Origin of the sequence: Micromonospora sp. HK10 (genome assembly GCF_000982955.1) — a bacterium.
Classification (GTDB): Bacteria; Actinomycetota; Actinomycetes; order Mycobacteriales; family Micromonosporaceae; genus Micromonospora.
This window is the reverse complement of record NZ_KQ058831.1, coordinates 1-54,709: the sequence shown is the minus strand read 5'-3', so window position 1 is coordinate 54,709 and position 54,709 is coordinate 1. Positions and strand designations below refer to the sequence as shown.

Annotated in this window: 47 protein-coding genes, 1 tRNA gene and 2 pseudogenes; 38 read left to right on the top strand and 12 right to left on the bottom strand. The window is 72.7% G+C overall.

All coding sequences use genetic code 11. The annotated features are described in order from the left end of the window. The first annotated feature begins 197 nt into the window (after positions 1-197). The 3 genes from LQ51_RS17460 (at position 198) to LQ51_RS17450 (ending at position 3,136) form a co-directional block, all read left to right on the top strand. Positions 198-1,997 carry an ABC-F family ATP-binding cassette domain-containing protein gene (locus LQ51_RS17460; RefSeq protein WP_046567084.1) on the top strand — a complete coding sequence of 600 codons (1,800 nt, stop codon included), beginning with the start codon at positions 198-200 and terminating at the stop codon, positions 1,995-1,997. A 93-nt stretch (positions 1,998-2,090) separates the two neighbouring features. Beyond that, complete coding sequence (locus LQ51_RS17455) at positions 2,091-2,546, top strand: DUF4383 domain-containing protein (RefSeq protein WP_046567083.1); 456 nt, start codon at positions 2,091-2,093, stop codon at positions 2,544-2,546. Between the two features lie 116 nt (positions 2,547-2,662). Then, positions 2,663-3,136 (top strand): DUF4383 domain-containing protein, encoded by a 474-nt coding sequence (locus LQ51_RS17450; RefSeq protein ID WP_046567081.1) that lies wholly within the window; start codon positions 2,663-2,665, stop codon positions 3,134-3,136. 36 nt (positions 3,137-3,172) lie between these two features. On the opposite strand, the gene LQ51_RS17445 is transcribed toward LQ51_RS17450, so the two are convergent. After that, the gene (locus LQ51_RS17445) at positions 3,173-3,859 is read right to left on the bottom strand and encodes a TetR/AcrR family transcriptional regulator (RefSeq protein WP_046567096.1); all 687 of its coding nucleotides are present in this window, start codon (positions 3,857-3,859) and stop codon (positions 3,173-3,175) included. Between the two features lie 41 nt (positions 3,860-3,900). After that, positions 3,901-4,872 carry an acyl-CoA desaturase gene (locus tag LQ51_RS17440; protein WP_046567080.1) on the bottom strand — a complete coding sequence of 324 codons (972 nt, stop codon included), beginning with the start codon at positions 4,870-4,872 and terminating at the stop codon, positions 3,901-3,903. Between the two features lie 122 nt (positions 4,873-4,994). Here LQ51_RS17440 and LQ51_RS17435 point away from each other — a divergent pair, with 122 nt between their 5' ends. The 9 genes and pseudogenes from LQ51_RS17435 (at position 4,995) to cysN (ending at position 13,671) form a co-directional block, all read left to right on the top strand. Then, complete coding sequence (locus LQ51_RS17435; protein WP_046567078.1) at positions 4,995-5,855, top strand: helix-turn-helix domain-containing protein; 861 nt, start codon at positions 4,995-4,997, stop codon at positions 5,853-5,855. Positions 5,856-5,870: 15 nt separating this feature from the next. Continuing rightward, positions 5,871-5,942: transfer RNA gene (locus LQ51_RS17430), tRNA-Gln, on the top strand. A gap of 115 nt (positions 5,943-6,057) precedes the next feature. Beyond that, a pseudogene (gene glmU / locus LQ51_RS17425) lies at positions 6,058-7,593 on the top strand (bifunctional UDP-N-acetylglucosamine diphosphorylase/glucosamine-1-phosphate N-acetyltransferase GlmU). 52 nt (positions 7,594-7,645) lie between these two features. After that, the gene (locus LQ51_RS17420; protein WP_046567077.1) at positions 7,646-8,626 is read left to right on the top strand and encodes a ribose-phosphate diphosphokinase; all 981 of its coding nucleotides are present in this window, start codon (positions 7,646-7,648) and stop codon (positions 8,624-8,626) included. A 442-nt stretch (positions 8,627-9,068) separates the two neighbouring features. Beyond that, the gene (locus tag LQ51_RS17415) at positions 9,069-9,761 is read left to right on the top strand and encodes a 50S ribosomal protein L25/general stress protein Ctc (RefSeq protein WP_046567075.1); all 693 of its coding nucleotides are present in this window, start codon (positions 9,069-9,071) and stop codon (positions 9,759-9,761) included. Between the two features lie 124 nt (positions 9,762-9,885). Further along, on the top strand, positions 9,886-10,476 hold the full coding sequence (pth, locus tag LQ51_RS17410) for an aminoacyl-tRNA hydrolase (protein ID WP_046567072.1): 591 nt from the start codon (positions 9,886-9,888) through the stop codon (positions 10,474-10,476). An 88-nt stretch (positions 10,477-10,564) separates the two neighbouring features. Beyond that, a complete protein-coding gene (locus LQ51_RS17405) occupies positions 10,565-11,395 on the top strand; it encodes an inositol monophosphatase family protein (protein WP_046567069.1) in 831 nt (276 codons plus the stop codon). A 63-nt stretch (positions 11,396-11,458) separates the two neighbouring features. Then, positions 11,459-12,370: a sulfate adenylyltransferase subunit CysD gene (gene cysD / locus LQ51_RS17400; RefSeq protein WP_046567067.1), complete on the top strand. Its 912-nt coding sequence runs from the start codon at positions 11,459-11,461 to the stop codon at positions 12,368-12,370. Further along, a complete protein-coding gene (gene cysN, locus LQ51_RS17395; RefSeq protein ID WP_046567065.1) occupies positions 12,370-13,671 on the top strand; it encodes a sulfate adenylyltransferase subunit CysN in 1,302 nt (433 codons plus the stop codon). The genes cysD and cysN overlap by 1 nt, the downstream gene beginning before the upstream one ends. 67 nt (positions 13,672-13,738) lie before the next feature. Here the strand turns inward: cysN and galK are convergent, their stop codons facing one another. Together galK and galE are read right to left on the bottom strand one after the other, a co-directional pair. Then, positions 13,739-14,965: a galactokinase gene (galK, locus tag LQ51_RS17390; protein WP_082159498.1), complete on the bottom strand. Its 1,227-nt coding sequence runs from the start codon at positions 14,963-14,965 to the stop codon at positions 13,739-13,741. Further along, complete coding sequence (galE, locus tag LQ51_RS17385) at positions 14,962-15,891, bottom strand: UDP-glucose 4-epimerase GalE (protein ID WP_231605785.1); 930 nt, start codon at positions 15,889-15,891, stop codon at positions 14,962-14,964. The genes galK and galE overlap by 4 nt, the downstream gene beginning before the upstream one ends. Positions 15,892-16,116: 225 nt before the next feature. Between galE and LQ51_RS17380 the strand changes: the two genes are divergently transcribed. The 6 genes from LQ51_RS17380 (at position 16,117) to LQ51_RS17355 (ending at position 20,683) form a co-directional block, all read left to right on the top strand. Then, positions 16,117-17,142, top strand: coding sequence for a hemolysin family protein (locus LQ51_RS17380; protein ID WP_046567060.1), 1,026 nt, complete (start codon positions 16,117-16,119; stop codon positions 17,140-17,142). Between the two features lie 33 nt (positions 17,143-17,175). Continuing rightward, a complete protein-coding gene (gene trpS / locus LQ51_RS17375; RefSeq protein WP_046567058.1) occupies positions 17,176-18,201 on the top strand; it encodes a tryptophan--tRNA ligase in 1,026 nt (341 codons plus the stop codon). Between the two features lie 34 nt (positions 18,202-18,235). Then, the gene (locus tag LQ51_RS17370) at positions 18,236-18,805 is read left to right on the top strand and encodes a 2'-5' RNA ligase family protein (RefSeq protein WP_046567056.1); all 570 of its coding nucleotides are present in this window, start codon (positions 18,236-18,238) and stop codon (positions 18,803-18,805) included. Between the two features lie 53 nt (positions 18,806-18,858). After that, positions 18,859-19,794: a YihY/virulence factor BrkB family protein gene (locus LQ51_RS17365; RefSeq protein WP_046567053.1), complete on the top strand. Its 936-nt coding sequence runs from the start codon at positions 18,859-18,861 to the stop codon at positions 19,792-19,794. Next, entirely contained in the window at positions 19,791-20,165 is a 375-nt protein-coding gene (locus LQ51_RS17360; RefSeq protein ID WP_046567051.1) for a GntR family transcriptional regulator, read from the top strand. Before LQ51_RS17365 ends, LQ51_RS17360 begins: the two co-directional genes overlap by 4 nt. Positions 20,166-20,239: 74 nt before the next feature. Next, a complete protein-coding gene (locus tag LQ51_RS17355) occupies positions 20,240-20,683 on the top strand; it encodes a hypothetical protein (RefSeq protein ID WP_046567050.1) in 444 nt (147 codons plus the stop codon). 282 nt (positions 20,684-20,965) lie between these two features. Here LQ51_RS17355 and LQ51_RS17350 read toward each other — a convergent pair whose 3' ends face one another. After that, positions 20,966-22,600: a glycoside hydrolase family 13 protein gene (locus LQ51_RS17350; protein ID WP_046567049.1), complete on the bottom strand. Its 1,635-nt coding sequence runs from the start codon at positions 22,598-22,600 to the stop codon at positions 20,966-20,968. Positions 22,601-23,443: 843 nt separating this feature from the next. Next, positions 23,444-24,490, bottom strand: a pseudogene (locus LQ51_RS17345) (LacI family DNA-binding transcriptional regulator); the annotation flags it as partial. Positions 24,491-24,688: 198 nt separating this feature from the next. Here LQ51_RS17345 and LQ51_RS17340 point away from each other — a divergent pair. The 12 genes from LQ51_RS17340 to LQ51_RS17285 all read left to right on the top strand — a co-directional run bounded on the left by LQ51_RS17340 (position 24,689) and on the right by LQ51_RS17285 (position 39,718). Then, positions 24,689-25,939: a sugar ABC transporter substrate-binding protein gene (locus LQ51_RS17340; protein ID WP_046567046.1), complete on the top strand. Its 1,251-nt coding sequence runs from the start codon at positions 24,689-24,691 to the stop codon at positions 25,937-25,939. Continuing rightward, positions 25,939-27,582, top strand: coding sequence for an ABC transporter permease subunit (locus LQ51_RS17335; protein ID WP_046567045.1), 1,644 nt, complete (start codon positions 25,939-25,941; stop codon positions 27,580-27,582). The genes LQ51_RS17340 and LQ51_RS17335 overlap by 1 nt, the downstream gene beginning before the upstream one ends. Next, the gene (locus LQ51_RS17330) at positions 27,579-28,490 is read left to right on the top strand and encodes a sugar ABC transporter permease (RefSeq protein ID WP_046567043.1); all 912 of its coding nucleotides are present in this window, start codon (positions 27,579-27,581) and stop codon (positions 28,488-28,490) included. Before LQ51_RS17335 ends, LQ51_RS17330 begins: the two co-directional genes overlap by 4 nt. A 17-nt stretch (positions 28,491-28,507) precedes the next feature. After that, positions 28,508-30,370 (top strand): glycoside hydrolase family 13 protein, encoded by a 1,863-nt coding sequence (locus LQ51_RS17325; RefSeq protein ID WP_046567041.1) that lies wholly within the window; start codon positions 28,508-28,510, stop codon positions 30,368-30,370. Between the two features lie 175 nt (positions 30,371-30,545). After that, a complete protein-coding gene (locus LQ51_RS17320) occupies positions 30,546-30,887 on the top strand; it encodes a hypothetical protein (protein ID WP_046567088.1) in 342 nt (113 codons plus the stop codon). Positions 30,888-31,172: 285 nt separating this feature from the next. Beyond that, positions 31,173-32,243 carry a BMP family lipoprotein gene (locus tag LQ51_RS17315; RefSeq protein WP_046567039.1) on the top strand — a complete coding sequence of 357 codons (1,071 nt, stop codon included), beginning with the start codon at positions 31,173-31,175 and terminating at the stop codon, positions 32,241-32,243. A 152-nt stretch (positions 32,244-32,395) separates the two neighbouring features. Continuing rightward, entirely contained in the window at positions 32,396-34,069 is a 1,674-nt protein-coding gene (locus LQ51_RS17310; RefSeq protein WP_046567037.1) for an ABC transporter ATP-binding protein, read from the top strand. Then, complete coding sequence (locus tag LQ51_RS17305; RefSeq protein ID WP_046567035.1) at positions 34,066-35,421, top strand: ABC transporter permease; 1,356 nt, start codon at positions 34,066-34,068, stop codon at positions 35,419-35,421. Before LQ51_RS17310 ends, LQ51_RS17305 begins: the two co-directional genes overlap by 4 nt. Positions 35,422-35,423: 2 nt before the next feature. Further along, positions 35,424-36,704 carry an ABC transporter permease gene (locus LQ51_RS17300; protein WP_046567033.1) on the top strand — a complete coding sequence of 427 codons (1,281 nt, stop codon included), beginning with the start codon at positions 35,424-35,426 and terminating at the stop codon, positions 36,702-36,704. Between the two features lie 92 nt (positions 36,705-36,796). Continuing rightward, on the top strand, positions 36,797-37,510 hold the full coding sequence (locus tag LQ51_RS17295; RefSeq protein WP_197087811.1) for a cytidine deaminase: 714 nt from the start codon (positions 36,797-36,799) through the stop codon (positions 37,508-37,510). Positions 37,511-37,657: 147 nt separating this feature from the next. Continuing rightward, complete coding sequence (locus LQ51_RS17290; RefSeq protein ID WP_046567029.1) at positions 37,658-38,941, top strand: thymidine phosphorylase; 1,284 nt, start codon at positions 37,658-37,660, stop codon at positions 38,939-38,941. A gap of 96 nt (positions 38,942-39,037) precedes the next feature. Further along, positions 39,038-39,718, top strand: a complete 681-nt coding sequence (locus tag LQ51_RS17285) for a DUF4272 domain-containing protein (RefSeq protein WP_046567027.1) — start codon at positions 39,038-39,040, stop codon at positions 39,716-39,718. A gap of 5 nt (positions 39,719-39,723) precedes the next feature. Here the strand turns inward: LQ51_RS17285 and LQ51_RS17280 are convergent, their stop codons facing one another. Together LQ51_RS17280 and LQ51_RS17275 are read right to left on the bottom strand one after the other, a co-directional pair. Beyond that, entirely contained in the window at positions 39,724-40,581 is an 858-nt protein-coding gene (locus LQ51_RS17280; protein WP_046567024.1) for a putative RNA methyltransferase, read from the bottom strand. 1 nt (position 40,582) lies between these two features. After that, positions 40,583-41,062: a MarR family winged helix-turn-helix transcriptional regulator gene (locus tag LQ51_RS17275; RefSeq protein ID WP_046567022.1), complete on the bottom strand. Its 480-nt coding sequence runs from the start codon at positions 41,060-41,062 to the stop codon at positions 40,583-40,585. Between the two features lie 185 nt (positions 41,063-41,247). On the opposite strand from LQ51_RS17275, the gene LQ51_RS17270 reads away from it, so the two are divergent. The 3 genes from LQ51_RS17270 to LQ51_RS17260 are packed head-to-tail and all read left to right on the top strand — an operon-like array spanning position 41,248 to position 43,358. Next, positions 41,248-41,820, top strand: a complete 573-nt coding sequence (locus tag LQ51_RS17270; protein WP_046567020.1) for an NADPH-dependent FMN reductase — start codon at positions 41,248-41,250, stop codon at positions 41,818-41,820. Beyond that, the gene (locus LQ51_RS17265) at positions 41,817-42,230 is read left to right on the top strand and encodes a PPOX class F420-dependent oxidoreductase (RefSeq protein ID WP_046567018.1); all 414 of its coding nucleotides are present in this window, start codon (positions 41,817-41,819) and stop codon (positions 42,228-42,230) included. The genes LQ51_RS17270 and LQ51_RS17265 overlap by 4 nt, the downstream gene beginning before the upstream one ends. A 51-nt stretch (positions 42,231-42,281) precedes the next feature. After that, positions 42,282-43,358: an adenosine deaminase gene (locus tag LQ51_RS17260; protein ID WP_046567016.1), complete on the top strand. Its 1,077-nt coding sequence runs from the start codon at positions 42,282-42,284 to the stop codon at positions 43,356-43,358. Here the strand turns inward: LQ51_RS17260 and LQ51_RS33990 are convergent, their stop codons facing one another. Next, complete coding sequence (locus LQ51_RS33990; protein WP_231605784.1) at positions 43,359-43,700, bottom strand: hypothetical protein; 342 nt, start codon at positions 43,698-43,700, stop codon at positions 43,359-43,361. Between the two features lie 460 nt (positions 43,701-44,160). Between LQ51_RS33990 and LQ51_RS17250 the strand changes: the two genes are divergently transcribed. The 4 genes from LQ51_RS17250 to LQ51_RS17235 all read left to right on the top strand — a co-directional run bounded on the left by LQ51_RS17250 (position 44,161) and on the right by LQ51_RS17235 (position 49,270). Then, on the top strand, positions 44,161-47,796 hold the full coding sequence (locus LQ51_RS17250; RefSeq protein WP_046567013.1) for a sensor histidine kinase: 3,636 nt from the start codon (positions 44,161-44,163) through the stop codon (positions 47,794-47,796). Continuing rightward, on the top strand, positions 47,793-48,197 hold the full coding sequence (locus LQ51_RS17245; protein WP_013283992.1) for a roadblock/LC7 domain-containing protein: 405 nt from the start codon (positions 47,793-47,795) through the stop codon (positions 48,195-48,197). The genes LQ51_RS17250 and LQ51_RS17245 overlap by 4 nt, the downstream gene beginning before the upstream one ends. Positions 48,198-48,297: 100 nt before the next feature. Then, entirely contained in the window at positions 48,298-48,675 is a 378-nt protein-coding gene (locus LQ51_RS17240; RefSeq protein WP_046567086.1) for a DUF742 domain-containing protein, read from the top strand. Between the two features lies 1 nt (position 48,676). After that, positions 48,677-49,270 carry a GTP-binding protein gene (locus tag LQ51_RS17235; protein WP_046567012.1) on the top strand — a complete coding sequence of 198 codons (594 nt, stop codon included), beginning with the start codon at positions 48,677-48,679 and terminating at the stop codon, positions 49,268-49,270. A gap of 177 nt (positions 49,271-49,447) precedes the next feature. On the opposite strand, the gene LQ51_RS17230 is transcribed toward LQ51_RS17235, so the two are convergent. The 3 genes from LQ51_RS17230 to LQ51_RS17220 all read right to left on the bottom strand — a co-directional run bounded on the left by LQ51_RS17230 (position 49,448) and on the right by LQ51_RS17220 (position 54,166). Continuing rightward, positions 49,448-50,671, bottom strand: a complete 1,224-nt coding sequence (locus tag LQ51_RS17230) for an ABC transporter substrate-binding protein (protein WP_046567011.1) — start codon at positions 50,669-50,671, stop codon at positions 49,448-49,450. Positions 50,672-50,826: 155 nt separating this feature from the next. After that, entirely contained in the window at positions 50,827-53,130 is a 2,304-nt protein-coding gene (locus LQ51_RS17225; protein ID WP_046567009.1) for a hypothetical protein, read from the bottom strand. Positions 53,131-53,170: 40 nt separating this feature from the next. Beyond that, positions 53,171-54,166 (bottom strand): hypothetical protein, encoded by a 996-nt coding sequence (locus LQ51_RS17220; RefSeq protein ID WP_046567007.1) that lies wholly within the window; start codon positions 54,164-54,166, stop codon positions 53,171-53,173. A 148-nt stretch (positions 54,167-54,314) separates the two neighbouring features. Here LQ51_RS17220 and LQ51_RS17215 point away from each other — a divergent pair, with 148 nt between their 5' ends. Beyond that, a complete protein-coding gene (locus tag LQ51_RS17215) occupies positions 54,315-54,653 on the top strand; it encodes a PadR family transcriptional regulator (RefSeq protein WP_046567005.1) in 339 nt (112 codons plus the stop codon). Positions 54,654-54,709 lie beyond the last annotated feature (56 nt).

Sequence of the window (54,709 nt, the reverse complement as noted above, 5' to 3'; positions counted from 1 at the left end):
TGGCGGCCCTCCGGCGGCCTGGGGGGCGTCCGGCGGCCTGGCGGGCGTCCGGCGGCCCGGCGGCCGTCCAGCGGCCGGCGGGGCGGGTCCGTCCGGCGGGCGGCGGGCGGCGCGGGCGGCTGGTCCGCGTACCCTTGGGGTGGGCGTCCTGAGGTGCCGGCCGGCACCGGGACGCCTTGATCATGAGAGGTGGGTCAGTGGCCAACATCGTCAACCTGGACCGGGTGTCCAAGGGGTACGGCGCCGCCGGGCCGCTGCTCACCGACGTCTCGCTCGGCCTCGACGACGCCGACCGGGTCGGCGTGGTGGGCCTCAACGGTGCCGGCAAGTCCACCCTGCTGCGGCTGCTCACCCGCATCGAGGATCCGGACGACGGCCGGGTCACCCACCGCCGCGACCTGCGGGTGTCCTGGCTGCCGCAGACGCTGGAGCTGGCGCCCGAGGCCACCGTCCGCGACGTCGTGCTGGGCACCGCCTGGCTCGGGGAGAGCATGGGCGCCGAGCACGAGTGGGCCGGCGACGCCGGCGTGCGGGCCATCCTCGACGGCCTCGGCATGCCGTACCTCGGCCTCGAAGCGCCCGTCGGCCCGATGTCCGGCGGCGAGCGCCGCCGGGTCGCCCTCGCCGCGCTGCTGGTCCGCGAGGCCGACCTGCTCATCCTCGACGAGCCCACCAACCACCTCGACGTCGGCGGCGTCGACTGGCTGGCCCGGCACCTGGTCACCCGGAAGGGCGCGCTCGTCGTGGTCACCCACGACCGGTGGTTCCTCGACGCGGTCTGCACCACCACCTGGGAGGTCGCCGACCAGACCGTCCGGGCGTACGAGGGCGGCTTCGCCGCGTGGACCCTGGCCCGGGCCGAGCGGCAGCGGGTCGCCGCCGCCACCGAGGCCCGCCGGCAGAACCTGCTCCGCAAGGAGATCGCCTGGCTGCGCCGGGGCGCGCCGGCCCGCACCTCGAAGCCGAAGTTCCGGATCGAGGCCGCGAATGCGCTCATCGCCGACGTGCCGGAGCCGCGCGACACCATGTCGTTGCAGCGGCTCGCCACCGCCCGGCTCGGCAAGCAGGTGTACGACCTCGCGCAGGTCACTCTGCACGCCGGCCCCAAGGAGATCCTGCGCGGCCTCACCTGGCAGGTCGGCCCGGGCGACCGGGTCGCCATCCTCGGCCGCAACGGCGCCGGCAAGACCACCCTGCTGCGCATGCTCGCCGGGGTGACCCGCCCCGACGGCGGCGACTTCACCACCGGGCAGACCGTCCGGCCCGCGTTCCTCTCCCAGGAGCTCGCCGAGCTCCCCGGCCACCTGCGGGTGCTGGAGGCCGTCGAGGAGGTGGCCCGGCGGGTTCAGTTCGGCGACCGGGAGATCAGCGCCGCCCAGCTCGCCGAGATCTTCGGCTTCGACGACCGGCGGCTGTGGACCCCGGTCAGCGACCTCTCCGGCGGGGAGCGTCGCCGGTTGCAGATGCTGCGGCTGCTCGCCGGCGAACCCAACGTGCTCCTGCTCGACGAGCCCACGAACGACCTGGACACCGACACCCTCGCCGCGCTAGAGGACCTGCTCGACTCCTGGCCGGGCACCATCGTGGTGGCCAGCCACGACCGCTACCTCATCGAGCGGGTCACCGACGTCGCGTACGGGATGTTCGGCGACGGCCGGCTGGTGCACCTGCCCGGCGGGGTCGACGAGTACCTGGCCCGGGCCGCCGCCGGTGGCGGTCCGGCGCCCGCCGACCTCACCCCGGCCGCGCCGGGCCCGGTCCGCCAGGGTCTCTCCGCCGCCGAGGTACGCACCGCGAAGAAGGAACTCAGCCGGCTGGAACGGCAGATCGCCAAGCTCGAGCAGCGGGAGGCGACCCTGCACGAGCAGCTCGCCGCCCACGCCACCGACTACGCCAAGGTCGCCGAGCTGGACGCCCAACTCAAGGAGGTGCGGGCCGAGCGGGACCGCACCGAGGAGACCTGGCTCGCCCTCGCCGAGGAGCTGCCGGCGGACTGACCCGCCGGTGGGCAGGGGGTGTGCGGCGTCACAGCTTGGCGTGCGGGACAATCGCTGGCGACCCCTCACCCGAACGGTCTTGGAGACGCAGAGATGTCGCACACCCCCGTCAACCACCCCGCGCGGCCTGTCTACCGGGCGATCGGCGGGCTCGTTGGTCTGTACTTCATCGTCTTCGGCGTGCTCGGCATCATCGCGAGCGCGGGCGACGAGGTGCTCGCCCAGGATGACACCAAGGTCCTCGGCCAGGGCACCAATCTCGGATTCTCGCTGCTGGCGATCCTGCTCGGGGCGGTGATCCTGCTCGGCGTCGTGATCGGCCGCAACCTCGACGTGCTGATCAACCAGTGGATGGCGTACGGGCTGATCGGCCTCGGCCTCGCCGAGCTGGCGTTCCTGCGGACCGACGCCAACATCTTCAACTTCTCGATCATGACCGACATCGTGGTCCTGGTCCTCGCCCTGGTCCTGCTGATGGCCGGCATGTACGGCAAGGTCGGCACCGACGACGAGCACGAGGCCTGGCAGAAGGCTCGGCTCGTGCTCTGATTCCCGCCCGTACCGACGTGGGCCCGGCATCGCGCCGGGCCTTCGGCGTTTCCGGGGACGCGGGTCCGCCGCTGGGGGACAATCGGGGCGAATCGCTCGCTTCGTTGGAGGTTCCCATGGCGCACTTCCCGGTGAACCATCCCGCGCGGCCGCTCTACCGCGTGCTCTCCGGGCTCATCGGCCTCTACATCCTCGTCTTCGGCGTGTACGGCGTGGCCGAGACCTGGGGCGACGGGCTGTTCAGCCGGGAGGACACCAGCGCCCTCGGGCTCCGCACCAACCTGGCCTTCTCCCTGGTCTCCGTGATCTTCGGCGCCTTCCTCATCATCGGCGCGTCCCGGCGCGGCAACCTCGGCCACTACATGAACCTGACCGCCGGAGCCGTCTTCCTGGTCACCGGCATCCTCATGATGTCCGTGCTGCAGACCCAGGTGAACATCCTCAACTTCTCGATGGCGACCGTCATCGTGTCGCTGCTGTTCGGCCTGATCCTGCTCGCCACCGGCCTCTACGACAAGGTCGGCACGGAGGAGCACGCCGAGGAGGAACGCCGCCGCCGCGAGCACCCCATCGCCGAGGCCCACCGCTGACCGGACCGGACCGCCGGTCGGCCCGGCGCCGGCGGATCAACCCGGCTTGCGCACCGTGATCAGCCCCGGCTTCGCCTCCAGGTGCGACAACCCGTTCCAGGCCAGGTTCACCAGGTGCGCCGCCACCGTCTCCTTGCGCGGCTTGCGCACCTCCAGCCACCAGCGGCCGGTCAACGCCACCATGCCCACCAGCGCCTGCGAGTACAGCTCCGCCAGCTTCGGGTCGTAGCCCCGACTGGAGAACTCCGCGCCCAGGATGTGCTCCACCTGGTGCGCCACGTCGTTCAAAACGCTGCTGAAGTTGCCCGTCGCCGACATCAACGGCGACTCCCGGACCAGCACCCGGAACCCGCTGGTCTCCTCCTCGATGTAGGTCAGCAGGGTCAACGCCGCCTGCTCCAGCAACTCCCGCGGATGCCCGGCGGTCAACGCCGTGGTGATCCGCTCCAGCAGCGAACGGACCTCCCGGTCCACCACCACGGCGTAGAGCCCTTCCTTGCCACCGAAGTGCTCGTACACCACCGGCTTGGACACCTTCGCCCGAGCCGCCACCTCCTCGATCGACGTGGCGTCGAACCCGCGCTCGGCGAAGATCTCCCGGGCGATCGAGATCAGCTGCTCCCGGCGCTGGGTCGCGGACATCCGTACCCGGGAAGGGGGCTTGGCCGCCGGGACGGCCCGCCGCCGGGCGGAGCGCGCGTCACTGCCGGGAACGTCGGTCACCCGGCCCATCCTGCCAAACCCGACCGACACCGATCGACCGGTTACCGCGCGGCGCGGCCCCGCACCCGCACCGGCTCCACCAGCTTCGCCGTGATCCGCTCCGGTTTCGGCCACCGCACCGACCAGGCCGCACCGGCCTTCTCCAACAGCCAGATCACCCGCGCCGACGGATCGATCTGCCCGCGTAGCACCCCGTGCCGCGCGCTGGTCGGCTCCGCGTGGTGCAGGTTGTGCCAGCTCTCCCCGAACGACAGCAGCGCCAACGGCCAGAAGTTCGCCGCCCGGTCGCCCTGGCGCACCGCGAACGGCCGCTCCCCGTAGACGTGGCAGATCGAGTTGATCGACCAGGTGACGTGGTGCAGCAGCGCGATCCGGACCAGCCCGCCCCAGAAGAACGCGGTCAGCGCGCCCTGCCACGACCAGGTGACCAGCGCGCCCATCGCCGCCGGCCCGAGCAGCGACACCGCCACCAGCGCCGGGAAGAGCCGGTCCACCCGACGGGTGATCGGATCGCTGAGCAGGTCCGGGGCGAACCGCTCCCGGTTCGACAGCTCCCGGTTGAACAACCAGCCGACGTGCGCGTGGAACAGCCCTCTGGCCAGCCCGCCGATGCTCTCCCCGAACCGCCACGGCGAGTGCGGGTCGCCCTCCTGATCGGAGAACGCGTGATGCCGGCGGTGGTCCGCCACCCACTGGATGATCTCGCCCTGCACCGCGAACGACCCCGCCACCGCCAGCGCGGCGCGCAGCCCGGGCTTCGCCCGGAATGAGCCGTGGGTGAAGTAGCGGTGGTAGCCGACGGTGATGCCGAGCCCGGAGAGCACGTACCAGAAGCCGGCGATCAGCAGGTCGCTCCAGCCCAGCCAGCCACCCCAGGCCACCGGCACGGCGGCGAGCAGGGCAAGGAACGGTACGGCCACGAAGGCCCACAGGGCGATCAGGATTCCCCGGGACTGGTGTCCCTGGGTCAACGGCTTCGGTCCGCTCTCCGGGCCGTTCAGGGTGGTCGACATGGCACCTCCCAGTGGTACGGGCTACGCCTACGTCACCGTAACCAGCGGGCGGCTAGATCGCAGCGGACACCGGCGTTCGCGAATGGGAGGACCTGTCGTACGCCTGTCCTAACCTGCTGGTCGTGACCGACCCGATCGCCGCCGAGGCGCGCCGCCTGCGCGTCGAGGAACAGCTCTCCGTCGCCGAGATCCGGGCCCGCCTGGGCATCGGTCGTGATCGGGTGTACGCGCTGCTGCGCGGGGTGCCACCACCGGAGTGGACCCGGCGGCCGCGCGCCAAGGACGCCGTACGCGCCGATGCGGTCCGGCTGCGCGCCGCTGGTCGGTCGGTCAACGAGATCGCGAAGCAGCTCGGCGTCGCGAAGTCGACCGCGTACCAGTGGGTCAAGCAGCTGCCGCTCGATCCCGACGGTGCGGCGGCGGAGCGGCGGCGGGCGCACTCGAAGGCGATGACCGACGCGCGGTGGGGCGCGTACCGGAATATGCGCGACGCGGCGCAGGCAGCCGAGCACGAGTGCGCCGCCGAGCGCGTCGGTGAGCTCGACGAGCGGGCCCTGCTGTTGCTCGGCGCGGCGATCTACTGGTGCGAGGGGGCGAAGTCCAAGCCGTGGCGCCGCGCGGAGAAGGTGCAGTTCATCAACAGCGATCCCGGCTTGCTCGCGCTCTTCCTCCGATTTTTGGAGAGCTGTGGCGTCGACCGTGCGGTGCCGACGTACCGGGTCAGCATCCACGAGTCGGCCGACCCCGACGCCGCGGTGCGCTGGTGGGCGCAGCGGCTGAGGCTCCCGGTCGAGCGGTTCGGGCGTTCGACGCTCAAGCGGCACAATCCGACGACCGTCCGCCGGAACACCGGCGACGACTACCACGGCTGCCTTGTGATCACCGTGCCGCGTAGCCGCGCGCTCTACTGGCGGATCGAAGGTATGATCGCCGAGCTGTTCCGGATCGCTGACTCAAGCGAGTCTGAAATTAGTGGCCGCTAGGTCTTGATGCTGCGATGGGGTGTGGGGTAACGGCAACCCGCAGGCCTTTGGAGCCTTGAGCTCCTGGTTCGAATCCAGGCACCCCAGCTCAGCCCTGCCGCTCCCACGAGGCGACCTCATTTGTGCGGCCGGATGCGAATTGTGCCGAGCGGCGTGGTTAGCATGACCGCGAGACTGTCGCCGTCCCGACGGGAGCCACGTCGTGTCCCAGCCCCACCTCCGCACCGTTGTCGTGCTCGCCGCCGGTGAGGGCAAGCGGATGAAGTCGGCCCTGCCCAAGGTGCTGCACCCGCTGCTCGGCCGTACCCTCCTCGGACACGTGCTGGCCGCGGCCGCGCCGCTGGGCGCGGACCGCACCGTGGTGGTGGTCGGGCACGGCGCCGACCAGGTCCGCGGGCACCTGGCCGAGGTGGCGCCCGACGCCCTCGCGGTGCTCCAGGAGCGGCAGCTCGGCACCGGGCACGCGGTACGGATCGCGCTGGACGCGGTGCCGGAGGCGACCGGCACGGTCGTGGTGATCAACGGGGACGTGCCGTTGCTGCGGCCGGAGACGGTGGCGGCCCTGGTGGAGGCGCACGAGGGCGAAGGCGCGGCGGCCACGGTGCTCGCCGCCGAGGTGCCGGACCCGACCGGCCTGGGCCGGATCGTGCGGGACGGCGCCGGCCGGCTGGCGCAGATCGTGGAGGAGCGTGACGCCACCGCCGAGCAGCGCGCGCTGCGGGAGATCAACGCGGGCATCTACGCGTTCGACGTGGCCCGGCTGCGGGACGCGCTGGGCAAGCTCTCCACCGACAACGACCAGGGCGAGGAGTACCTGACCGACGTCTTCGGCCTGCTCCGGGACGCCGGGGAGCCGGTGGCGGTGCACTGCGCCCCGGACCACGTGGAGACGTTGGGCTGCAACGACCGGGTCGAGCTGGCCGCGCTGCGCGGACTGCTGCGGGACCGGGTCAACGAGGGCTGGATGCGCAGCGGGGTGAGCATCCTCGACCCGCACACCACCTGGATCGACGTGACGGTGACCGTCGAGCGGGACGCGGTGATCGACCAGAACACCCAGCTCCGCGGCGCGACGCTGGTCGGCGCAGGCGCGCTGGTCGGGCCGGACGTGACGCTGATCGACACGACCGTGGGCGAGGGCGCCACCGTGCTGCGCAGCCACGCGGTGAGCGCGGAGGTGGGCGCGGGGGCCAGCGTCGGCCCGTACGCGTACCTGCGGCCCGCCGCGCGGCTGGCCGAGAAGTCGAAGGTCGGCACCTTCGTCGAGGTGAAGAACTCCGAGCTCGGCGCGGGCGCGAAGGTGCCGCACCTGACGTACGTGGGTGACGCCACGATCGGAGCGAAGGCGAACATCGGCGCGGCGACGATCTTCGTGAACTACGACGGGGTGAACAAGCACCGCACGGTGGTCGGCGAGGGCGCGTTCGTCGGCTGCGACACCAGCCTGATCGCGCCGGTCGAGGTGGGCGACGGGGCCTACGTGGCGGCGGGCAGCGCGATCGCGCAGGACGTGCCGCCGGGCGCGCTGGGGGTGACCCGGGCGCCGCAGCGCAACATCGACGGCTGGGTGGCCCGCAAGCGGCCGGGGACGGTCTCCGCGGCGGCGGCCGAGCGCGCCCGGCTGGCCGTGGAGGGTGCGTCGGACCAGCCCGCTGCCGCAAGTGAAGGTGACTGAATCCACGGGCGGCGCCAGGCCGTGGGTGGAGCGGTGAGCGCGGGGGATACTGCAACCGAATAGTCCCCGGCTCCACGCCGCCGGGAACCACCGACACACGGGAGCAGACGGGCCCATGGGCAGCATCGTCGCCGAAAACCGCAAGAGCCTGATGCTCTTCTCCGGACGGGGCTTTCCGGAGCTGGCCAAGGAAATCGGTGAGGTGCTCGGCGTCGCGCCGACCCCTTCCGACGCGTACGAGTTCGCCAACGGCGAGATCTTCGTACGGTTCAAGGACTCGGTGCGCGGATCGGACGCCTTCGTGGTGCAGTCCGTGACGCACGGGGTCAACACCTGGGTCATGGAGACCCTGATCATGGTCGACGCACTGAAGCGGGGATCGGCCAAACGGATCACCGTGGTGCTGCCGTTCTACCCGTACTCGCGGCAGGACAAGAAGCACCGGGGCCGGGAGCCGATCTCGGCGCGGCTGGTGGCCGACCTGCTGAAGACGGCGGGCGCGAACCGGATCCTGACGGTGGACCTGCACACCGCGCAGATCCAGGGCTTCTTCGACGGCCCGGTGGACCACCTCTTCGCGATGGACGTGCTGGCCGAGTACGTGGAGCACAAGTACGCGGGCCGGCCGATGACCGTGGTGGCGCCGGACTCGGGCCGGGTACGGGTGGCCGAGCGGTGGACGGACCGGCTGGGTGGCTGTCCGCTGGCCTTCATCCACAAGACCCGGGATCCGCTGAAGCCGAACCAGGTGGTGGCGAACCGGGTGGTCGGTGAGGTCGAGGACCGGGTGTGCCTGATCGTGGACGACATGATCGACACCGGTGGCACGATCAGCAAGGCGGCGGACATCCTCAAGGAGTCCGGCGCGGCGGAGATCGTGGTGGCGTCGACGCACGCCCTGCTGTCGGACCCGGCGACCGAGCGGCTGAAGAACAGCCCGATCAGCGAGGTGGTGGTGACCAACACCCTGCCGTTGCCGCCGGAGAAGCAGCTGGACAAGATCACCGTACTGTCGATCGCGCCGCTGCTGGCGCGGGCGATCCGGGAGGTCTTCGACGACGGCTCGGTGACCACCCTCTTCGGCGGCCTCAGCTGAGTTCGGCACCCCCGCCGGCGGGACACCGCACCCTGCCGGCGGGACGCCGCACTCCGCCGGCGGGACACCGCACCCGCCGGCGGGACCGCGCCAGCTCGCGGGACGGTGCGGCTCACGGGCCCGTGCCGGCGCAGCGGGCCGGCTCGGGCCCGCGGGCCCGAGCCGCCGGCGGGAGGACCGCTTCGGTCGGGGGAAAAGTTGGGCTGCGAGGTGTCGCCGGCGGTGATAAGGGGACTGCCGGATGGCCCGGAAATCGCTCGGGTAGACTGGTGCGGTTGCCACGGCGAGGGTGCCCGGCGGGCCGCTGAAAAGCACCGCACGGAGGCGCCGTCATCGACGCGGTGCTCCGGGCAGTCGTTCATGACGCATGAGCCCCAGCGAGCCCCTCGCCCCAGCACCGCAAGACGACAAGCCGCCGCAGCGAAGCATCAGGAGTTTCCCCGTGTCCGAGGTAAAGATCAGCGCCGAGCCCCGCACCGAGTTCGGCAAGGGTGGTGCCCGTCGTACCCGCCGGGCCGGCAAGGTGCCCGCCGTGCTGTACGGCCACGGCGAGAAGCCGAAGCACATCGCGCTGCCGGCGCGTGAGTTCGCCGCCGCGATCCGCAAGGGCGGCGCCAACCAGCTCTTCGCGATCGAGGTGAGCGACGGCACCCAGGTGCTGGCGCTGCCGAAGGCGATCCAGCGCGACCCGATCAAGGACACCTTCGAGCACGTGGACCTGCTGCTGGTCCGCCGGGGCGAGAAGGTCACCGTCGAGGTCCCGGTCCAGCTGACCGGTGAGGCCGCGAAGGACACCCTGATCGTGCACGACCACGACACCCTCTCGGTGACCGCCGACGCCACCAAGGTGCCGGACCACCTGGAGGCGTCGATCGAGGGCGCCGAGGCCGGCACCCAGATCACCGCCGGCGACGTGGAGCTGCCGGCCGGCGTCGAGCTGGTCGCGGACGCCGACCTTCAGGTCGCCTCGGTGACCGCCGCCCCGACCGCCGAGGAGCTGGAGGCCACCCTCCCCGAGGTCGAGGTGGCCGAGGAGGAGGCCGAGGAGGGCGTCGGCGAGGAGACCGCCGAGGCTGCCGAGGGTGCGCCGGCCGAGGGCGAGCCGGCCGCCGAGGAGCCGAAGACCGAGGCCTGATCGGCCCGCAGGCTGTGCGACAGGCGTCCCCGGTTCCGGGGGCGCCTGTCGGCGTATCGGCGCCGGCCGGGCCTCCCGGGCGGTGCGGGCCGCGGCGGGCCGGAGATGACGGAAGGGGCGAGGCGTGACGGACGAGGCGGGGCCCTGGCTGGTGGTCGGCCTGGGCAATCCCGGTCGGGAGTACGCGGGCAACCGGCACAACGTCGGCTTCATGGTGGCCGAGCTGCTGGCCGGCCGGCTGGGCGGGAAGTTCGGCCGGCACAAGCGGGCGGTGGCCGAGGTCGCCGAGGGGCGGCTGGGCTTCGGCGGGCCGAAGCTGGTGCTGATGAAGCCGCTGACCTACATGAACCTCTCCGGCGGCCCGGTGGCCGCGCTGGCCCAGTTCCACAAGATCCCGCCGGGGCAGGTGATCGCGGTGCACGACGAGCTGGACATCCCGTACGGGCAGCTGCGGGTGAAGTGCGGCGGCGGCGAGGGCGGCCACAACGGCCTGCGGTCCATGTCGAAGTCGCTGGGCACGAAGGACTACGTGCGGGTGCGGTTCGGCATCGGGCGGCCGCCGGGGCGGCAGGATCCGGCGGATTTCGTGCTGTCGGACTTCTCCGCGGTGGAGCGCAAGGAGCTGGAGTTCCTGGTGGACCGGGCGGCGGACGTGGTCGAGTCGGTGGTGACCCGCGGGGTGGAGCCGACGCAGAACCTCTACCACGCCGGCTGACCGCGGGCGGGGCTGCGGGTCGCGGCGGGTGGCGGCCGGTAGTCTGCGCTCTTCGGGAGGCGACGCGAGCGACGGGAGCGGAAGACCCATGGCCAATCCTCCGATGATCGACGGGGCGTTCGCCCGCTGGCTCGCGGCGCGGGCCGGGCAGGCGCTGGTGAACCTGCGCGCGGAGCTGGGCTTCACCGATCCGGGGGCGTTGAAGGCGGCCGGGGACAAGGTCTCGCACGACCTGATCCGTACCGAGTTGGCGAAGTGGCGCCCGGCCGACGCGGTGCTGTCGGAGGAGGACGAGGGGTCGCGGCTGGCCTGGACGGCGGAGGTGACCACGGAGGCGGTGCCGCGGTTGACCGCCGACCGGGTGTGGATCATCGATCCGCTGGACGGCACCCGGGAGTTCGCCGAGGAGGGCCGCTCGGACTGGGCGGTGCACGTGGCCCTCTGGGCGCGTCACGCGCCGTCGCCGCACGGGCTGGTGGCGGGCGCCGTGGGGTTGCCGGCGCAGCACCGGGTGCTGGGCACCGACTACCCGCCGGCGTACCCGCCGATGACGTTGGAGGCGGCGACCGCGGGCGGGCGGGTCATCCGGTTGGCGGCCAGCCGCAGCCGGCCGCCGGTGTTCCTCACCGATCTGGCCGAGGAGGTCGGCGCCCATCTGGTGCCGATGGGTTCGGCGGGCGCGAAGATCGCCGCGGTGGTGACCGGCGAGGTCGACGCGTACATCCACGCCGGCGGGCAGTACGAGTGGGACTCGGCCGCTCCGGTGGCTGTGGCGACGGCCACCGGGCTGCACGCTTCCCGGATCGACGGTTCTGCGCTGAAATACAACGAGGCCGACCCGCGCCTGCCCGACCTTCTGGTCTGCCGGAAGGATCTCGCCAGTCGGTTGCTTGCAGCGTTGCAGCGGCATTCCGGGTAGCCTGAGCGTCTTCTTGACGAGTCCGACCGGAAAGGTCTGGAATTCGATGAACGGACACCTGTCATGACGTCCCCGGCGGCGTACCAGGTCTCGCACCTCGACGCGCTCGAGGCGGAGAGCATCTTCGTGATGCGCGAGGTCGTCGCCGAGATGGAGCGGCCGGTGCTGCTCTTCTCCGGCGGCAAGGACTCGATCGTGATGCTGCGGCTGGCGCAGAAGGCGTTCGCCCCGGCCAACATCCCGTTCCCGGTCATGCACGTCGACACCGGGCACAACTTTCCCGAGGTCATCGAGTACCGGGACCAGCGGGTCGCCGAGCTGGGCCTGCACCTGATCGTGGCGAGCGTGCCGGAGGCGCTGGCGGCCGGGCTGGTCCGGGAGTCGGCGGACGGGATGCGCAACCGGATCCAGACCCCGGTGCTGCTGGACGCGGTGGAGAAGCATCGCTTCGACGCGCTCTTCGGCGGCGCCCGGCGGGACGAGGAGAAGGCCCGCGCCAAGGAGCGGGTGTTCAGTTTCCGCGACGAATTCGGCCAGTGGGATCCGAAGAACCAGCGCCCCGAGCTGTGGTCGCTCTACAACGGCCGGCACCACCCGGGCGAGTCGATCCGGGTCTTCCCGCTGTCCAACTGGACCGAGCTGGATGTCTGGCACTACATCGCCCGGGAGCGGATCCCACTGCCGTCGATCTACTACGCGCACGAGCGCGAGGTGATCGAGCGGGACGGCATGCTCTACGCGGTCAACGAGTTCATCCGACCCAAGGCGGGCGAGGAGCGGTTCAAGGCGCAGGTGCGCTACCGGACCGTGGGCGACGCCTCCTGCACCGCGGCGGTCCGGTCCGACGCCGACACCGTGGAAAAGGTGATCGAGGAGGTGGCCGCCACCCGGATCACCGAGCGCGGCGCGACCCGCGGCGACGACCGGGTCAGCGAGGCCGCCATGGAGGACCGCAAGCGGGAGGGCTACTTCTGATGAGCGTCGAGGCTCTGGCCCAGGCCGACAGTGAGACGGCACGCCCGATGGACCTGCTGCGGTTCGCCACCGCCGGCAGCGTCGACGACGGCAAGTCGACCCTGATCGGCCGGCTGCTGTACGACACGAAGTCGCTCTTCACCGACCAGCTCGCCGCGGTCGAGGCGGTCAGCGCGGCCCGGGGCGACGAGTACACCAACCTGGCGCTGCTCACCGACGGCCTGCGGGCGGAGCGGGAGCAGGGCATCACCATCGACGTGGCGTACCGGTACTTCGCCACGCCGCGGCGCAAGTTCATCATCGCGGACACCCCCGGGCACATCCAGTACACCCGGAACATGGTGACCGGCGCGTCCACCGCCGACCTGGCGCTGATCCTGGTGGACGCCCGCAAGGGCCTGGTGGAGCAGTCCCGCCGGCACGCGTTCCTCTGCTCGCTGCTGCGGGTGCCGCACCTGGTCCTCTGCGTGAACAAGATGGACCTGGTCGACTGGTCGGAGGAGGTGTTCGAGCGGATCTCCGACGAGTTCACCGCGTTCGCCGCGAAGCTCGACGTGCCGGACCTGACCGTGGTGCCGATCTCCGCGCTCAAGGGCGACAACATCGTCTCCCGGTCGGAGAACATGCCCTGGTACGAGGGCCCGTCGCTGCTGCACCACCTGGAGCGGGTGCACATCGCCAGCGACCGCAACCTGGTCGACGTGCGGTTCCCGGTGCAGTACGTGATCCGCCCGCAGTCCACCACGGTCACCGACTACCGGGGGTACGCGGGCCAGGTGGCCTCGGGCGTGCTCAAGCCGGGCGACGAGGTGATGGTGCTGCCGTCCGGGTTCACCAGCCGGATCGCCTCGGTCGAGACGGCCGACGGCCCGGTGGCCGAGGCGTTCCCGCCGATGTCGGTGACGGTCCGGTTGACCGACGAGATCGACATCTCCCGGGGCGACCTGATCTGCCGGCCGAACAACGCCCCGGCCGTCGCGCAGGACATCGAGGCGATGGTCTGCTGGATGGACGAGACCCGCCCGTTGCAGATCGGCGGCAAGTACGCGATCAAGCACACCACCCGCTCGGCGCGGGCCATCGTGCGCGGGCTGCACTACCGGCTGGACATCAACTCGCTGCACCGCGACGACGCGGCCGGCGAGCTGAAGCTCAACGAGATCGGCCGGGTCCGGCTGCGGACCACCGTGCCGCTCCTCGCCGACGAGTACCGGCGGAACCGCACCACCGGCGGCTTCGTGATCATCGACGAGGCCACCAACCGGACGGTCGGCGCCGGCATGATCGTCGAGATGGGCTGAGGCCCCACCCCGGTGTCCGGCGGCGGCCCTGGTCAACCCGGCGCGGGTCGGCCAGGGCCGCCGCCGTTCAGTCGAGGCGGGTGACGCCGCCGGTGGGGTGCACGGCACGGGTGGCCGGGGCGGCGAAGCCGCGCTCGGCGTACGCGGCGGCCACGGCGTCCGCCACCGCGTCGGCGGCGGACGCGTCGACCAGGGCCAGCACGCAGCCGCCGAAGCCACCGCCGGTCATCCGGGCCCCGTACGCCCCGGCGGCCAGCGCCGCCTCGACCGCGGTGTCGATCTCGGGCACGGTGATCTCGAAGTCGTCGCGCATCGACGCGTGCGAGGCGGTCAGCAGAGGCCCGATCTCCCCGACCCGGCCGGCGCGCAGCAGCGCGACCGTGTCGAGCACCCGCTGGTCCTCGGTGACCACGTGCCGGACCCGGCGGCGGGTCTCGTCGTCGGGCAGTTTCGCCAGCGCCGCGTCGAGGTCGGCCGGATCGACGTCCCGCAGGGCGGGCACGCCGAGGATCCGCGCCGCCTCCTCGCAGGACCGGCGGCGGGAGGCGTACTCGCCGTCGGCGTGCCGGTGCGGGGCGCGGCTGTCGACCACCAGCACGGCCAGCCCGGCGGCGTCCAGGTCGAACGGGATCTGGTCGACCTGCTCGGTGCGGCAGTCCAGGAAGAGGGCGTGCCCGGCCCGGCCCCGGATCACCGCCGACTGGTCCATGATCCCGGTGGGCGCGCCGACGTAGTCGTTCTCGGCGTGCTGGGCGAGCCGGGGCCACCGCTCGGCGGGCAGGTCCAGGTTGCCCAGGTCGACCAGGGCGGCCAGCACCGCGGACTCGATCGCCGCCGACGAGGAGAGCCCGGAGCCGACCGGCACGTCCGAGGCGACCGCGAGCCGGGCGCCGGGGACCGGCTGGCCGGCGGCGCGCAGCGCCCACACCACGCCGGCCACGTAGGCGGCCCAGCCGGGCACCCGACCGGGCTCGTCGGCCTCCTCCGGCCCGAACCCCACCGGCTCGTCGTCCAGCTCCGACCAGACCGTCCAGCGCGGCTCGTCGCGAGGCGCCGCGGCGACGACGGTACGCATCGGCAGCGCGAAGGGGAGCACGAAGCCGTCGTTGTAGTCGGTGTGTTCGCCGATCAGGTTGACCCGGCCGGGAGCCGCCCAGCGGCCCGCCGGCTCGGCGCCGTACCGCTGCCGGAAGCCCGTGGTGGCGCGGGCCGCGACGTCGGCGCTCGCCGTGCCGGCCGCCGTCCGCGGCTGCGGGCTCGCAGGCCCGGCTCGCTCCTCGCTCCGCGCGCTCACGCTTGTTCCAGGACGTGCTCGCGGTAGAACGCCCAGGCGTCGCCGACCATGTCCTGCAGCGTCGGCTTGCCCGGCACCCAGCCCAGCTCGTCGCGGGCCAGCGCGGCGGAGGCGACCAGCTCGGCGGGGTCACCTTCGCGGCGCGGGGCCATCTCGACCGGCACCGGGTGGCCGGTGACCTCCCGGACCACCTCGATCACCTGCCGGTTGGTGAAGCCGTTGCCGTTGCCCAGGTTGTAGATCCGGTGCTGGCCCGGGGTGGCGGCGCCCAGCGCCAGCAGATGGGCCCGGGCCAGGTCCTCGACGTGGATGTAGTCGCGAACGCAGGTGCCGTCGACGGTGGGGTAGTCGTCGCCGAAGAGCTGGAGCTTGTCGCGCCGGCCGGCGGCCACCTCGAGGGCGAGCGGGATCAGGTGGGTCTCCGGGTCGTGCCGCTCGCCGATGGTCCCCCCGCCGTGCCGGTACGCCCCGGCGACGTTGAAGTAGCGCAGCGAGACCGCGCCCAGGCCGTGCGCGATCGCCTCGGAGGTGAGCGCCATGTCGACGGCCAGCTTGGTGGCCCCGTACGTGTTGGTGGGGGCCTTCACGGCGGTCTCCGGGATGGGCAGCTCGGTGGGGTTGCCGTAGACCGCGGCGGTGGAGGAGAAGACCAGCCGGGGCACCCGGGCGGCGCGGACGGCGTCGAGCAGGGCGAGCGACCCGATGGTGTTGGCCCGCCAGTAGAGCTCCGGCTTGACCATCGACTCGCCGGCGGCGATCAGCGCGGCGAAGTGCAGCACGCCGTCGAAGCCGGCGTCCGGGGCGAGCACCCGGGCGGCCTCGTGGATCGGCAGGTCGACGTGGGTGGCGTCGGGGGCGAGGGCCGCCCGGTGTCCGGTGCGCAGGTCGTCCAGGACGGTGACGTCGTGGCCCTCGTCGAGCAGCATCCGGGTCACCACGCTGCCGATGTAGCCCGCACCGCCGGTGACGAGCAGTTTCACGTCGCTTCCTCCCGCCTGGCCGCCGCGGCGGCGGCCGTCCTTGATCACCCTATGGTGGCCGTCGCGCCAGGGCTGCCAGTGCACCACCGCCATCCCACCACGTTCCGCCATGATTGAACAGATCCGAACATCGGCCGGCTCGGGCGGCGAGGGCTGTCTACCATCCAACCCATGCGGGAGGCAGGTGGTCCCGGGCTCCGGCGCCGAGCGTCGGGGCGGCCACGGCGCGAACCCGGCCCCGTCGCCCGGACCGTCGCCCGGCTCCTGGTCCGCGCCGCCGACGGGGCGACCCGCCTGGTCACCGACCTGCTCGGGGCCAGCCCGACCGCCGGCCGGGAACGGATCACCGAGGCCGAACTGCGCGACCTGGTGGCCGCGAACACCCTCCTCGACCCCGACGAGCGCCGGATCATCGACGAGGTGCTGGTGGCCGGCGCCCGCCTGGTCCGCGAGGTGATGGTGCCCCGCACCGAGGTGGTCTTCCTCTCCGCCGGGCTCACCGTGGCCGAGGCCGAACGCCTGGTCCGGGCCGAGACGCACACCCGCTACCCGGTGGTCGACGGCACCCACGACGACGTGGTCGGCTTCCTCCACCTGCGCGACGTGCTGCTGCGCCCCGAGCGCGACCGGTGCGCCACGGTGGGCGAGCTGACCCGCGAGGTGAAGCGGCTGCCCGGCAGCAAACGGGTGCTCGCCGCGCTCACCGAGATGCGCCGGGAAGGCCACCACCTCGCCGTGGTCGTCGACGAGTACGGCGGCACCGCCGGCATCGTCACCTGCGAGGACCTGGTGGAGGAGCTGGTCGGCGAGATCCACGACGAGGACGCCGTCCCGCCCGAACCGGCCCCCGCCGGCCTGCCCGCCGTGGTGGACGGCCGGCTCAACCTGGCCGACTTCGCCGAGCGGACCGGGGTGCCGCTGCCCGCCGGCCCGTACGAGACGGTCGGTGGCTTCGTGATGGCCGCCCTGGGCCGGCTGCCCGTCACCGGCGACGAGGTGCCGGTCTCCCCGGTCACGCCGGACGCCGGCCGGCCCGATCCGGACGACCCGCCGGGCGGGTGGCTGCTGCGGGTACTCGCCCTGGAGGGGCGGCGGGTGGCCCGCCTCGCGGTCTCCGCCGCCCGCGTGCCGGAGCAGCGGCGTGAGCCGTACGCGCCGGTCATGACCGCCGACAATCGACCCGCCGGCCCGTCATGACGCGCGCCGGGGCTTGCTGACAGAATTGCCGGCATGTCCGACGTACCCGCCCGCCCGCGCGTCTTCTCCGGCATCCAGCCGACGGCCGACTCGTTCCACCTCGGCAACTACCTCGGCGCGCTGCGGCACTGGGTGGCCCTGCAGGACAGCCACGACGCCTTCTACTGCGTGGTGGACCTGCACGCCATCACCGCCGGCCACGACCCGAAGCTGCTCAAGCAGCGCAGCCGGGTCGCCGCGGCGCAGCTGTTCGGCCTGGGCCTCGACCCGGAACGCAGCACCCTGTTCGTCCAGTCGCAGGTGCCCGAGCACCCGCAGCTGGCCTGGGTGCTCGGCTGCATCACCGGGTTCGGCGAGGCGAACCGGATGACCCAGTTCAAGGACAAGGCGCAGAAGCAGGGCAGCGAGCGGGCCAGCGTCGGCCTCTTCACGTACCCGGTCCTGCAGGCCGCCGACATCCTGCTCTACCAGGCGCACGCGGTGCCGGTCGGCGAGGACCAGCGGCAGCACCTGGAGCTCTCCCGGGACCTGGCGCAGCGGTTCAACTCGCTGTTCGGGCCGACCTTCACCGTGCCCGCGCCGCACATCGTCAAGGACACCGCCAAGATCACCGATCTGCAGGACCCGACGGCCAAGATGTCGAAGTCGTCCTCCTCGCCGGCCGGCATCATCGACCTGCTCGAGGAGCCGGCCCGCTCGGCCAAGAAGATCCGCTCCGCGGTCACCGACACCGGCCGCGAGATCGTCTTCGACGCCGAAGGCAAGCCCGGCGTGTCCAACCTGCTGACCATCTACTCGGCGCTCTCCGGACGGAGCATCGACGACCTGGTCGCCGCGTACGACGGCAAGGGTTACGGCGACCTCAAGAAGGACCTCGGCGAACTGGTCCGGGACTTCGTCACCCCCATCCAGCAGCGCACCCGCGGCTACCTGGACGACCCGGCGCAGCTGGACAAGCTGCTCGCCCAGGGGGCGGAGAAGGCCCGGGCGGTCGCCGCGGCGACGCTGGCCACCGTCTACGAGCGGGTCGGCTTCTTCCCGCCGGTCCGGTCCGCTTAGCGGACCCGCGCGTCGGAGAGGGTGTGCGCAGTCGGTGGCCGGAAGGGTGGCGCGGAGCGTGGCTGGCAGGGACGGAGCGCCGGACGCCGGCGACACCATCCAGATCGGGATCGCGGTGGACATCCCCGAACCGTGGGGCGGGCTGCTCACCCGCCGCCGGATCGAGGCCGGTGACCCGCAGGCCGTCCCCGCCCACGTCACCCTGCTCGGGCCGACCGAGATCCCGGTGAGCGCCCTGCCCGCCGTCGAGGAGCACCTGGCCCGGGTGGCCGCCACCCACCTGCCGTTCACCCTGCACCTGCGGGGCACCGGCACGTTCCGGCCGGTCACCCAGGTGGTCTTCGTGACGGTCGCGGCCGGGATCAGCGAGTGCGAGGTGCTCGCCGCGGCCATCAACGCGGCGCCCGAACTGCACCGGGAGGCGCGCTTCCCGTACCACCCGCACGTCACCGTGGCGCAGGACGTCCCGCCGGAGGTGCTGGACAAGGCGTACGAGGACCTGGCGGACTTCTCGGCGCTGTTCGAGGTCGAAGCCTTCACCCTCTTCTCGCACAGCGGAGCCACCCGGTGGCAGCCCCGCCGCGACTTCCGGCTCGGCGGTTGAGCTGAGCGCGCCGCTGGCCACCGCGTTCCCCACGGATCGGCGAGGATGACGGGGTGAACCTGCTCGGCCGGATCGAGAGCGCGCTGGGCCGCCGGATCGACGCGGCGCGGGGCCGGTGGCCGACCTTCGACCACCTGTGGCGGGCCGGCACCCTCTACGCCGACCTGCTGGCCGGGCGGCTGGCCGCCGCGATCGCCTACTACGGCTTCTTCGCGGTGTTCGCGCTCGCCCTGGTCGCGTACTGGATCTTCGGCACGATCCTGCAGGACAACGCCGAGGTCAGCGAGGCGGCCGCGGACTTCCTGGCCGGGAACCTGCCGTTCCTCGACCCGCAGCAGATCGCCGAGAGCAGCAACACCGTCGGGGTGGTCGGTCTGATCATCCTGGTGGTGACCGGGATCGGCTGGGTGGAGGCGATCCGCTCCTCGCAACGGCTCATGTACGGGCTCAACCAGCAGCCCGGCAACCTGGTGGTCCGCCGCCTGGTCGACCTGGGCGTACTGGTCGCGGTCTTCGTGCTGCTCGGGGTGTCGGTGGCCGCCGTGGACGCGCTGGAGTCGCTGCTGCGGTTCCTGCTGCGCAGCACCGGCTCGGTCGGCCTCACCACGGTCAGCGCGGTGCTCAGCGTGCTGGTCAACGCGGTGCTCGCGGTGGCGCTGCTGGTGGCGGTGCCCCGGCTGCGGATGAGCCGGCGCCGGCTGCGGCCGGTGGTGCTGCTGGTCGCGGTCGGTATCACCCTGCTCAACACGGTGGGCCGCTACTACGTGGTCCGCACCGAGCGGAACCCGGCGTACACGGTGGTGACCACCGCGGTCGGCCTGCTGCTCTACCTCTACCTGCTCAACCAGTTGGTGCTCTTCGGCGCGGCGTTGGCCGCCACCAGCCGGTACGGCCGGGTGGTGGACCTGGCCGAGGGCGCCAGCGCGCGGGAGGTGGACGTCGAGATCGACGAGGAGACCGAACCGGGCACACCGGGAGGAGCGGGATGAGCAGCCGGATCAGGATCGACGCCGACTCGGCGGTGCCCCCGTACGAGCAGGTGCGCGGGCAGCTCGCCGGCATGATCGGGGACGGGCGGCTGCCCGTCGGCACCCGGCTGCCCGCGGTCCGGCAGCTCGCCGCCGACCTCGGCCTGGCGGTGAACACGGTGGCCCGGGCGTACCGGGAACTGGAGTCCGCCGGGCTGGTGCAGACCCGGGGGCGGCACGGGACCATGGTGGCCCCGGGGCGGGACGACGCCACCGACCGCCTGCACCGGGCGGCCGCCGGGTACGCCGCCGAGGCGGCCCGGCTGGGCGTACCGCCGGACCGCGCCCTCGCCCTGGTCCGTGCGGCGCTGAACGCCGGTACGCCCGGTTAGGAGTGACCGCCGGAGCGGAGGGACTTGGGGGCAATGCGGCCCGCGCCCGCGCCGGGAACGACCATGATGGGCCGGTGGGCGCACTCGTGACACTGGACCTGCCGGACGACTCGCCGATGCTCGGCCTGCCGTGGATCATCACCTTCGGCCCGCTGGGCGACGGCGACGAGTGGGAGCCCGTCGTCTGCGGCCCGTACGAGCGGCCCCACGCGCTCGCCCTGGCCGAGGCGGTGGTCGCCGAGGAGCAGCTGATGGCGGTGGTGGAGCCGCTGGTGCCGGCGCTGACCCCGGAGGAGATCCGCAGCGAGATCGCCGCCGCGCAACTCGCCGCCGAGGACGAGGCGGCCCGGCTCGACGAGGCGGACCTGTACGGCGACTTCGAGGACGTCATCGACGAGGAACTGGAGTTGGCCGCCGAGCGGGAACCGGAACCGCAGCCGGCGAACCCGCCCAGCGCCGAGGAGGTCCACGCCGGCTTCGCGCGGATCGCCACGCTGCTCGCCGCCCGGGGCGCCTGAGCGTCAGGGCTGCCGTCGCCGCCCGGTCGGACCCGGCAGCCGAGGGCGGCCGACCAGAACCGGGCCATCGGATCGAGGTCGCCGGCGTCGAGGGGCGTGCCGCGCCACGCGTGCGGTCATCCCCCGTCGTACCGCACGGTCCCAGATGGACACCGACCCCCCGGAGATCGAGATCCCCGAGGGGCCGGCGCCACCTCACCCCCCACCACAAGGGGTCGGCAGCCCAGCCGCCCGTCGGCGCGGGGCACAACGGACGACCAGGTCATTGGCGGGTTACCCGGCTCAGCGCCGTTCGAACCACGCAGCCGCGTCCACCGGCAGGACGTGCCCGTCGCCCCGCTCGGTGAGGCCGGCGCTGGCGACCACCGGCCGGCCGTAGCCGATGATCGTGGCCGCCGCGCCGCTGATGTTGACCACACAGGTCAGCTCGGTGTTCCCGGCGGTGCGGCGGAACGCCAGCACGCCCGGCTCGGTCTCCAGCCAGCTGATGCCGTCGGTGCCGGCCAGCGCCGGGTGCTCGTGCCGGACCCGCAGGGCGGTCCGGTAGAGCTCCAGCGTCGAGCCGGGCACGCCGGCCTGGGCCGCGACCGAGAGGCCGCGCCAGGTCGCCGGGGCCGGCAGCCAGCTCAGTTCGCTGCCCGCCGGACCGAAGCCGTACGGGGCCAGCTCGCCGCCCCACGGGATCGGCACCCGGCAGCCGTCCCGGCTCTCCCCGGTACGCAGGAACGCCGGGTCCTGCCGCAGCCCGTCGGGAAGGTCGAGCACCTCCGGCAGGCCCAGCTCCTCGCCCTGGTAGACGTACGCGCAGCCGGGCAGGGCGAGCATCAGCAGGGCGGCGGCCCGGGCCCGGCGCAGACCGACCTCGCCGTCGCCGTACCGGGTGACGTGCCGCTGCCGGTCGTGGTTGGAGAGCACCCAGGTGGTCGGGGCGCCGACGATGGTCGACTCGGCCAGCGCGGTGTCGATGACCTTGCGGAACGAGTCGGCCGACCAGGTGGCGTCGAGGAAGTCGAAGCTGAACGCCTGGTGCAGCTCGTCCGGGCCGATGTAGCGGGCCAGCCGCTGCGGAGTCTCGGCCCACGCCTCGGCCACCGCCATCCGGCCGCCCGGGTAGCTGTCCAGGATCGGCCGCCAGGCGCGGTAGATCTCGTGCACCTCGTCCTGGTCGAAGTACGGCAGCCGGCCCTTGCCGAGCAGTTCCGACTGGCGCCGGCCGGTGGTCATCGAGTTGAAGCCGACGTCCGGCAGCCCTTCGGCCTTGATCATTCCGTGGGCCACGTCGATCCGGAAACCGTCCACGCCCCGGTCGAGCCAGAACCGCAGGATGTCCTCGAACTCGGCGCGTACCTCCGGGTGGCGCCAGTTCAGGTCGGGCTGGGCCGGGTCGAACAGGTGCAGGTACCACTGCCCGTCCGGCACCCGGGTCCAGGCCGTACCGCCGAAGATGCTCTCCCAGTCGTTGGGTGGCAACTCGCCCTGCTCGCCCCGGCCATCGGCGAACAGGTAGCGGGACCGCTCGGGGGAGCCCGGGCCGGCCGCGAGCGCCGCGACGAACCACGGGTGCGCGCTGGAAGTGTGGTTGGGTACCAGGTCCACGATGATCCGCAGGCCCAGCGCGTGCGCGTCGGTGATCATCGCGTCGAAGTCGGCCAGGTTGCCGAAGAGCGGATCCACGTCCCGGTAGTCGGCGACGTCGTAGCCGGCGTCGACCTGGGGTGAGGTGTAGAAGGGGGTCAGCCAGAGTGCGTCCACCCCGAGTTCCCGCAGGTACGGCAGCCGCTGCCGGATCCCCGCCAGGTCACCGACGCCGTCGCCGTTCGCGTCGGCGAAGCTGCGGACGTAGACCTGGTAGACGACCGCGGAGCGCCACCAGTCGTTGTCGGCGGTCGGCGGCGAGGGAGGGGTGGCGGCGGTCATCGGTGACGATCCCCGTTCTCTGGCATCAGACGGCGGCGTCCCGCAGGGGTACGCGGGACGCGGGTGTCTGAGCAGAATGCCGGCCGAGCACTGCAAGAGTCAAGCATTCCTTGCGCAAGAAGAAGGCGCTCCGCCCGGGCGCCGTTCCACCCGCGTCCGTCCCGCGTCCCGTCCCGCGTCTCGGGTCCCGCGTCTCGGGTCCCGCGTCCCGCGTCCCGCGTCCCGTCCCGTCTCCGGTCGTGGGTCCCGTCCCGCGTCTCGCGTCCCGTCTCCGGTCGCGGGTCCCGTCCCGCGTCTCGCGTCCCGTCCCGTCTCCGGTCTCGGGTCCCGTCCTTCGGAAGCCCCAGCCGCTTCGCGGCATCTCGCTCCCTCCCGCCGCGGGGAAGGGCCAGGTCGCGGCATCTTGTGCCCTCCTCCTGGTCGGAAGGGCCGAGTTGCCGCATCCGGAGTGGATCACGGGCCATCCCGCTGCGGGTGGATGGGCCAGGTTGCGGCATCTCGTGCCATCCCGCCGACCGGATGGGCCGGATTGCGGCATTCAGAGTCGATCATGTGAAGCGACGGCCGGCAGTCGGTGGACCCGGGCGCGGTCGGGTGTGAGGGCTCAGCCGGGTGCAGTGGGCTGGCGGGGCGAGGGACGGCGGGCGATGGCTGGCGGGGCGAGGGCTGGCGGGCAGGGCGGGGTCAGGCTGGTACGGCCAGGGAGGGGGTGGTCGGGCGTTGCCGCCGCGGGCCACCCGCCGGGCGGCCGGTCGGGCCGGTTCCTGACGGGCCGCTGGCCGGGCCGGTTCCTGACGGGCCGCTGGCCGGGTCGGTTCCTGATGGGCCGCTGGCGGGGCTGGTTTCCGCCGGGCCGCTGGTCGGGGTGGGTTCGGCCGGGCGGACCACCGCCGTCGAGCCGCGTACCACGAGTTCCGGGCGGAACAGGTATTCGGAGTTCGGGGCGGCGTGCCCGTTGATCTCGTCGACCAGCGCGCGGACCGCGGCCACCGCCATCGCGGCGACCGGCTGGCGCATGGTGGTCAGCGGCGGATCGGTGAAGGCGATCAGCGGGGAGTCGTCGTACCCGACGACCGAGATGTCGCCGGGGACGGCGAGGCCGCGCTGGCGGGCGGCGCGGATGGCGCCGAGCGCCATCAGGTCGGAGCCGCAGACCAGGCCGGTGACCCCGCGCTCGATGAGCCGGCCGGCGGCGGCCTCGCCGCCCTCGACGCCGAAGAGGGAGAGCTCGGCCAGCGCGTCGATCTCGGCCTCGGTCGCGCCGACCAGGCGGGTCATGGCGGACCGGAAGCCGGCCACCTTGCGCTGCACCGGCACGAACCGGTCCGGCCCGGTGATCAGGCCGATCCGGCGGTGTCCGAGCGCCACCAGGTGCGCCACGGCCAGCTCGGCGGCCTCCCGGTCGTCGCAGGAGACGAAGGGCGCCGCGATGCCACCGACGTACCCGTTGATCATGACGATCGGCAGCGGGCGGGCGATCAGCGCGCGGTACCGGTCGTGGTTGGCGGCGGTGTCGGCGTGCAGGCCGGAGACGAAGACGATCCCGGAGACCTGCCGGTCCAGCAGCATCTCCACGTACTCGTCCTCGGTGACGCCGCCGGGGGTCTGGGTGCAGAGCACCGGGGTGAACCCGCTCTGCGCCAGCGTCGACTCGATGATCTGGGCGAAGGCCGGGAAGATCGGGTTGTCCAGCTCCGGGACCACCAGTCCGACCAGCCCGGCACTGCGCTTGCGCAGCCGGGCGGGGCGCTCGTAGCCGAGCACGTCGAGGGCGGTCAGGACGGCCTGCCGGGTTTCGGGGGCCACGCCGGGGCGGTCGTTGAGCACCCGCGACACCGTGGCCTCGCTGACTTCGGCCTGTTGGGCGATGTCGGACAGTCGAGCGCGCATGGCGGCACTGTAACTCACCGGCAAGTTCTTGCGTACGCCCCTGCAAGCCCTTCCATTCCCTGCAACGTCTTGCTAACGTCCCCGCAACATGCGAGACCGGCGGCGCAAATTCCCCGCGCCGATCAGCAAGAACTTTCCGAGCTTCCCACTGGCGAGCCGTCCTTCCCTCGGCGGGCCGCCATGACGACAGGAGTACCGATGCGCATCCGTACCGCGGGTGTGGTCGCCGTCCTCGGCCTGGCGCTCGCCGCGTCCGGCTGCGGTGGCAGCGACAGCGACAAGCCGGCCGCCAAGGAGTCCGCCAAGGCGGCCGGCGGCAAACTGGTCATCTGGGCCGACGACAAACGGGCCGCCGCGCTGAAGCCGTTCGCCGACGAGTTCGGCAAGGAGAACGGCGTGACCGTCGAGGTCCAGGCCGTCTCCAAGGACCTGCAGACCAACTTCGTCACCGCGTCGCAGCAGGGCAGCGGCCCGGACGTCGTGGTCGGCGCGCACGACTGGATCGGCAACATGGTCCAGAACGGCGCCATCGACCCGGTGCAGCTCGCCGCCGAGCAGAAGAGCGCGTTCAACGAGACCGCGATCAAGGCGGTCACGTTCAACGGCCAGCTCTACGGCGTGCCCTACGCCACCGAGAACGTCGCGCTGCTGCGCAACACCGCGCTGGCCCCCGAGGCGCCGAAGACGATCGAGGAACTGGTCCAGACCGGCAAGAAGCTCAAGGCCCAGAAGAAGGTCCAGGAAATCCTCTGCCTCCAGGCCGGCCAGAACGGCGACGCGTACCACGTCTACCCGCTGTACGCCTCGGGCGGCGGTTACCTCTTCGGCACCACGGCCAACGGCGACTACGACCCGAAGGACCTCGGCGTGGGCAAGCCGGAGTCGATCGCCGCCTTCCAGAAGATCGCGAAGCTCGGTGAGAAGGGCGACGGCGCGCTCAAGCGCTCCATCACCGGCGAGAACTCCATCGCCACCTTCACCGGCAAGAAGTGCGCCTTCCTGGTCTCCGGCCCGTGGGCCGTCGCCGACGCCAAGAAGGCCAACATCGCCTACGACATCTCCCCGGTCCCCGGCTTCGCCGGCGGCAAGGAGGCCGCGCCGTTCGTCGGCGTGCAGGCGTTCTACGTCGCCGCCAAGGGCAAGAACAAGGCGCTCGCCCAGGAGTTCGTCACCAACTACGTGACCAAGCCCGAGCTGGCCGTCGCGCTGTACCGGGCCGAGCCGCGCCCGCCGGCGCTGACCGCCGCCTTCGACCAGGTCAAGAGCGAGGACCCGGACCTGGCCAAGTGGCTCGAGGCCGGCAAGAACGGCCAGGTGCTCCCGGCGATCCCGGCCATGGCCGCGATCTGGGACCCGTTCGGCAAGGCGGAGGCCGCCGTCATCGGTGGCGCCGACCCGGCCAAGACGATCACCGCCGCGGGCAAGACCATCGCGGGCCAGATCAAGTAATGAGCACGTCGCTGTCCGGCTCGGGGCCTGCTCAGCAGGCCCCGGGCCGGGGGCCCGTTCGCCGCGGGCTCCCGCGCACGTCCCGTACCGCGCGGAACCACGCGCCGATCACCGCGACCGGCCTCGCCGTCAAGGTGGTCCTGCTCGGCCTGGTGGCCGGGATCGCGATCTGGGCGGCGTTCCCGCTCGTGGCGGCCGAGCACTGGGTCGGGCTGGGCATCCTCGCCGCCACCACGGCCGGCCTCGGCTACCTCTACCTCGGTCGGCGGCACATCCCGGCCAAGTATCTGGTCCCCGGCACGATCTTCCTGATCGCCTTCCAGGTCTTCCCGGTGCTCTACACGGCGAGCACCGCCTTCACGAACTTCGGCGACGGGCACCGCGGCAGCAAGGACGACGCCATCGTCGCCATCCAGACCTCCTCGGTGAAGCAGGTGCCCGGCTCCGCCCAGTACTCCCTCTCCATCGCGACCCAGGGCGACCCGACCACCGGCGCGCTGGTCTTCCTGCTCGGCGACCCGAAGACCAAGGAGGTCTTCGCCGGCGACGCGGGTGGCCTGCGCCGGCTCGACCCCGGTCAGGTGGAGAGCAGCAGCCTCACCGGCAAGGTCACCGCCGCCGACGGCTACACCGTGCTGAACATCGGCCAGGCCAGCGTCCGGAGCAAGGAGATCACCGATCTGGTCGTGCCGACCGCCGGGGGCGCGATCCGCTCCAACGGTCTCACCCGGGCCTACGAGGGCCGGGCCGTGCGGGCGTACGACGCCGGGTGCGACTGCGTCAAGGACAGCGAGACCGGCCGGACCTGGACCGCGGACGCGCAGGCCGGCGCGTTCGTCGCCGCCGACGGGGAGCGCCTCACCCAGGGCTGGAAGGTCAACGTCGGGTTGCAGAACTTCAGCCGGGTGCTCACCGACGACACCATCTCCGGGCCGTTCCTCGGCACGCTGGTCTGGAACTTCGCCTTCGCGATCGCGTCCACCGGCGGGACGTTCCTCCTCGGCATGCTGATCGCGCTGGCCCTGCACTCGCCGCGGATGCGGGGAAGCAACCTCTACCGGGTGCTGCTGATCCTGCCCTACGCCATGCCGTCATTCGCGATGCTGTTGGTCTGGCGGGACCTGTTCAACACCGACTTCGGCCTGGTCAACAACCTGTTCGGGCTGGGCGTCGACTGGTTCGGCGGAAGCTGGACCGCCCGCTTCGCGGTGATTCTCGTGCAGCTGTGGCTCGGCTATCCGTACATGTTCCTGGTCACCACGGGTGCGCTGCAGGCGATCCCACGCGAGCTGACCGAGGCGACCTCGGTCGACGGCGCGTCCCCGTGGCAGTCCTTCCGGGCGGTCACCCTGCCGTTGCTGCTGGTCGCGCTCTCCCCGCTGCTGATCTCGTCGTTCGCGTACAACTTCAACAACTTCAACGCGATCTACCTGACCACCGAGGGCGCGCCGTTCCCGGCGGACAACCCGACGAACGGCGCGACCGATCTACTGATCACCTACACGTACCGGCTGGCGTTCGGCGCACAGGGCGCGGAGTTCGGGTTCGCGGCGGCGATCTCGCTGCTCATCTTCACGATCGTCGCGGTGGTGTCCGCCGTGAGCTTCCGGCGCACCCGTAAGCAGGAGGAGGTGTACTCGTGACCACGCCCACCGCGGTCCCGGCCACGGGGAACCGGGCCGGTACCGCCCGGCGGCGGGGCAACCGCTGGCTGACCCAGGTCGGCTGGCGACACCTCGTCGCCGTGCTCGGGGTGCTGTTCAGCCTCTTCCCGATCGTGTTCGTGCTCTCCGCGGCGCTCAACCCGTTGGGCACGCTGTCGTCCACCGAGCTGGTGCCGACCGCCGGGGTGACCTTCGGCAACTTCGGCGAGCTGTTCCAGCGGACCGCGTTCGCGCACTGGTTCCTGAACTCGCTGCTGATCGCCGGGGTCGCGTCCTTCGCGTCGATCTTCCTCTCCGCGCTGGCCGCGTACGCCTTCTCCCGGATGCGCTTCCGGGGTCGCCGGGTCGGGCTGCTCTCGCTGCTGCTGATCCAGATGTTCCCGCAGTTCCTGGCGATCGTGGCGATCTTCCTGATCTTCGCCACGGTGACCGACCTGTGGCCCGGGATCGGCTTCAACACCCCATGGGGCCTGCTGCTTCTGTATATGGGTGGCGCGCTCGGCGTGAACACCTGGCTGATGAAGGGCTTCTTCGACACGCTCCCGCGGGAGCTGGACGAGTCGGCGACCATGGACGGCGCAAGCCACGCCCAGGTGTTCTTCCGGATCATGTTGCCGCTGGTCGCGCCGATCCTGGCGGTGACCGGCCTGTTGGCGTTCATCGGCACGATCAACGAGTTCCTGATGGCGAACGTGTTCCTCACCAGCACCAACTCGAAGACCCTCGCGGTCGGTATGTACGGCATGCTCCAGGGCAACGAGCGCAACGCCAACTTCGGGATCTTCGCGGCGGCGACCCTGCTCACCGCGATCCCCACGGTGCTGGTGTTCCAGTTCCTCCAGCGCTACATCGTCTCCGGCCTCACCGCCGGGGCGGTCAAGGGCTGAGCGGAACGACCCGGCCCATGTCGCTCCAGCCGCACCACGATGGGTCCGCCGGCTACGTGCCGGAGCAGGCGCCGGTGCTCGGGCAGACCGTCCCGGTCTTCGTCCGGGTGCCGGCCGGCGCCGGCGTCCGACAGGTGTACGTGCGGACCACCGGCGACGGTGAGCCGCGCTTCGCCGAGGCCGTCGTGGACCGTACCGGGGGCGGTGACGTGTGGTGGCGGGCCGACGTCGAGGTCCGTAACCCGGTCAGCAGCTACCGGTTCCTGCTCGACGGCCGCCGGGGCGCCCGCTGGCTGAACGCGGCCGGCCTGATCGACCACGACGTGCCCGACCACGGGGACTTCAAGCTGGTCAGCTACCCGCCGCCGCCGGCCTGGGCCCGGGACGCGGTGATCTACCAGATCTTCCCGGACCGGTTCGCCCGCTCCGCCGCCGCGGACGGCCGGCCCGCGCCGGACTGGGCCATCCCCTGCGACTGGGACACCCCGGTGATCGGGCGCGGCCCGGCGACGCCCCGCCAGTTCTACGGCGGCGACCTCGACGGGATCACCGAGCGGCTGGACCACCTGGACCGGCTCGGCGTGAACACCGTCTACCTCACTCCGATCTTCCCGGCCCGCTCCAACCACCGGTACGACGCGGCGAGCTTCGACACGGTCGACCCGCTGCTCGGCGGGGACGCCGCCCTGGCCCGGCTGGCCGACGCGGTGCACGCCCGGGGCTGGCGGCTGCTCGGCGACATCACCAGCAACCACACCGGTGACGCCCACCACTGGTTCACGGCCGCCGTCTCGGACCTGCACGCGCCCGAGCGGGAGCTGTACTACTTCGACCGGGCCGGCGTCGGCAACCCCAGCTCGGCGCGTCCGGCGCCGCAGGGTGACCAGGAGCCCGCGGACTACGAGTCGTGGCACGGGGTCAGGTCGCTGCCGAAGCTCAACTGGGGCAGTGCCGAGCTGCGCCGGCGCTTCGCCACCGCCGAGGACTCGCCGCTGCGCCACTGGCTGCGCCCGCCGTACGGGCTGGACGGCTGGCGGGTGGACGTGGCGAACATGACCGGCCGGCGAGGCGCGGACGCCTACACCCACGAGGTGGCGCGGCTGCTGCGTCAGGTGGTCGCCGAGACCCGACCGGACGCGCTGCTGCTCGCCGAGCACGGCCACGACCACACCGGTGACTTGGACCGGGACGGCTGGCACGGGACCATGAACTACGTGGGCTTCACCGATCCGGTCTGGTCCTGGCTGCGCCACGGCGACGACCGGGTGCCGAACTTCCTCGGCACCCCGGGCGGGGTGCGGCGGCGGGCCGGGGGCGCGGTGTTGGCCACCATGAACGCCTACCGGTCGCTGATCTCCTGGCGGTCGTACACGCACTCGTGGCAGCTGCTCGGCTCGCACGACTCGGCCCGGATCCGGACCGTGGTGGGCGACGCGGCCCGCCAGGAGGTGGCCGCCGGGCTGCTGGCCACCATGCCGGGGACTCCGGTGGTCTTCGCGGGCGACGAGCTGGGGCTGACCGGCGGCAACGGGGAGGGCTCGCGTACCCCGATGCCCTGGCACCGGCCGGAGAGCTGGGACCGGCGGACCTTCGCGGCGTACCGGGCGTTGCTGGCGCTGCGCCGCGCGGAGCCGGCGCTGCGGCACGGCGGCCTGCGCTGGGTGCACGCCGACGCCGACACCCTGGTCTTCCTCCGGGAGGCGCCGACCGGCACGGTGCTGGTGCTGGCCCGGCGCGCGGCTGGCGCCCCGGTGCGGCTGACCGGCCTGCCGGCCGGCGACAACGGGTACGGCGGCGCGCCCGCGCTTCGTCCGGACGCCGACGGCGCGGTGACCATCCCCGGCGACGGCCCCACCTTCCAGGTCTGGCGCCTGAGCTGACCGCCCGGCGATCCCGCCGGTCCGCATCCCGTTCGGTCGCGGTCGCCGTGCCTGCCGCGGCGTCCGGCGTCAGCGCGCGGAGGGCGGGGAAGCCGGCGCGGGGCAGGTCACGGTATGACGGCAGGTCAGCGGGGTGGCTACTACGGAGCGTCGTTGATGGGGGAGGATGGGCCGCGTGGAAGCTCTTCGACTGATTCTTCTCTACGTCCATCTGGTCGGTTTCGCGCTGCTGCTCGGTGGTGCGATCGCCCAGTACGTCACCGGCCGGCTGCGGATCAACGCCGCCATGCTCTGGGGCGCGGTGATCCAGATCCTCACCGGTATCGGCCTGTCCGCCCCGCTGCGCGACGGCGACGAGCCGGCCCCCGCCAAACTTGTTACCAAGTTGGTGCTCGCGCTGATCATCTTCGTCATGGTCTTCTTCTCCCGTAAGCGGGAGAGCGTGAACCGCGGCCACTTCCTCGCGATCATCGGGTTGACGCTGCTCAACGCCGCCGTCGCGGTGTTCTGGCGTTAGTTCGCCCGGCAGCGGGGAAGCTCGGGGAAGCTCGGGAAACAGACGTTCGCGACACCACCGCGCATGCCGCTCGGCACGATTAGTGACGTGCCCCACGCAAGGGTTACGTAGGGGTAACGACCGTTCAACAGTCGTGCACGATTGTCGGCCGGTGGGTGGGCGCGGGCGTACGCTCCCGTCCGTAACGTGGGACGCCGGCGGCACACCGCAGGCCGGCGCAAGGGCTGCCACCGCGCACGACGCGGTGTGCAATGGGAAGGAGACGTCTTGCGCTCTGTGCGTGGGATGCGGATCGCCTCCGCCATCGTGGCGGGTGGCCTCGTGCTGGGCGCCGCCGCATGTGGTGAGGCTCCCGAGGACGACAAGAACGCCGGCGGCACCGGCGGCAAGAAGTTCAGCGCCTGCATGGTGACCGACGTCGGCGGCATCGATGACAAGTCCTTCAACACCTCCGCCTGGAAGGGCCTGCAGGAGGCGCAGAAGGAGAACGACAGCATCGACATCAAGAACGTCCAGTCGAAGGCCGAGGCGGACTACGAGGTCAACCTGACCGGGTTCGTCAACCAGAAGTGCGACTTCATCCTGGCCGTCGGTGGCCTGATGTCGGACGCCACCAAGAAGATCGCCACGGCGAACCCGAACCAGCAGTTCGGCATCGTCGACGCGGACCCGGGCGTGGACAACATCTACCCGATGCAGTTCGACACCGCGCAGGCCGCCTTCCAGGCCGGTTACCTGGCCGCCGGGATGAGCAAGAGCGGCAAGGTCGGCACCTACGGTGGTCTGCCGATCCCGCCGGTCACCATCTTCATGGACGGCTTCGCCGACGGCGTGGCGTACTACAACAAGGCCAAGAGCAAGAACGTCCAGGTGCTGGGCTGGGACAAGGCCACCCAGAAGGGCTCCTTCACCAACGACTTCGTCAAGCAGGACGAGGGCAAGAAGGTCTCCGACGCGCTGGTCGCCCAGGGTGCGGACATCATCATGCCGGTCGCCGGCGGCGCCGGCCTCGGCACCACCGCCGCGGCCCAGGCCTCGAACGGCAAGTACTCGGTCGTCTGGGTGGACGTCGACGGCTGCGAGAGCACCCCGAACTGCCCGGCGCTGATCACCACGGTCGTCAAGAACATCCCGGACGCCGTGAAGGAGGCCGTGCTCAAGGCCGCCGGTGGCGAGAAGCTCCAGGCCAAGCCGGGCTTCGTCGGCACGCTGTCCAACAACGGCGTCTCGATCGCCCCGTACCACGACTTCGACAGCAAGGTCCCGGCGGACCTGAAGGCCGAGGTCGACAAGATCAAGGCGGACATCTCCGCCGGCACCATCACGGTCACCTCGAAGGCCCAGCCGACCAAGTGACCGCTCCGCCGGCCAGCGCGGTGAAATCATCGGCGAGGGCCGGCGGGCGCCAGGAGTGACGATCCGGCCGCCTCGGCGTACGCGGGACACCCCGCGGACGGCGGGGCGGCCGGTCCACCTTCATCCCCCACTGACCCCACCCGGCGCGGTGGCTGGCGGGCAGCCGCTACGCTGCACCATCGCTCGCACTCCAGGAGGTTGCGCTGAGACTCGAACTGCGCGGCATCACCAAACGGTTCGGTGATCTGGTCGCCAACGACCACATCGACCTCACGGTGGAGCCTGGAGAGATCCATGCCCTGCTCGGCGAGAACGGCGCCGGCAAGTCGACCCTGATGAACGTGCTCTACGGGCTCTACCAGCCCGACGAGGGCGAGATCCTGGTCGACGGCAAGCCGCTGAAGCTGAAGGGCCCGTCGGACGCCATCGCGGCCGGCATCGGCATGGTGCACCAGCACTTCATGCTGGTGCCCGTCTTCACCGTGGCGGAGAACGTCATGCTCGGCGCCGAGCAGGTCCGGGGCCGCTTCACCGGTCTGCTGGACCGCCGGCGGGCCCGGCGCGAGGTGGCCGAGGTCTCCGAGCGGTACAACCTCCGGGTCGACCCGGACGCGGTGATCGAGGACCTGCCGGTCGGCATCCAGCAGCGGGTGGAGATCGTCAAGGCCCTCACCCGCGACGTCGACCTGTTGATCCTCGACGAGCCGACCGCCGTGCTGACCCCGCAGGAGACCGAGGAACTGCTCGCGGTCATGCGGTCGCTCAAGGCGGCCGGCAAGTCGATCGTGTTCATCACCCACAAGCTGGGCGAGGTGAAGGCGATCGCCGACCGGATCACGGTGATCCGGCGCGGGAAGACCGTCGGCACCGCCGAGCCGAGCGCCAGCCGGGACGAGCTGGCCGCGCTGATGGTGGGACGCAGCGTCCGGCTGACCGTGGACAAGCAGCCGGCCCAGCCGGGCAAACCGGTCCTCGAGGTCGCCGGCCTGGTCGTCGACGACGACCGGCAGGTACGCGCGGTCGACGGCGTCGACCTGACCGTGCACGCCGGTGAGGTGCTCGGCGTGGCGGGCGTGCAGGGCAACGGGCAGACCGAGCTGATCGAGGCGATCATGGGGCTGCGCCCGGTCCTCGCCGGCTCGGTCACCCTGGACGGCCAGGCCGTGCACGGCTGGTCGACCAAGAAGGTGCTCCGCGCCGGCGTCGGGTACGTCCCGGAGGACCGCAGCGTGGACGGCCTGGTCAAGGAGTTCTCCGTGGCGGAGAACCTGGTGCTGGACATCTACGACCGGCCACCGTTCGGCAAGGGCCTGTCGCTCAAGCCGGACGCCATCGCGAAGTCGGCGAAGGAACGGATCGAGCAGTTCGACATCCGCACCTCCTCGGCCGACGCGGCGGTCGGCACCCTCTCCGGCGGCAACCAGCAGAAGGTGATCGTGGCGCGGGAGCTGTCCCGGCCGCTGAAGCTCTTCATCGCCGCCCAGCCCACCCGGGGCGTGGACGTCGGCTCGATCGAGTTCATCCACAGCCGGGTCATCCGCGAGCGGGACATCGGCACCGCCGTCATGGTGGTCTCCAGCGAGCTGGACGAGGTGATCGGCCTGGCCGACCGGATCGCGGTGATGTACCGGGGCCGGATCATCGGCGTGGTCGGCCCGGACACCCCGCGCGAGGAGATCGGCCTGCTGATGGCCGGCATCACCCCGGACGCCGCCACCACGAGCCCGACCGAGGGCACCACGAGCCCGACCGACGGCACCACGACCCCGACCGAGGGCACCGCGGCCCCGGCCCCCGAGGGCCCTGGCAACGAGGACGAGGCATGAGCGACGTGAACCCGGTCTCCGGCTCCCCGGACAAGGAGCCGGCGACCGAGGCGCAGGAGGCGCGCAGCGAGGCACGGGCCACCCCGACCGCGCCCGCCGGCGACCCCGACCGCGCGGTGCCGCCCGCCGCGACTCCGGCCCCCGGGAAGGAATCCCGCCCCACCCTGGGCAAGCTCTTCCTGGACAACCTCTGGGCGGCCAACACGGTCACCGTGACCGTGCTCGCGGTGCTGCTGGCGATGCTGGTCGGCGCGGTGCTGATCATCGTGTCCGACCCCGAGGTGCTGAGCACCTACAGCTACATCACGGCACGCCCGTCGGACGCGTTGAACGCCAGCTGGACGGTGGTCAGCGAGGCGTACGCGAACCTGTTTAAGGGCGCCATCTTCGACCCGGACGCGTCCGGCTTCACGGCCGCGTTGAGCCCGATCTCGGAGACGCTCACCTACACCGCTCCGCTGGTCTTCACCGGCCTGGCGGTGGCGCTCGCCTTCCGCGGCGGCCTGTTCAACATCGGCGCCCAGGGGCAGGCCACCATCGGCGTCATCCTCTCCGCCGTGGTCGGCTTCGCGCTGCCGCTGCCGCCCGGGGTGCACCTGCTGGTCGCGCTGATCGCCGGCGCGCTGGGCGGCGCGCTCTGGGGTTTCATCCCGGGCATCCTCAAGGCGCGCACCGGCGCCCACGAGGTGATCAACACGATCATGCTCAACTACGTGGCGGTCTACTTCCTGTCCTGGATCATCATCCAGAGCGGGGTGCAGAACCCGAACCGGTCGGACGCGATCAGCAAGCCGGTCGAGTCCTCCGCCCAGCTGCCCCGGCTGCTCGGCGCCGACCTGCGGGTGCACGCCGGCATCCTGGTCGCGGTGCTGGCCACCTGGTTCATCGCCTGGCTGCTGAACCGCTCGACGCTCGGCTTCGAGCTGCGCGCGGTCGGCGAGAACCCGGACGCCGCGCGGACCGCCGGGATCAGCGTCACCAAGACGTACGTGCTGGTCATGGTGATCTCCGGGCTGCTGGCCGGGCTCGGCGGGTCGAACATGGTGCTCGGCTCGACCGCGAACGCGCTCACCCCGCTGGTGATCGCGCAGATCGGCTTCGACGGCATCCTGGTCGCGCTGCTCGGCCGGGTGAAGCCCTGGGGCGTGCTGCTGGCCGCGCTGCTGTTCGGCGCGCTGCAGGCCGGCGGCAACCGGATGCAGTCGTACTCCGGGATCTCGCTGGAGCTGGTCACCGTGCTCCAGGCGCTGATCGTCATCTTCATCGCCGCGCCGGCCATGGTGAAGGCGATCTTCCAGCTCCGGGCGGCCCGCGCGGCCCGGCTGCAGACGAGCCTCGCGAAGGGCTGGTGAGCATGTCCACCACCGCTGTCCCCGAGGTCGCCGTGACCGCCGTGGACGAGGGTTTCTGGACCCGCGCCCGCAAGACCGGGCTGGTCCTGCTGGGTCTGGGCGTGCTCGCGGCGGTCCTGTTCGGCGCGCTCGCCACCGGCCAGCAGGCCCGGTTCACGCTCAGCGAGACCGAGGGCGGCGCCGCCCTGGAGATCCACGGCACGGTCGGCGCGATCCTGTTCGGGATCATCGCGGCGGCGGCCGGTGCCGCCCTGCTCGCCGGGGTGCCGAAGCGCTGGTTCACGCTGGTGCTCGGCGTCGGGCTGGTCGCCTTCGTGCTGAGCTTCCTGTGCTGGCAGGTCTCCGCCGCCCCGGAGGGCCGCAACTTCATGCCGCTGGTCAACGTCGTCCGGGGCACCTTCATCCTGGCCCTGCCGCTGATCTTCGGCGCGCTGGCCGGCGTGCTCTGCGAGCGGTCCGGCGTGGTGAACGTGGCGATCGAGGGCCAACTGCTGATGGGTGCCTTCTCCGGCGCGCTCTTCGGCAGCATCACCGGCAGCGTCTGGGTGGGTCTGGTCGCCGCCGCGATCGGCGGCGCGCTGATCTCCCTGCTGCTCGCCGTCTTCGCCATCCGCTACCTGGTCGACCAGGTGGTCATGGGCATCGTGCTGAACCTGCTGGCGGTCGGCGTCACCGGCTTCCTCTACGAGCGGCTGATGCAGACCGACGCCACGAAGTACAACAGCGCACCGCGGTTCAGCAACTGGGAGATCCCGCTGCTCAAGGACATCCCGCTGCTCGGCCCGGCGCTGTTCCGGGGCAACATCTTCCTCTACGTCGGCCTGCTGCTGGTGCTGGTCATCCACCTGGCGCTGTTCCGTACCCGGTGGGGCCTGCGGACCCGGTCGGTGGGCGAGCACCCGACCGCGGCCGACACGCTCGGCGTGCGGGTGCTGCGGCTGCGCTACCGCAACGTGATCATGGCGGGCATGGTGGCCGGCATCGGTGGCGCGTCGTACACCCTGGCGCTCTACTCGTTCACCAAGAACATGATCGGCGGTAAGGGCTTCATCGCCCTGGCCGCGCTGATCTTCGGCCGGTGGAGCCCGACCGGGGCGCTGCTCGCGGCGCTCTTCTTCGGCTTCGCCGACCAGCTCGCCACCTACCTGGGTGCGATCGGCAGCAGCATCCCCAGCCAGTTCCTGGCGATGCTGCCCTACCTGGCGACCATCCTGGCCGTGGCCGGGCTGGTCGGCCGGGTCCGGGCGCCGGCCGCCGACGGCAAGCCGTACATCAAGGGCTGACGCCCCTCGGCGCAGCGTGCCCGGCGGGGAAGACCCGCCGGGCACGCGCGTCTCCGGCCGGCATCGCGACCGATCGGGGTGAATTGGGCAGAATGGGAGGCGTGATGGAGATCGACTGGGAGCGGCTGCGGGCCGCCGCCACCGAGGTCATGCGACACGCGTACGTGCCGTACTCGAAATTCCCGGTCGGGGCGGCCGCCCTGGTCGACGACGGCCGGGTGGTGGTCGGCTGCAACGTGGAGAACGCCGCGTACGGCGTGGTGCTCTGCGCCGAGTGCGGCGTGGTCTCCTCGCTGCACGCCACCGGCGGCGGGCGGATCGTCGCCCTGTCCTGCGTCGACGCCACCGGCGAGCCGCTGATGCCGTGCGGCCGGTGCCGGCAGCTGCTCTGGGAGAACGGCGGCCCGGAGTGCCTGATCGAGGCGAAGGGCGGCACGCTGCGGATGGCCGAGCTGCTGCCGCACGCGTTCGGCGTGGAGGACCTGGAGGCGGTGACCGGCGAGACGCCGGTGCCGGTGGTCCCGGAGCGGCTGGCCGCGTGGCGCGGGCGGGGCAGCGTCTTCGTGCATCCGGACCTCTCCGCCGGGCAGCAGGTCTGGACGGCGTACTGGGAGCGGTCGGCCGGGGACTCCGACGGGGCCGAGACCGGCGTGCTGGAGGAGGGCCCGTCCTGGGCGGACCCGGCGGAGGCGATCACCTGGGGGCTGGCGCGGACGCCGCGGGTCGTCGTGGTGGACGCGTCGGGCACCATCTTCTGGGCTGGGGAAGGCGAGCCTCCGGCCGAGATCCCGGTTCGCTGGGGTTGAGCTGTGGGGCCGGGGCCGACCGTGCCCGGCTCCGGGCGGTCAAGCTTGATCCCTCCGCCGGTCACGGTCGGCCCCGGCCCGCGGTGGTCACCGTTGTCGGTCCGCTGCCCGACGCGCGTGTGTTGATCTATGGATGGGAACTCAAAGGTGAGTGTGTTCACGGCGGTTGACGTCATTCGGGCGAAGCGGGACGGGGGTGTGCTGAGCGACGGGCAGATCGACTGGGTCGTCGACGCGTACACCAAGGGGCTGGTGGCCGACGAGCAGATGTCGGCGCTGGCGATGGCGATCCTGCTGCGCGGGATGACCGCGCCGGAGATCGCCCGGTGGACCGCCGCGATGATCGCCAGCGGGGAACGGCTGGACCTGTCGCCGGTGACCCGGCCGACCGTGGACAAGCACTCCACCGGCGGCGTCGGCGACAAGATCACCCTGCCGCTGACCCCGCTGGTCGCCGCCTGCGGCGCGGCCGTGCCGCAGCTCAGCGGCCGGGGCCTCGGGCACACCGGCGGCACCCTGGACAAGCTTGAGTCGATTCCCGGCTGGCGGGCGACGCTGCGCAACGACGAGTTCATCGCCCAGCTCCGGGACGTCGGCGCGGTGATCTGCGCGGCCGGCGCGGGGCTCGCCCCGGCCGACCGCAAGCTGTACGCGCTGCGCGACGTCACCGGCACCGTCGAGGCCATCCCGCTGATCGCCAGCTCGATCATGAGCAAGAAGATCGCCGAGGGGACCGGCGCGCTGGTCCTCGACGTGAAGGTGGGCTCCGGTGCCTTCATGAAGAACGTGGCCGACGCCCGCGAGCTGGCCCGGACCATGGTGGAGCTGGGCGGGGCGCACGGGGTCCGCACGGTCGCCCTGCTCACCGACATGTCCACCCCGCTCGGCCGGGCCGTCGGCAACGCGGTCGAGGTCACCGAGTCGGTGGAGGTGCTGGCCGGCGGCGGCCCGGCCGACGTGGTGGAGCTGACCCTCGCGCTGGCCCGGGAGATGCTGGCCGCGGCCGGCCTGCCGGACGCCGACCCGGAGGCGGCGCTGCGCGACGGCCGGGCGATGGACGCCTGGCGGGCGATGATCCGCGCGCAGGGCGGCGACCCGGACGCGCCGATGCCGACCGCCCCCGAGGTTGAGGTGGTCCGGGCCACCGGGGACGGCTACGTCGCCGAGGTCGACGCGTACGCCATCGGGGTGGCCGCGTGGCGGCTCGGCGCGGGCCGGGCCCGCAAGGAGGACCCGGTGAGCATCCCGGCCGGCGTGGTCCTGCACAAGCGCCCCGGCGACCCGGTACGCGCCGGCGAGCCCCTCTACGAGCTGCGGGCCGAGCACGCCGCGCGGATCCCGGCCGCGCTCGAAGAGGCGCAGCAGGCGGTCCGGGTGGCGCCCACGGCGCCCGCCGCGAAGCCGCTGGTCATCGAGCGGGTCGGCGGCTGATCCCGGTCATGGTGCGGCGCCGGTCGAGCGGCTATCCTCCCTGGTCGAGGGGGAAAGACCGGCGCTGAGCCGATGCGAGCAGACAGGGACTGAGCCGTGCGCGTACCCGCCCCCGACCCCCGGGCCGTCCGTGAGGCGAGCCTCGACGAGTTGTCCCGGCTGGGCCTGCCCCTGCCGCCGCCGCAGTACCCGCTGGTGTGGGAGCCGGGGGACGAGATCGAGTTGCGGCCCACGCCCGACATCGAGGCCCGGATCGCGGTGCTGCACCTGATCCTGGCCCGCTGCTTCGGCATGCCGCCGCAGGCGGCGATGAGCTGGCTGCTGGACTCGCACCTGGTCGAGTCCGTCACCCCGCCCGAGTGGCAGTTCGTGATGGGCGGCAAGGGCGACCACCGCTCGTTCGTGCTGCACCACGACGCGCTCTTCTCGCTGGCCTGGGTGCTCGGGCTGACCAAGGAGCTGGACCCGACCGTTCCGGTGGACCCGCGGCTGGTCGAGCGGATGCCGAACCTGGTCGGCGGGGAGACCTTCCCCCAGTGGCGGGCGCGGATCCTGGCCGCGCCGCAGCACCCCGCCGACGTCGCCGCCCTGCTCGACCTGCACTACTGCCTGGACTGGGCGTACCTGGAGTCGGAGCAGGCCGGCCTGGCGCTGCCCGGGTTGGTCGACGCGAACGCCATCGGGCAGCGCCGCTGGGCGCTGGAGTGGGCGGTGGTGCTGCGCGGGCCGTACCACGACGAGCCGCCGGGCTGGGAAGAGGTCGACCTCTCCACCTGAGCCGGTCAGCGCGGTCGGTGCACGCCGAGCCGCACGGCGAGGGTCACCTCGACCGGCTCGGGCAGCGCGGCGATCCGGCCGGCGAGCCGGGCCGGGTCGGTGTGCCAGGCGCTGGGGCCCATCCCGACCAGGGTGGCCACCTCGGCGCGGCGGAGCGCGAGCCGGTGGCGGTGCTCGCTGCCGGACTCCTCGGTGAAGTGCCCGGCCAGGCTGCCGGCCACCCGGTCGGCCTTGGCCGGGTCGACCCGGAGCAGGTCGAGCGCGTCGACCAGCTCGCCCAGGTGCGCCGCCGCCGGGGTGACCACCAGCAGCGCCCCGGCCGGGTGGAGCACCCGGTGGAATTCCGGGCCGTTGCGCGGCGCGAAGACGTTGAGCAGCACGGCGGCCGAGGCGTCGGCCAGCGGCAGCCGCTGCCAGGTGTCGGCCAGCGCGGCGGCGGCGCGGGGATGGGCCCGCGCCGCGCGGCGCAGCGCCGGCTTGGCCACGTCCAGCGCCAGACCGACGGCGTCGGGCAGCGCCGCCAGCACCGCCGCGAGGTACCAGCCGGTCCCCGCGCCGGCGTCCACGACCAGCGGGTACGCCTCGCCGGTGCGCGCGGCGTGCGGCGGCGCGGCGGCGGCGAGCGCGGCGGCGACCGGGTCGTAGTGGCCGGCGGCGAGGAAGTCGGCGCGGGCCGCGACCATCTCGGCGCTGTCCCCGGTGTGCGGGGCGCGGCCGGCGAGCAGGTTGACGTACCCCTGGCGGGCGAGGTCGAAGCTGTGCCGGTGCGGGCAGCGCAGCGCCCGGGCGGTGCCGGCGGTGGTCTCGGTCAGCGGCTCGGCGCAGACCGGGCAGCGCAGCCGGGCCAGGATCCGGGGGTCCATCTCAGGCGTCCGCCCGGGTGGGGCGGTCGCCGGCGAGGTGGTCGACCACCCGGTGGGTCAGCGCGCCGAGCGCGGCGATCTCCTCGGGGGTGAGCAGGTCGATCAGGTGCCGGCGGACGGCGGCCAGGTGGCCGGGGGCGGCCGCCTCGATGGCCTGCCGGCCGGCGGCGGTGAGCGTCACGATCGAGCCGCGCCCGTCCGACGGGCACTCCGCCCGGCTGACCAGGCCGCGCTGCTGCATCCGGGCCAGGTGGTGGGAGAGGCGGCTGCGGGACCAGAGCATCCGGTCGGCCAGCTCGCTCAGGCGAAGCCGCTGGTCGGGGGTCTCGGAGAGGTCGGAGAGGACGTCGTAGTCCGGCTCGGAGAGGCCGGCGTCCTGCATCAGCTCCCGGGCCAGCGCCAGATCGAGCAGGCGGCGCATCCGGCGGTAGCCGCGCCAGGCGCGCTCCTCCCGCTCGTCCAGCCAGCGTGGTTCGTCCATGCGCCGATCCTAACCGAGTGGTTGACATGTCATCGAAGCCTCCGTACGGTCGATGACATGTCAACCACAATGCCGGCGCGGCCGGCCCGGCTCCTGGCCGGCCCCGTGCTCTTCGGCGCCGGCGTGGACCCTCGACTCGCCCCACCGGCCACCCGCCGTCCCGTCCCGACAGGAGCGACCCCGCCATGCCCCGCCTGAACGTGATCGTCGCCAGCACCCGCCCCGGCCGGGTGGGCCGGCGGATCGGTGACTGGTTCACCGCGGCCGCCGTCCGCCACGAGGGCTTCGACGAGGTACGCCTGGTCGACCTCGCCGAGGTCGGGCTGCCCTTCCACGACGAGCCGCAGCACCCCTCGGAGGGGATCTACCTGCACCCGCACACCCGGCAGTGGAGCGCCACGACCGCGGCCGCCGACGCCTTCGTGTTCGTCATGCCCGAGTACAACTACGGCTTCAGCGCCCCGCTGAAGAACGCGATCGACTACCTCTACCACGAGTGGCAGCACAAGCCGGTGGGCTTCGTCAGCTACGGCATGACGTCCGGCGGTCTCCGTGCGGTCCAAATGATCAAGCAGGTGGTGACCACGTTGAACATGATGCCGGTGAACGAGGCGGTGACCATCTTCCTGCGGCAGGCGCTGGACGACGCGGGCGAGCTGCGGCCGGACCCGGGCCGGGAGGCGGCGGCGGACCAGTTGCTCGACCGGTTGGCCCGGCTCGCCGTCGCGCTCGCCCCACTGCGGGCGGTGCCGGCGTGACCGCCAGGCTGTGGGAGCTGTTCGGCGAACGGGGGCGCGGGGTGCTGGTCACCCTGCGTCGGGACGGCCGCCCGCAGCTCTCGAACGTCGACTACCTGGCCGAGCCGGGGCTGATCCGCTGCTCCACCACCGGCGACCGGGCCAAGGTGCGCAACCTGCGCCGCGATCCGCGGGCCAGCTTCCACGTCACCACCGCCGACGGCGGGGCGTACGCGGTGGCCGAGGGCACGGTGACGGTGACCCCGCCGGCCGCGGCCACCGATGACGCCACGGTCGAGGAACTGGTCGAGGTCTACCGGCGGATCCGGGGCGAGCACCCGGACTGGGCGGACTACCGGGCGGCCATGGTCGCGGACGGCCGGGTCGTGCTCCGCCTCGCGGTCGAGCGGGTGTACGGCTGGCGGCCGTGATCCGGCCCGGTCCGTTGCCGGGGCCGGACCGGCGGTGACTAGGGTCTGAGCATGGTCGCAATCTCGTACGCGGACATCGTGAAGGCCCCGAAGGCGCTGCTGCACGATCACCTCGACGGTGGGCTGCGGCCCGCCACGATCGTGGAGCTGGCCACCGAGGTCGGCCACGAGTTGCCCACCACCGACCCGGCGGCGCTGGGCCGCTGGTTCGTCGAGGCGGCCAACTCCGGCTCGCTGGAGCGCTACCTGGAGACCTTCGCGCACACCGTGGCGGTCATGCAGACCGCGCCGGCGCTGCGCCGGGTGGCCCGCGAGTGCGCGCTCGACCTGGCCGAGGACGGGGTGGTCTACGCCGAGGTGCGGTTCGCCCCCGAGCAGCACCTGGAGCGGAACCTGACCCTGGACGAGGTGGTCGAGGCGGTGGTGGCCGGCTTCGCCGAGGGCAGCGCCCTGGCCGCCGAGGCGGGCCGCCCGATCCGGGTCGGCACCCTGCTCACCGCGATGCGGCACGCCGCCCGCTCGCAGGAGATCGCCGAGTTGGCGGTGCGGCACCGGGACACCGGCGTGGTCGGCTTCGACATCGCCGGCGCCGAGGCGGGCTTCCCGCCCACCCGGCACCTGGACGCCTTCGAGTACCTCCAGCGGGAGAACTTCCACTTCACCATCCACGCCGGGGAGGCGTTCGGGCTGCCGTCGATCTGGCAGGCGATCCAGTGGTGCGGCGCCGACCGGCTCGGCCACGGCGTCCGGATCGTCGACGACATCACCCCGGGCGATCCGCCGGTGCTGGGCCGGCTGGCCGCGTACGTGCGGGACAAGCGGATCCCGCTGGAGCTGTGCCCGTCGTCGAACGTGCAGACCGGGGCGGCGGCGTCGATCGTCGAACACCCGATCGGGCTGCTGCGCGACCTGCGCTTCCGGGTGACGGTCAACACCGACAACCGGCTGATGAGCGGCACCTCGATGTCGCGGGAGATGGCGCTGCTGGTGGAGGCCTTCGGCTACGGCTGGAAGGAACTCCAGTGGTTCACCATCAACGCCATGAAGAGCGCCTTCATCCCGTTCGACGAGCGGCTGGCGATCATCGACGAAGTGATCAAGCCGGGGTACGCCAAGCTGATCGGCTGATCAGGGATGCTGCTGCGGGTGGCCGGCGAGCAGGTCGGCCACCCGGCGCAGCACCTCCCGGGCCCGGGCCGCCTCGGCGCCCAGCCCGGTCTGCCGGCGCAGCACGCCCGGCTCGGCCCGCAGCAGCGCCAGCCCGCGGCGGAACAGCACCCTCGGCGCCTTGCGCTGCTCGGCGAGGTCGCGGGCGAGCCGGCGGAGAAAGGTCGCCCCGCGCGGGCGGCGCAGCGCGTACGCCCCGGCGAGCAGGCCCCGGCGGCGGCACTCCGCCACGATCTCGGCGGCGAAAATCCCTTCGGCGATGAAAAATGGCGATCCGGTCACGTCGAATGGCCGGCTGGCCACCCTCCGGTCCGCGCCGATCGCATAAACCGGCACTTCGGCCTTGCCCTCCCGGGCCAGTCGGGCAATGGTTTCCACCGCTGTGTCCGCATCCCAGGACAGGGGAGACTCCCAGTCCACCTGTCCGTTCCGGCGTGGACACGTAGGGTCATCGCCGTCCTTGTAGAAGTCGTCCAGGCAGAGGACGGGAAGTCCGGTTCGTTCGGCAATGTAGGACTTTCCGGAGCCGGAAGGCCCGGCGAGCAGGACGACGCGGTGAGGGTGTGCCATTACTTTGAGTGACTCCGGCCAGACGGATTGCTATCAAATTGCATCAACATCTCATCACACCACCGGCGAGGTACAACCTGGTCTTTCTCTTTGCGGAGCGGCGTGATGGAATCTCGGAGGTCCGACCCGCCGGGTCGGTCGCTCGGCGTTGCCCAGAGGCGACGCCCGGGCGCGGTAATGCGAGGGCGGTGACGTGAGCAAACGGCCAACGACGGCGGGCTCCTTCCTGTCGCGTCTACGTCGGCCGGCCAGCCGGCTCCGCGACATGCCGATCTGGTCCAAGCTCGGTCTGATCATGATCGTGCCGACCATCGCCACGGTCGTGGTGGGCACCAGCGGGCTGGTCGACCACCTGCAGACGCTCAACAATGCCAACCGGGCCGGGAACCTGGCCAACCTCATCGAAACCTCCGGTGACCTGGTTGACAGCCTCCAGGACGAGCGGGTGGCGGCGGTGCTCTGGCTGGGCGCCAACCGCGAGGGCCAGACGGTGGCCGAGCGGACCCAGAGCAACGCCCAGTACCAGGAGGCGTACAACCGCGCGACCCAGCGGGTCGACCAGCGGAAGAACCCGTACTCCGACCAGCGGCTCAGCATCGAGGGCCTGCCCTCGACCTTCGAGAAGCTGCTGGACGACATCGACCAGGGCCTCGCCGACCTGCCCGGCACCCGCAGCCAGGTGCTCAACGGCAAGTTGAAGATCGTCGAGGCCCAGCAGATGTACGCCGGCCTCATCAGCGACCTGCTCGGGGTCCGGGACTCGTCCAGCCAGCTCGCCGGCGACACCAACCTGAGCGACCAGATGCGGGCCGCGGCCGCCACGGCGCGGCAGAAGGAATACATCGCCCAGCGCCGCGTGGTGGTCCACCGGGCGCTGGTACAGGCCACCCTCACCCCGGCGCTGCGCGACGAATACATCGCCACCGTCACCGGCGAGCAGCAGGCCGCCGAGACCTACAAGTCCGTCGCGAGCCAGGCCGACCAGGACTTCTACCAGCAGACGGTCTCCGGCCCCGACCTGCGCGAGTCGGTCAACTACCAGAAGGAGATCAGCAGCAGCAGCGGCGACCTGTCCGAGCTCAACTTCAACTCGGACAAGTGGGACCACGCCATGGTGGCCAACACCGAGCTGATCCGTACCGTCGAGTCCCGGCTCGACGGGAACGCGGTCCGCAAGGCCGACCAGCTCCGCTCGGCCACCCAGACGCAGGTGTTCCTCGAGACCGGCCTGCTGCTCACCATGCTGCTGCTGGCCATCCTCTTCGCCTACCTGGTGGCCCGCTCGATGGCCCGCTCGCTGCGCGAGCTGCGGCAGGGTGCCCTCTCGGTGGCCCAGTACGGCCTGCCCCAGGCGGTGGCCCGGCTGCGTGACCCGCAGGTCACCGGCCAGCTCTCCCCGATCCAACTGGCCAACCAGATCGCCGAGCCGCTGCCGGTCCGCAGTAAGGACGAGTTCGGCCAGGTGACCGAGGCGTTCAACGCCGTCCACCTGGAGGCGGTCCGGACCGCGGCCGAGCAGGCCGCCCTGCGGGCCTCCGTCGCGACCATGTTCGTCAACCTGGCCCGCCGGTCGCAGATCCTGGTCGACCGGCTGATCGGCCACCTCGACCGGCTGGAGCGCGGCGAGGAGGACCCGGACCGTCTCGCGGAGCTCTTCCAGCTCGACCACCTGGCCACCCGGATGCGCCGCAACGACGAGAACCTGCTGGTGCTCGCCGGCGCCGACTCCACCCGCGTGCAGCGCGAGCCGGCCGCCCTGATCGACGTGCTGCGCGCCGCGCAGTCCGAGGTCGAGCACTACACCCGGATCGAGTTCGGCGTGATCGACCGGGACATCGAGATCGCCGCGCACGCGGTCAACGACCTCGTGCACCTGGTCGCCGAGCTCTTCGACAACGCGACCGCCTTCTCCCCGCCGGACAGCCACGTCATGGTGGAGGCCCGCCGGGTGGGCGACCGCGCCTCCCTCTACGTGGAGGACCGGGGCATCGGCATCGGTCCGGAGCAGCTGCGCGAGCTCAACGAGCGGCTCGCCACGCCGCCGCAGGTGGACGTGGCGGTCTCCCGGATGATGGGCCTGGTCGTGGTCGCCCGGCTGGCCTCCCGGCACGGCGTCAAGGCCGAGCTGCGGCCCGGCGCCGACCGGGGCACCGTCGCCGACGTCACGCTGCCCCCGTCGGTCCTCGTGCCACGGGCGCTGAGCGGCCGGGGCCACCCGGCACCCGCGCTGCCGGCCGCCGGCCCGCAGCAGCCCGGCCCGGCACCCACCTTCGGCGCGCTGGCCGCGCTCGGCAACGGCCCGCACACGCCGCCCGCGCAGCGGCCCAGTGGCTCCGGCAACCAGGTCACCCTCGGCGGCCGGGCATTCGAACCCGCGCCGCGGAACGGTTCCGGCACCCCGGCCACCACGGGCGGATCGCGCGCGATGCCGGCCTGGTCCGACCTCACCGGCGCCAACGCGCTGGCCGGCGGGGACGGGTTCCCGCCGCGGCCAACCAACGGGCAGTCGGTCGACCCGCTGCCGCAGCGGCGCGGCCCCGAGGGCGACCCGGGCAGCACCGGCCAGCAGCCGGCCATCCCGCGGCAGCTGCCGAGCAGCCCCGAGCGGCCGTACAACCCGCCGCCGGTCTCCGCGCCGCCGGTGCCGCCGGTGTCGGCCCCGCCGCTGCCGCCGGTCTCCGGCGCCCCGGTCTCGGCCTCCCCGGTCTCCGGTTACCCGGTCTCGGCCTCGCCGGTCTCCGGCCACCCCGTCTCCGGCCAGCCCTACCCGGGCTACCCGGTCTCGGCGCAGCCGTACTCGGCGCAGCCCTACTCCGGCCAGCCCTACTCCGGTCAGCCCTACCCGGGCCAGCCGGTGTCGGCCGCGCCCGCGTCCGGCCAACCGGGCTCGGTGCCGCCGGCCAACCAGCTGCCGCCGCGGCCGGTACCGCAGGCCGGCACCCAGGGTGCCGGCGCGCCGCCGGCCTGGCCGCCGGTCGCCGCGCCCGACCAGGGTGCCCCGCCGGTGCCGGAGCGTCTCGCCGCCGGCCTGGACATGACCACCGAACTGCCGCGGGTGACCCGGCCGGAGCCGCAGCAGGCCGCCGCGCCGCCGGCGGCCGGCCGCCCGATGGCCGCACCGGCTCCGGCGACCCGGCCGACCCCGCAGCAGGCGGGCAACCGCCAGCGGTACGCGGACGAGACCATGGAGCTGCCGATCTTCCGGGAGCTGGAGTCGGCCTGGTTCCGCACCCGCCGGCCGGGGCCGAACGAGGAGACGACGGCGCCGCCGGCGGCGGCCACGAACGCCGCCGCGACCCAGCAGTTCGCCAAGGTCGACGTCGCCGGTCCGGCCGCGCAGCAGCCAACACCCGCAACGACAGGTAACACGCCGATGGCACACACCCCGGCGGCCGGCGCAGGGCCCCGCGAAAACGGTTCGGCCAACGGGGGCGGGCGTTCCGGCTTCGCCGAGGCGCTGCCGAACCGCCGGCCCCAGCAACCGCAGTCGCCCGGCTGGCAGACCGCGGCCGACGACGGCTGGCGGGCGGCCTCGGCCGCCACCGAGGTCCCGGTCGCCGAGACGACCCAGAAGGGTCTGCCCAAGCGGACCCCGATGGCCCAGCTCGTGCCGGGTGGCATCGAGAAGCCGTCGGCCTCGGTCCAGCGCCGGACGCCGGAAGGCGTACGGGGTCTCCTGTCGGCCTACCATCGAGGTGTGCAGCGGGGGCGTAACAACCCCACCGACAGCAACTCGACCGGCCCGGAGGGCACTCCGGACGGGCAGCAGTCCTCGCAGTCTGGCTCAGGCCCGGTGGCCGGGAGCGGGCAGAAGGAGCAACAAGGATGACAACTACGCAGGATCTCGGATGGCTGCTCGCCAACTTCGCTGACCGGGTGCCCGGCGTGGCGCACGCGGTCGCGGTCTCCGCCGACGGCCTGCTCCTGGCCTCGTCCCGGGACCTCCCGCGGGACCGGGCGGACCAGTTGGCGGCGATCGCCTCCGGTCTGGTCAGCCTGACCCAGGGCGCGGCCCGCTGCTTCGAGGGCGGTGCGGTGCTCCAGACGGTGGTCGAGATGGACAACGGCTTCCTGTTCCTGATGTCCATCAGCGACGGCTCGTCGTTCGCGGTCCTCGCGGCCCGCAGCTGCGACGTCGGTCAGGTCGGCTACGAGATGGCTCTGCTCGTCGACCGGGTGGGTGACGCCCTGACCCCACAGCCGCGTACGGCTGTGGGGATGATGGGCTGATCGACGCGCTGACCGGTGGGTCAGGAGCGGCAACAACTACGACATCGACGGACATCACCGGGGAGAGCCGGTGCCGGGTACGAAGGAGGTGAGCGGCGAGATGGTCGATCGTGACGAGCCGACCGGGGCGTTGGTCCGTCCGTACGCCGTGACCCGCGGTCGTACCCGGCCCCGGCTCGAGATCGCCCTGGAGGCGCTCGTCGAGACGACGGTTCGCGGCCGCGCCGTTGCCACCGGCAATGGCGGTCAGGGTCGTGAACACCAGTACATCGCCGCGCTGTGTGACGGACGCGTGCAGTCACTCGCCGAGATCGCGGCGCGTATGCAGCTTCCGCTCGGCGTGGCCCGGGTGCTCATCGCCGACATGGCGACGGACGGCCTGGTCGCGGTCCACGAGCCGACCATCCTGGACGACTCCGACGACGCGGTGGGCACTGAACTGCTGGAGAGGGTGCTGAGTGGACTTCGCAGGCTCTGACATGTCGCACCGGCCGCCGGTCCCGAGCGGGCGCGTGACGTCGGCGAAGATCGTTATCGCCGGCGGGTTCGGCGTCGGCAAGACGACGCTCGTCGGCTCGGTCTCGGAGATCACGCCGCTGACCACCGAGGCGATCATGACCTCCGCCGGCGTGGGCGTCGACGACAACCGGCAGGTGCCGGGCAAGACGACGACCACGGTGGCGATGGACTTCGGACGTATCTCGATCGACCGAGATCTGATCCTGTACCTGTTCGGTACGCCGGGTCAGACCCGGTTCTGGTTCATGTGGGACGAACTGGTCCGCGGCGCCATCGGCGCGGTGGTGCTGGTCGACACCCGCCGGTTGGCCGACTGCTTCGCCGCCATCGACTTCTTCGAGCACCGGCGGCTGCCGTACCTGGTGGCCATCAACTGCTTCGACGGCATGCAGTACCACGACCCGCAGGACGTCCGGGACGCGCTGGCGATCTCGCCCGACATTCCGGTGGTGGCCTGCGACGCCCGGAACCGGGAGTCGACCAAGCACGTGCTGATCTCCCTGGTCGAGTACGTGCTCACCATGCGGCGCTCGCGGGCGGTCGCGCCCGCCTGACGGCGGCAGCACAAGCGCCCGGTGCCTGAGGTCACCGGGCGCTTATCGCTGTCCACATCACGGCTGCGCCGCCGGGCGGGCCCACCACCCCAGCCGCCCGCGGTGGACGGCCAGGCCCACCCCGACCGGCCCGGGTGGACGGTCAGGCCCACCACCCCGACCGGCCCGCGTGGACGGTCAGGCGTAGCGTTCCCAGCTGCCCTGGTGGACCTGGTAGACGCCGAGCGAGTCCGGTTCCATGCCGCCGTGCCGGGTCGGCGCGAACGCGTAGGCGCCGGCCATTCCCTCGACCACCTGGGTCTGCAGGAACGCCCGCAGCCGACCACGGTCCACGTTGGTCGCCATCCGGGCCGCGGAGACCAGCAGTTGCAGGGCATCGGAGGCGTACGGGGCGAAGCCGGTGTAGCTGCCGTGCCGCTGCAGGTAGCGGTAGGCGAAGTCCTCGCGGGCCACCTGCGCCGAGTTGGCCGCGGTCAGCGGGGAACTGCTCAGGCAGGCCGGGTGGATCACGTAGGCGCCCTCGACGGCCGTCGCGTTGGGCCGGGCCAGGGTGTCGTCGGCGACCGCCCCGGCGTCGAAGAAGAGCGGCCCCCGGTAGCCGGCCCGACGCAGCTCGCGGGCGGCGGCACCGGAGTCCGGCGCGGTGCCCCAGACGATCACGCCGTCCGGCCTACCGGCGGCGGCCCGGGCGGCGGCGGTGCGGAGGCCGCGACCGCCGGCCGGCAGCCGGACGGTCCGGCCCAGTTGGACGTCGGCGCGGGGCAGGGCGGCACGGACCGCCCGTACCCCGGAGTCGCCGTGCAGGCCGTCGGCGGCCAGCAGGGCCACCCGCCGGATCTCCAGCGTGCCGAGCAGCCGGGCCAGCCGCCGGGCGACCTCCGCGGCGTCGGGGGCGAGCTTGAAGACGAAGGCGCGTTCGGCCAGCGGCAGCGCGATGCCGTCGCCGGCGGCCAGCGACAGGTACGGCGTCCGGAGGTCCTGGGCCACGTCGATGATGGCCATGGAGGTCTCGGCGAGGGTGCCACCGGTCAGGGCGTGCGCCTGGGTGCGCTGGATCAGGTCGGTGGCCTGCTTCGCGGCCTCGGCGGGGTTGCCGCCGTTGTCGCGGATCTCCAGCCGCACCGTGCGGCGCAGCTTGCCGACGGGGAAACCGGTGACGTTCAGCGTGTCGGCGGTGATCTCCAGGGCACGCTGCTGGAGCACGCCGAGGGCGGCGCCCCGGCCGGTCAGCTCCAGGCTCACGCCGACCACCAGCTCGTGGTCGTCCGGCGCGTTGCTGGCAGGGCCGTCGTCCGGGCGTTCGCCGGGCCGTCCGCACGCGGCGAGCATCAGGGTGCTGGCCGCCGCGGCGAGCACGCCGCGCCGGGTCAACACGGACGGGTCGAATGCCGGTGTCGCCATTGGAGTCGCCTTCCCACCCCGGCGACGCCCGCGCCGGCTGGTCCGCCGGGTATGGTTCCGGCCGGCCAGACCCGACGTCAAATTAGCCGGGTGTGGGCAGGAACACGCCGGTGGTCCGGAGTGCCGCGCTGCTCAGGAGCGGAGCGCGGCGCCGCTCAGGAGCGGTACCCGGCGGAGCGGTACTCGTACTCCCGGTCATCGTCGCGGTCGCCGGAATCGCGGGTGAAGTCCCAGCCACCGGCGGCCTCGCGACCCGGGCGGCCGCCGACGGCGAAGCCGCCGATCTCCTGACCGCGCCGCCAACCCCGGAAGTAGCCGGTGGTGTTCTCGGCGAGGCTGGCCGCGTTCCGCACGATCCGCAGTGGACGCTCGTCGCGCAGCGGCGAGCCTGGCACCAGGTTGGCCTGGGGGACCCGCTTGGGCAGGCCGGCCTTGGTCTCGTCGCCGACCGCCGGGCGGGCCGCCTGCTCGGCGGCCTGCCACCCGGTGTCGGCCGTGCTCGACCACTCCAGGTCGGCCTCGTCGCCGTGCCCGACGAACCAGGCGGACTTCGCCTGCGCGAAGATCAGCAGGTCGCCGTCGCCCTCGTCGGAGACCGGCGGGGGCCGGTGCTCCTTCGGCGCGGGACGCCGCTCCAGCGGGGGCGGCAGCTCGGCCCGGGGGGCCGGCCGGCCGGACCGTTCGGCACCCCGCTCGACCAGCCGCAGCGGCGGGGTCTCCAGCCCGGGGTCGGTCGGCGGGTTCAGCTCGTCCCGCAGCGCCCGATCGGCCAGCGGCGGCGGCTCGACCAGCCGCAGCATCGGCGGCTCCTGCGGCAGGTCGTCCGCGAGCCACGGCGGGGTGACCCGGCCCGGGTCGCTCGGCGCGTCCACGCCCCGGCCGCCGTACCCGTAGCCGGGCGCGGCCTCCTTGGCGCGGTCGTCCTCCTCGCCGCTGTTGACCAGCGGCCAGTTGGCCCGGGAGCCGGGGGGAGCGGACTCCTGCCCGGGGCGGGGCGCCGGCACCGGGATGGTCAGGTCGGTCGCGCTGAAGCCGCCGGTGGGCGACTCCGGCGTGATCTTGGGCCGGGGCGGGATGACCGTTCGCTGGCGCTCGGCCCGGGCGCTGTTGATGGCGGCCGTGGTCAGCGTCGGGCGGAACGGCTCACCGGCCTCGGCCGGCGGCACGGTACCGCGCTGGGCCGGGGTGATCGGGGTGATGCCCGGCGGCGGCGGGGGCGGCGCGGAGATCGGCCGGTTGGTCGGGGCGTCCACCCGCGACGGCTGCGGCGCGCCGGCCGGCTCGGGGCGGCTGGCCGGCCGGTTGGCGGCGGCTGCCGGGGCGACCGGAGCGGGCGCCACCGGCGGTGGCGTGACCGGGGCCGGAGCGACCGGCGGCGGCGCGAGCGGCTGCGGCGAGAGCGGCGCGGCGGGACCGGAGATGGGCTCGGGACGGCTGCGCCGGCCCACCGGCTCGGGTCCGGCGGGGCGGCCCGACCGCAGGCCGGTCAGCTCGCCCACCGACTCGCCACGCCGGGCGGCGGCGCGGCGACCGGGTGCCGGAGCGGGCGTGGTGACCCGGGCGGTCAGCGCACCGACGAGCGAGTCGCAGCCGGCGTCGCAGGCCCGCACGGAGGCGACCGCCTGCCGCACGGTCTCGGCGACGGCGGCGGTGAGTGCCCGGTTGACGGCGGCGCGCCGGGGGGTCTCGGAGATGGCCACCCGCAGCGCGGTGACCGCGTCGTTGACGGTGCCGGCGTCGGCGACGCCCTCGGCCGTGAGGTGCGCGGCGACGGCGTCCGCAGCGACCGGGACGTCCCGCCCGCCGGCCACCGTGCCACTGAGCATGCTCGGCTCGGGCAGCGCGTCCAGCACCGCCAGGGAGACCGGCTCGGCCGGGTCCGGATAGGCCCGCAGGGCCGCCGGGTAGAGCTCGCGGAGCACCTCGCGCAGCGTCACGGCGGCGGAGTGCCGCCCGCTGGCCAGCGCCGCGTGCGCGGCGAGAACCTGCTTGTAGCCGGCGAGATCGCGGGGTGCCGGGAGGGTGACCGCGGAGAGCGCGCCGGCCTGGAGGGCGCGGGCCAGCCCGACCGCCCGACGCTCTGCCGGCGCGGACTGCATCTCCTCCAGCGAGTCGTCATCGGCGAAGCGCTCGGCGAAGTCGTCGACCGAGTCGTCGTCCGCGATCGCCAGCGGTCGGCCGGCCGCGCTGAGCAGCGACGTGACCGTGTGGTCGTCGCTGTCCGCGGCGATCGCCGCACCGCTCGGGCCGCCCGATCGCTCGACGAGCAGCGCGACCAGCTGGGCGTAGCCGGCGGGGTCGTCGCCGATCTCGCAGACATGCAGCAGCCGGCCTGCGTCGTCGACCACAGCGGACGTCAACGTCGAACCGGCCGAAGCCGGCCGGTCGGCCGGATCCGCCGAGGCCAGACCGCAGTACACGCGCACGAGCGCCAAGGCGTCGTCCTCCTCCCGGGACACAAGGCTTTCTCTGCCAGAGACTGATGCTCCCCGCTTCGGGTCAGTCGCGCCAGTCCACAACCGCAGAGATCTTGCCGACAATGGTGCGCCAACCCAGACTTGCGGTTTGTGCCCCGATTTTCTTCAACCGGCGCCGGCCGAGGAAACCACCGATTCCGCCGTTGACACTGGCCCGCAGCGCCTCATCGAGGTCGTCCAGGCTGGAGCCCGCGGAGAGCATGTCCAGTACGGCGGGTAGCCGCAGCGCGTACGCCAGGTCACGGGCGATCTCGCCGGCCTCGATCAGGAGCGTGGGATCCCAGGCGTCGTGGCCGCCGCGCAGGTTCTCCACGACCAGGTCGAGCTCATAGGTGTCCTCGTCCAGCGGCGCGATGTCGGCCGGCTCCACCCGTTCGGACAGTTCATTCCAGCTGTCCAGTTGAGACAGGTCGTTGGGCGCACCGGAACGGATGAATGACACCAACGATTCCGGGCTCTTGAAGAGCAGCAGCTTGCCCCGGTGGGTGAGGAAGGCCGGCACCTCCTCGTCGCCGGCGTCGTCCGCCTCGTCCTGGTCCTCGTCCTCGTCGGTCGCCTCGTCGGCGTCGGCGTCGGCCTCGGCCTCGGCGTCGACGTCCTCGGCCGCGTCGGTCTCGGTGTCGGTCGCCGCCGACTTGCCGCGCCGGCGGCCCGCGGGGCGCTCCTCGGCCTCCTCGTCCTCGTCCTCGGCGGTAAGGGCGGCGTACTCCTCGTCGAGGATCACCACCTCTTCCTCGTCCTCGGTGTCGACGACCTGGCGGCGGGCCAGGAACGGGTCGTCCTGGTCGCGCTCGGCGACGTCCGTCGGGGTCAGCTCCCGCGCCGGCCGGTACGCCCGCAGCGTGTAGCCGGTGCCGGCGGGCAGGGCGATCTCCACCGGGTCGATGCGCAGCTCGTCCCAGAGCGTGCGGTCCGGGGCCGGGCGGTCGACCTCGACCTCGTCATCTGCGGCCGACGCGGTGGTGTCGTCGAGCTCGGGCTCGTCGGCGTCGGGCCGTTGGGGCGACTGGCGGGCCACGCTGACCTCCGGGTGCTTTCGGGTTGCCCACGCGGCGGCCCCTTCCGGCCGCCGAGTGACTCTGCGCACATACCCTAGTGGGCGACGCGGCAGACTGGGAGCGCACCCCGGTGGCGTCCCGAGCGGCAGACAGGTAGCCTTGCTACACATGAGGGCCCAGGCGCTGCACGGACACCTGGACGCGCTGCTGCTGGCGGTGCTGGAGCAGGGCGAATTGCACGGCTACGCGATTATCGACGCGCTCCGGGCCCGCAGCGGCGGCACCCTGGACCTGCCCACCGGCACCATCTATCCGGCGCTGCGCCGCCTCGAGCGGGCCGGTTACGTGGCCAGCTCGTGGAGCACGGTCAACGGTCGGGAACGGCGCACGTACCGGCTCACCGACGCGGGGCTGCGGGCGCTCGCCGGCGAACGCGCCGGCTGGCGCGAATTCAGCGACACGGTCGGCCGCTTCCTCGGCACCGACCAGCCGCCCGCCCCGGCTTGACCCGCCCGGCCCCGGCCTGACCCGTCCGCGTCGGCGGCCTGACCCGTCCGCCCCGG

Coding starts and splice junctions, on each gene's coding strand:
- LQ51_RS17455 (WP_046567083.1), top strand. CDS start 2,091: ATGTCGCACACCCCCGTCAACCACCCCGCGCGGCCTGTCTACCGGGCG.
- LQ51_RS17350 (WP_046567049.1), bottom strand. CDS start 22,600: ATGACCGCCGCCACCCCTCCCTCGCCGCCGACCGCCGACAACGACTGG.
- galE (WP_231605785.1), bottom strand. CDS start 15,891: ATGCTGCTCGACGAGGGCCACGACGTCACCGTCCTGGACGACCTGCGC.
- LQ51_RS17305 (WP_046567035.1), top strand. CDS start 34,066: ATGAGCGACGTGAACCCGGTCTCCGGCTCCCCGGACAAGGAGCCGGCG.
- LQ51_RS17230 (WP_046567011.1), bottom strand. CDS start 50,671: ATGGCGACACCGGCATTCGACCCGTCCGTGTTGACCCGGCGCGGCGTG.
- LQ51_RS17270 (WP_046567020.1), top strand. CDS start 41,248: ATGCCCCGCCTGAACGTGATCGTCGCCAGCACCCGCCCCGGCCGGGTG.
- LQ51_RS17360 (WP_046567051.1), top strand. CDS start 19,791: ATGAGCAGCCGGATCAGGATCGACGCCGACTCGGCGGTGCCCCCGTAC.
- LQ51_RS17420 (WP_046567077.1), top strand. CDS start 7,646: ATGGGCAGCATCGTCGCCGAAAACCGCAAGAGCCTGATGCTCTTCTCC.
- LQ51_RS17315 (WP_046567039.1), top strand. CDS start 31,173: ATGCGGATCGCCTCCGCCATCGTGGCGGGTGGCCTCGTGCTGGGCGCC.
- LQ51_RS17295 (WP_197087811.1), top strand. CDS start 36,797: ATGGGAGGCGTGATGGAGATCGACTGGGAGCGGCTGCGGGCCGCCGCC.
- LQ51_RS17335 (WP_046567045.1), top strand. CDS start 25,939: ATGAGCACGTCGCTGTCCGGCTCGGGGCCTGCTCAGCAGGCCCCGGGC.
- LQ51_RS17300 (WP_046567033.1), top strand. CDS start 35,424: ATGTCCACCACCGCTGTCCCCGAGGTCGCCGTGACCGCCGTGGACGAG.
- LQ51_RS17450 (WP_046567081.1), top strand. CDS start 2,663: ATGGCGCACTTCCCGGTGAACCATCCCGCGCGGCCGCTCTACCGCGTG.
- LQ51_RS17275 (WP_046567022.1), bottom strand. CDS start 41,062: ATGGACGAACCACGCTGGCTGGACGAGCGGGAGGAGCGCGCCTGGCGC.
- LQ51_RS17380 (WP_046567060.1), top strand. CDS start 16,117: ATGCGGGAGGCAGGTGGTCCCGGGCTCCGGCGCCGAGCGTCGGGGCGG.
- LQ51_RS17215 (WP_046567005.1), top strand. CDS start 54,315: ATGAGGGCCCAGGCGCTGCACGGACACCTGGACGCGCTGCTGCTGGCG.
- cysN (WP_046567065.1), top strand. CDS start 12,370: ATGAGCGTCGAGGCTCTGGCCCAGGCCGACAGTGAGACGGCACGCCCG.
- cysD (WP_046567067.1), top strand. CDS start 11,459: ATGACGTCCCCGGCGGCGTACCAGGTCTCGCACCTCGACGCGCTCGAG.
- LQ51_RS17245 (WP_013283992.1), top strand. CDS start 47,793: ATGACAACTACGCAGGATCTCGGATGGCTGCTCGCCAACTTCGCTGAC.
- LQ51_RS17235 (WP_046567012.1), top strand. CDS start 48,677: ATGTCGCACCGGCCGCCGGTCCCGAGCGGGCGCGTGACGTCGGCGAAG.
- LQ51_RS17440 (WP_046567080.1), bottom strand. CDS start 4,872: ATGTCGACCACCCTGAACGGCCCGGAGAGCGGACCGAAGCCGTTGACC.
- LQ51_RS17340 (WP_046567046.1), top strand. CDS start 24,689: ATGCGCATCCGTACCGCGGGTGTGGTCGCCGTCCTCGGCCTGGCGCTC.
- trpS (WP_046567058.1), top strand. CDS start 17,176: ATGTCCGACGTACCCGCCCGCCCGCGCGTCTTCTCCGGCATCCAGCCG.
- LQ51_RS17280 (WP_046567024.1), bottom strand. CDS start 40,581: ATGGACCCCCGGATCCTGGCCCGGCTGCGCTGCCCGGTCTGCGCCGAG.
- LQ51_RS17325 (WP_046567041.1), top strand. CDS start 28,508: ATGTCGCTCCAGCCGCACCACGATGGGTCCGCCGGCTACGTGCCGGAG.
- LQ51_RS17260 (WP_046567016.1), top strand. CDS start 42,282: ATGGTCGCAATCTCGTACGCGGACATCGTGAAGGCCCCGAAGGCGCTG.
- LQ51_RS17240 (WP_046567086.1), top strand. CDS start 48,298: ATGGTCGATCGTGACGAGCCGACCGGGGCGTTGGTCCGTCCGTACGCC.
- LQ51_RS17405 (WP_046567069.1), top strand. CDS start 10,565: ATGGCCAATCCTCCGATGATCGACGGGGCGTTCGCCCGCTGGCTCGCG.